This window comes from Streptomyces wuyuanensis (assembly GCF_900103455.1).
GTDB classification, from domain to species: domain Bacteria; phylum Actinomycetota; class Actinomycetes; order Streptomycetales; family Streptomycetaceae; genus Streptomyces; species Streptomyces wuyuanensis.
Genome location: NZ_FNHI01000011.1, coordinates 114,713 through 172,383 on the forward strand (window position 1 = coordinate 114,713; position 57,671 = coordinate 172,383).

General features: G+C 72.3%; 44 protein-coding genes, 1 tRNA gene and 2 pseudogenes (2 of these 47 running past the window's edge). 22 read left to right on the forward strand and 25 right to left on the reverse strand.

What is annotated here, in order from left to right; genetic code table 11:
• The 3 genes from BLT82_RS17685 to BLT82_RS17695 form a co-directional block, all read right to left on the reverse strand.
• Positions 1-1,249: the 5' portion of a serine/threonine-protein kinase gene (locus tag BLT82_RS17685; RefSeq protein ID WP_093655889.1), read on the reverse strand. 290 nt of this gene lie to the left of the window's left edge; only the first 1,249 of its 1,539 coding nucleotides appear in the window; its start codon is at positions 1,247-1,249; the stop codon falls past the left edge of the window.
• Positions 1,246-1,923, reverse strand: a complete 678-nt coding sequence (locus BLT82_RS17690) for a hypothetical protein (RefSeq protein WP_093655891.1) — start codon at positions 1,921-1,923, stop codon at positions 1,246-1,248. The genes BLT82_RS17685 and BLT82_RS17690 overlap by 4 nt, the downstream gene beginning before the upstream one ends.
• Positions 1,924-2,091: 168 nt before the next feature.
• Complete coding sequence (locus BLT82_RS17695; protein ID WP_208867949.1) at positions 2,092-4,149, reverse strand: N-6 DNA methylase; 2,058 nt, start codon at positions 4,147-4,149, stop codon at positions 2,092-2,094.
• Between the two features lie 244 nt (positions 4,150-4,393).
• Here BLT82_RS17695 and BLT82_RS17700 point away from each other — a divergent pair, with 244 nt between their 5' ends.
• The 3 genes from BLT82_RS17700 (at position 4,394) to BLT82_RS17710 (ending at position 6,762) form a co-directional block, all read left to right on the forward strand.
• The gene (locus BLT82_RS17700; protein WP_093655893.1) at positions 4,394-5,203 is read left to right on the forward strand and encodes a DUF4190 domain-containing protein; all 810 of its coding nucleotides are present in this window, start codon (positions 4,394-4,396) and stop codon (positions 5,201-5,203) included.
• An 81-nt stretch (positions 5,204-5,284) separates the two neighbouring features.
• Complete coding sequence (locus BLT82_RS17705; protein ID WP_093655895.1) at positions 5,285-6,052, forward strand: LolA-like protein; 768 nt, start codon at positions 5,285-5,287, stop codon at positions 6,050-6,052.
• 263 nt (positions 6,053-6,315) lie between these two features.
• Positions 6,316-6,762 (forward strand): lamin tail domain-containing protein, encoded by a 447-nt coding sequence (locus BLT82_RS17710; RefSeq protein WP_093655897.1) that lies wholly within the window; start codon positions 6,316-6,318, stop codon positions 6,760-6,762.
• Positions 6,763-6,884: 122 nt separating this feature from the next.
• Here the strand turns inward: BLT82_RS17710 and BLT82_RS17715 are convergent, their stop codons facing one another.
• From BLT82_RS17715 to mfd, 5 genes and pseudogenes are all read right to left on the reverse strand, one after another.
• A complete protein-coding gene (locus BLT82_RS17715; RefSeq protein WP_244292023.1) occupies positions 6,885-7,490 on the reverse strand; it encodes a gamma carbonic anhydrase family protein in 606 nt (201 codons plus the stop codon).
• Positions 7,491-7,503: 13 nt separating this feature from the next.
• Complete coding sequence (locus BLT82_RS17720) at positions 7,504-8,268, reverse strand: HNH endonuclease family protein (protein ID WP_093655901.1); 765 nt, start codon at positions 8,266-8,268, stop codon at positions 7,504-7,506.
• A 78-nt stretch (positions 8,269-8,346) separates the two neighbouring features.
• A pseudogene (locus BLT82_RS17725) lies at positions 8,347-9,213 on the reverse strand (SCO6745 family protein).
• 181 nt (positions 9,214-9,394) lie between these two features.
• A complete protein-coding gene (locus BLT82_RS17730; RefSeq protein WP_093655903.1) occupies positions 9,395-10,693 on the reverse strand; it encodes a hypothetical protein in 1,299 nt (432 codons plus the stop codon).
• A 1,071-nt stretch (positions 10,694-11,764) separates the two neighbouring features.
• A complete protein-coding gene (gene mfd, locus BLT82_RS17735) occupies positions 11,765-15,295 on the reverse strand; it encodes a transcription-repair coupling factor (RefSeq protein WP_093655905.1) in 3,531 nt (1,176 codons plus the stop codon).
• 208 nt (positions 15,296-15,503) lie between these two features.
• On the opposite strand from mfd, the gene BLT82_RS17740 reads away from it, so the two are divergent.
• The 3 genes from BLT82_RS17740 (at position 15,504) to BLT82_RS17750 (ending at position 18,182) form a co-directional block, all read left to right on the forward strand.
• Positions 15,504-16,028, forward strand: a complete 525-nt coding sequence (locus BLT82_RS17740) for a SigE family RNA polymerase sigma factor (RefSeq protein WP_093655907.1) — start codon at positions 15,504-15,506, stop codon at positions 16,026-16,028.
• Positions 16,021-16,554 carry a hypothetical protein gene (locus BLT82_RS17745; protein ID WP_093655909.1) on the forward strand — a complete coding sequence of 178 codons (534 nt, stop codon included), beginning with the start codon at positions 16,021-16,023 and terminating at the stop codon, positions 16,552-16,554. The genes BLT82_RS17740 and BLT82_RS17745 overlap by 8 nt, the downstream gene beginning before the upstream one ends.
• 257 nt (positions 16,555-16,811) lie before the next feature.
• Positions 16,812-18,182 carry a DUF2079 domain-containing protein gene (locus BLT82_RS17750; protein ID WP_342029415.1) on the forward strand — a complete coding sequence of 457 codons (1,371 nt, stop codon included), beginning with the start codon at positions 16,812-16,814 and terminating at the stop codon, positions 18,180-18,182.
• Between the two features lie 51 nt (positions 18,183-18,233).
• On the opposite strand, the gene BLT82_RS17755 is transcribed toward BLT82_RS17750, so the two are convergent.
• On the reverse strand, positions 18,234-20,807 hold the full coding sequence (locus BLT82_RS17755; RefSeq protein ID WP_093655911.1) for an ABC transporter permease: 2,574 nt from the start codon (positions 20,805-20,807) through the stop codon (positions 18,234-18,236).
• A complete protein-coding gene (locus BLT82_RS17760; RefSeq protein ID WP_093655913.1) occupies positions 20,804-21,592 on the reverse strand; it encodes an ABC transporter ATP-binding protein in 789 nt (262 codons plus the stop codon). The genes BLT82_RS17755 and BLT82_RS17760 overlap by 4 nt, the downstream gene beginning before the upstream one ends.
• Positions 21,593-22,215: 623 nt before the next feature.
• Here BLT82_RS17760 and BLT82_RS17765 point away from each other — a divergent pair.
• The 3 genes from BLT82_RS17765 (at position 22,216) to BLT82_RS17775 (ending at position 25,972) form a co-directional block, all read left to right on the forward strand.
• Positions 22,216-23,634 (forward strand): MFS transporter, encoded by a 1,419-nt coding sequence (locus BLT82_RS17765; RefSeq protein WP_093656150.1) that lies wholly within the window; start codon positions 22,216-22,218, stop codon positions 23,632-23,634.
• A gap of 194 nt (positions 23,635-23,828) precedes the next feature.
• Entirely contained in the window at positions 23,829-24,365 is a 537-nt protein-coding gene (locus BLT82_RS17770) for a DUF485 domain-containing protein (RefSeq protein WP_093655915.1), read from the forward strand.
• Positions 24,362-25,972: a sodium/solute symporter gene (locus BLT82_RS17775; RefSeq protein ID WP_093655917.1), complete on the forward strand. Its 1,611-nt coding sequence runs from the start codon at positions 24,362-24,364 to the stop codon at positions 25,970-25,972. The genes BLT82_RS17770 and BLT82_RS17775 overlap by 4 nt, the downstream gene beginning before the upstream one ends.
• Before the next feature lie 119 nt (positions 25,973-26,091).
• On the opposite strand, the gene BLT82_RS17780 is transcribed toward BLT82_RS17775, so the two are convergent.
• The 3 genes from BLT82_RS17780 to BLT82_RS17790 form a co-directional block, all read right to left on the reverse strand.
• Positions 26,092-26,979: a hypothetical protein gene (locus BLT82_RS17780; RefSeq protein ID WP_093655919.1), complete on the reverse strand. Its 888-nt coding sequence runs from the start codon at positions 26,977-26,979 to the stop codon at positions 26,092-26,094.
• A gap of 206 nt (positions 26,980-27,185) precedes the next feature.
• A complete protein-coding gene (locus BLT82_RS17785) occupies positions 27,186-29,993 on the reverse strand; it encodes an SUKH-4 family immunity protein (protein WP_093656152.1) in 2,808 nt (935 codons plus the stop codon).
• Between the two features lie 8 nt (positions 29,994-30,001).
• On the reverse strand, positions 30,002-31,009 hold the full coding sequence (locus BLT82_RS17790) for an SMI1/KNR4 family protein (protein WP_093655921.1): 1,008 nt from the start codon (positions 31,007-31,009) through the stop codon (positions 30,002-30,004).
• A gap of 228 nt (positions 31,010-31,237) precedes the next feature.
• Here BLT82_RS17790 and BLT82_RS17795 point away from each other — a divergent pair, with 228 nt between their 5' ends.
• Both BLT82_RS17795 and BLT82_RS17800 read left to right on the forward strand, forming a co-directional pair.
• Positions 31,238-31,759 carry a YwqJ-related putative deaminase gene (locus BLT82_RS17795; RefSeq protein ID WP_093655923.1) on the forward strand — a complete coding sequence of 174 codons (522 nt, stop codon included), beginning with the start codon at positions 31,238-31,240 and terminating at the stop codon, positions 31,757-31,759.
• 10 nt (positions 31,760-31,769) lie between these two features.
• Positions 31,770-32,264: an SUKH-3 domain-containing protein gene (locus tag BLT82_RS17800; protein WP_093655925.1), complete on the forward strand. Its 495-nt coding sequence runs from the start codon at positions 31,770-31,772 to the stop codon at positions 32,262-32,264.
• A gap of 84 nt (positions 32,265-32,348) precedes the next feature.
• Here the strand turns inward: BLT82_RS17800 and BLT82_RS17805 are convergent, their stop codons facing one another.
• Positions 32,349-33,695, reverse strand: coding sequence for a sensor histidine kinase (locus BLT82_RS17805; protein ID WP_093655927.1), 1,347 nt, complete (start codon positions 33,693-33,695; stop codon positions 32,349-32,351).
• Positions 33,696-33,850: 155 nt separating this feature from the next.
• On the opposite strand from BLT82_RS17805, the pseudogene BLT82_RS17810 reads away from it, so the two are divergent.
• From BLT82_RS17810 to BLT82_RS17840, 7 genes and pseudogenes are all read left to right on the forward strand, one after another.
• Positions 33,851-34,709 (forward strand): annotated as a pseudogene (locus tag BLT82_RS17810) (hypothetical protein).
• Positions 34,710-34,736: 27 nt separating this feature from the next.
• Positions 34,737-34,812 (forward strand) — tRNA-Gln (locus BLT82_RS17815).
• A gap of 107 nt (positions 34,813-34,919) precedes the next feature.
• A complete protein-coding gene (glmU, locus tag BLT82_RS17820) occupies positions 34,920-36,368 on the forward strand; it encodes a bifunctional UDP-N-acetylglucosamine diphosphorylase/glucosamine-1-phosphate N-acetyltransferase GlmU (RefSeq protein ID WP_093655929.1) in 1,449 nt (482 codons plus the stop codon).
• A gap of 117 nt (positions 36,369-36,485) precedes the next feature.
• The gene (locus tag BLT82_RS17825) at positions 36,486-37,460 is read left to right on the forward strand and encodes a ribose-phosphate diphosphokinase (RefSeq protein ID WP_093655931.1); all 975 of its coding nucleotides are present in this window, start codon (positions 36,486-36,488) and stop codon (positions 37,458-37,460) included.
• A gap of 183 nt (positions 37,461-37,643) precedes the next feature.
• On the forward strand, positions 37,644-38,249 hold the full coding sequence (locus BLT82_RS17830) for a 50S ribosomal protein L25/general stress protein Ctc (protein ID WP_093655933.1): 606 nt from the start codon (positions 37,644-37,646) through the stop codon (positions 38,247-38,249).
• Between the two features lie 91 nt (positions 38,250-38,340).
• Positions 38,341-38,940, forward strand: coding sequence for an aminoacyl-tRNA hydrolase (gene pth / locus BLT82_RS17835; RefSeq protein ID WP_093655935.1), 600 nt, complete (start codon positions 38,341-38,343; stop codon positions 38,938-38,940).
• 65 nt (positions 38,941-39,005) lie between these two features.
• Positions 39,006-39,476: a hypothetical protein gene (locus BLT82_RS17840; RefSeq protein ID WP_093655937.1), complete on the forward strand. Its 471-nt coding sequence runs from the start codon at positions 39,006-39,008 to the stop codon at positions 39,474-39,476.
• 80 nt (positions 39,477-39,556) lie between these two features.
• On the opposite strand, the gene ppc is transcribed toward BLT82_RS17840, so the two are convergent.
• The gene (ppc, locus tag BLT82_RS17845) at positions 39,557-42,286 is read right to left on the reverse strand and encodes a phosphoenolpyruvate carboxylase (RefSeq protein ID WP_093655939.1); all 2,730 of its coding nucleotides are present in this window, start codon (positions 42,284-42,286) and stop codon (positions 39,557-39,559) included.
• Positions 42,287-42,502: 216 nt separating this feature from the next.
• On the opposite strand from ppc, the gene BLT82_RS17850 reads away from it, so the two are divergent.
• Together BLT82_RS17850 and BLT82_RS17855 are read left to right on the forward strand one after the other, a co-directional pair.
• Positions 42,503-43,483, forward strand: a complete 981-nt coding sequence (locus BLT82_RS17850; RefSeq protein WP_093655941.1) for an acyl-CoA desaturase — start codon at positions 42,503-42,505, stop codon at positions 43,481-43,483.
• A complete protein-coding gene (locus BLT82_RS17855) occupies positions 43,480-44,157 on the forward strand; it encodes a TetR/AcrR family transcriptional regulator (RefSeq protein WP_093655943.1) in 678 nt (225 codons plus the stop codon). The genes BLT82_RS17850 and BLT82_RS17855 overlap by 4 nt, the downstream gene beginning before the upstream one ends.
• Positions 44,158-44,320: 163 nt before the next feature.
• Here BLT82_RS17855 and BLT82_RS17860 read toward each other — a convergent pair whose 3' ends face one another.
• Together BLT82_RS17860 and BLT82_RS17865 are read right to left on the reverse strand one after the other, a co-directional pair.
• A complete protein-coding gene (locus BLT82_RS17860; protein ID WP_093655945.1) occupies positions 44,321-44,683 on the reverse strand; it encodes a VOC family protein in 363 nt (120 codons plus the stop codon).
• A 25-nt stretch (positions 44,684-44,708) separates the two neighbouring features.
• On the reverse strand, positions 44,709-45,530 hold the full coding sequence (locus tag BLT82_RS17865; RefSeq protein WP_093655948.1) for a trans-aconitate 2-methyltransferase: 822 nt from the start codon (positions 45,528-45,530) through the stop codon (positions 44,709-44,711).
• A gap of 131 nt (positions 45,531-45,661) precedes the next feature.
• On the opposite strand from BLT82_RS17865, the gene BLT82_RS17870 reads away from it, so the two are divergent.
• On the forward strand, positions 45,662-46,159 hold the full coding sequence (locus BLT82_RS17870; protein ID WP_093655950.1) for a MarR family winged helix-turn-helix transcriptional regulator: 498 nt from the start codon (positions 45,662-45,664) through the stop codon (positions 46,157-46,159).
• Here the strand turns inward: BLT82_RS17870 and BLT82_RS17875 are convergent.
• Positions 46,118-46,897: a LuxR C-terminal-related transcriptional regulator gene (locus BLT82_RS17875; RefSeq protein WP_093655952.1), complete on the reverse strand. Its 780-nt coding sequence runs from the start codon at positions 46,895-46,897 to the stop codon at positions 46,118-46,120. The genes BLT82_RS17870 and BLT82_RS17875 overlap by 42 nt on opposite strands.
• Before the next feature lie 249 nt (positions 46,898-47,146).
• Here BLT82_RS17875 and BLT82_RS17880 point away from each other — a divergent pair, with 249 nt between their 5' ends.
• Positions 47,147-47,593, forward strand: coding sequence for a GNAT family N-acetyltransferase (locus BLT82_RS17880; protein WP_093655954.1), 447 nt, complete (start codon positions 47,147-47,149; stop codon positions 47,591-47,593).
• On the opposite strand, the gene galK is transcribed toward BLT82_RS17880, so the two are convergent.
• From galK to BLT82_RS17915, 7 genes are all read right to left on the reverse strand, one after another.
• Complete coding sequence (gene galK / locus BLT82_RS17885; protein WP_093655956.1) at positions 47,559-48,818, reverse strand: galactokinase; 1,260 nt, start codon at positions 48,816-48,818, stop codon at positions 47,559-47,561. The two genes, BLT82_RS17880 and galK, sit on opposite strands and share 35 nt — an antisense overlap.
• The gene (galE, locus tag BLT82_RS17890; RefSeq protein WP_093655959.1) at positions 48,815-49,780 is read right to left on the reverse strand and encodes a UDP-glucose 4-epimerase GalE; all 966 of its coding nucleotides are present in this window, start codon (positions 49,778-49,780) and stop codon (positions 48,815-48,817) included. Before galE ends, galK begins: the two co-directional genes overlap by 4 nt.
• The gene (galT, locus tag BLT82_RS17895; RefSeq protein ID WP_093656154.1) at positions 49,777-50,859 is read right to left on the reverse strand and encodes a galactose-1-phosphate uridylyltransferase; all 1,083 of its coding nucleotides are present in this window, start codon (positions 50,857-50,859) and stop codon (positions 49,777-49,779) included. Before galT ends, galE begins: the two co-directional genes overlap by 4 nt.
• A 369-nt stretch (positions 50,860-51,228) precedes the next feature.
• Positions 51,229-51,930, reverse strand: a complete 702-nt coding sequence (locus BLT82_RS17900) for a helix-turn-helix transcriptional regulator (protein ID WP_093655961.1) — start codon at positions 51,928-51,930, stop codon at positions 51,229-51,231.
• Positions 51,931-52,137: 207 nt separating this feature from the next.
• Positions 52,138-54,042 (reverse strand): outer membrane protein assembly factor BamB family protein, encoded by a 1,905-nt coding sequence (locus BLT82_RS17905; RefSeq protein ID WP_208867951.1) that lies wholly within the window; start codon positions 54,040-54,042, stop codon positions 52,138-52,140.
• A gap of 79 nt (positions 54,043-54,121) precedes the next feature.
• A complete protein-coding gene (locus BLT82_RS17910) occupies positions 54,122-55,975 on the reverse strand; it encodes an outer membrane protein assembly factor BamB family protein (RefSeq protein ID WP_208867954.1) in 1,854 nt (617 codons plus the stop codon).
• 231 nt (positions 55,976-56,206) lie between these two features.
• Positions 56,207-57,671: the 3' portion of an ABC-F family ATP-binding cassette domain-containing protein gene (locus tag BLT82_RS17915; RefSeq protein WP_093655965.1), read on the reverse strand. It continues 341 nt past the right edge of the window; the window shows 1,465 of its 1,806 coding nt (coding positions 342-1,806); the start codon falls outside the window, past its right edge; its stop codon occupies positions 56,207-56,209.

Here is a 57,671-nt window from a genome sequence, read left to right on the forward strand (position 1 = left end):
CGTCGTAGCGGAACTGGAGCGTCTGCGGGTCGCCCGGCCCCGCCTCCGCGGCCCGGTCGTCCGCGAGACGGCGCAGCTCGGGCAGGGCGCGGCGGTACTGGCCGTCGTCCATCAGCGTCGTCGCGTACTGCTTCCGCAGGATGCGGACGACCGGGGACTGCTCCCCGTGCTCCGCGGCGGCCGCCGGGAGGATGCCTCCGAGGATGTCCACGGCCCGCGTGATGCTGCCTTCGCCGAGGAGGCGCTTGACCTCGTCGACGGCGGCGGCGACATCGGGGCGGTCGGCGGCCGGCGCCGCCGCGGCCACCACGCGCGGATCGGGCGGCGACGGAGCAGTCGCCCGATCCGGCCAGGGCGCGTGCGGCCGCAGGAAGGGGCGGGCCGGGTCGAGCGGCCCGCCGGGCGCACCGTGCCGTGTGGGCAGCAGCGGCGTCAGCGCCTCGTACACCTCCTGGGCGCCCGAGGGCCGGTGCTGCGGGTCCTTGGAGAGCAGCCGCAGCACCAGGGCCTCCAGCGGCTCGGGGACCTCGGGCCGGAGCTGCCGCACCGGCAGCGGGGGCTCGTAGAGGTGACGGTGGAGCACACCCAGCGCGGTGGAGCCCGCGAACGGCACGTTGCCGCTGAGCAGTTCGTGGAGCAGCACACCGAGGGCGTACAGGTCCGTGTACGGCCCGACGGCCCCGCCCATGGCCTGCTCGGGCGCCATGTACGCCGGGCTGCCGATGGGCGATCCGGTGTGGGTCAGGCGGGTGGTGTCCGTGTCGATGACGGACGCCACACCGAGGTCGAGGACGGTGACCGTGCCGTCCGGCTTCACCATCACGTTCCGCGGCTTGAGGTCCCGGTGGACGATCGGGACGGCGTGCACGGCGCCGAGGACGGAGCACAGCTGGGCGGCCACGGAGACGGCCCACTCCCAGGGGTACGGGTCGTGCTCGGCGAGGTGGTCGGCGAGGTCCGCGCCCTCGACGTACTGCATGACGAGGTACAGGTCGTCGCCGTCGCTGCCGGCGTCGTGCACGGTGACCAGGCCGGGGTGGGTCACCTGCGCGGTGACGCGGCACTCGCGGACGAAGCGGCGCCGCATCTCGTCGGCCGCGGTGGCGGGCGCCATATGGTCGGGGCGGAGCAGCTTCACCGCCACGCGGCGGTCGAGCCGCTGGTCGTAGCCGGTCCAGACCTGGCCCATGCCGCCCTGGCCTATGACCGTGGAGAGTTCGTAGCGTCCGGCGATGACGCGTCCGTTCACCGGTCACCGCCGTCGGGGCGGGGTTCCTTGCGGAGGAGGTCGCTGAGTTCGTCGAGTTCCGCGCGGACCTGGTCGATGCGACGGTTCGGCTCGAGGCCCGAGGACCGGCCGGGGACGGAACCCGAGGCCGGCGGCTGCGGCTGCGGCTGCGGCCCGGACTGCGAGGGCGACTGCCGCGGCAGGGGAGGGGGCTGCACCGGCCGGGCGTACGGGTTCGGCATCGCCGCCCCGGTGCCCTGCGGGCCGGCCGGCGGATAGCCGTACCCCGACACGGGCGGTTGCGGCGGCAGTCCGTAGCCGACCGGGCCGGCGCCGGCCGTGAGCCGTTCGTAGTGCCGGGTCTCCGCCATCACGTAGTAGGTGATGGACCCGACCATCACGAGCGTGACCCAGCCGAGGATGGTGAACGCCACGCCGTCGGTCATCTCCTCGTTCTCCGGGGAGGCGACACCGGCGAAGACGAGCAGGCCCACGTTGGCCGCGACGGTGGCGCAGAAGAGGATCCAGTCCACCCGCTTGCGGGTGACGATCGCCAGGCGCAGCATCGGCACCCAGGCGAGCAGGCTGCAGCTGAGCACGGCGAGCGCGATGAAGATCACGCGCAGGGTGACCAACGTGCTGTCGGAGGGCCGCCCGGCGGGTCGGGGCGGGTAGCCGTGGCCGTGGCCCTGCATGGCTGCTCCTGGGACTGGTGCGTTCACTGGTGTGAGTTCACGGACTGCTGGTGGGACGAGGTCCGAGCGTATACATCGACACCGACATCCGGCCGTGGGTTGTACCGAACCGTTGTCGAACCGATCACGCCGGGAACGGCCCGGCCGCCCGGACCCGTCCCGCCGGGTTCACGCCTCGACCGTGCCGTCGGTCAGCCCGTCGTAGAGCCCCTGCACGAGCTGTTCGCCCAGCCGCCCCGCGAGACGCAGCGCCGACTCGAACTCGGCGAGTGCCCGGAAGCGGTCCCCGTAGCGCCGCTGTTCGGCGAGCGGCAGGCGGGGCAGCTGGAGGCGGCGCACGTCGAGCCGGGTCGCGGTGGAGGCGTAGCTGCTCGCCTGGCGGTTGTTCGCGGTGCCGCGCAGGAATCCGGCGAGGAACCAGGGGTCCAGCGCCGCCGGATCGGGGCGCAGCAGCTGGAGGTTGCGGCCGAGCGCGGCTCCGGCAGTCGCCTCGTCGACGACACGGGCCGACGGGCCGGCGCCGAGTACGGGCACGACGACGTCACCGGCCCTGACCAGCACCGGCTCGACGGGCTCCTCGCCGGGTGCGGGGCCTTCGGGGAGCGCCCCCGAGGGTGCGGTGCCGTCGAGCACGTCCTGTTCGGTGAGGACGGGCACCGGGCCGGTCCCCGTACCTCCGGACCGCAGTTCGAGGGCTCCCGCGCGGACCAGTTCGCCGACGGTGGTGCCGGGACGGACCGCCGCGCCGCCCGCCGCCGGCTCGGCGGCGCCCGGCGCGAGTTCGCGGGTGAGCCTCAGCGTGTCGTCCAGCCGCTCGCGCACGTCGGCGAGTTCAGCGGCACCTCCCCCGGCCGCGGGTGGCGGCAGATGGCGGGCCGGAGCCAGGTCCACGTCGTCGTCGAGGAGTTCGATGACCGGTACGGACCGGCTCCTCCCGGGCCGTTCCTCCACACCGCCGTCGCGGTCGAAGGGCTGCCAGGCTTCGAGGACCGTGCGGTGCACGCCCTGCCAGTCGAGTTTGTCGCGCCCGCCGCCCGGCTCGGCGAGCTCGGCGGTGTCGACCAGGAGCAGCTCCTGTCCGGGGCGTTCACCGGCGACGGGCCGGCGCAGCACCCAGAGGTGCAGCGGAATGCCGTACGGCGGCGCCGCCCCGGCGGGCAGGGCGACGACGGCGCGCAGCGCACCGCGCCGCAGCAGATCCGCGCGCACCCGGCGGCCCGACTTGCGGGACGCCACGGCCGGCGGCATCAGCAGCACCGCCGCGGCACCCGGGCGCAGCCGGGCGAGCGCGTGCTGCACCCAGGCCAGCTCGGACTCGGTGCGCGCCGGGAAGCCGTACTCCCAGCGGGGGTCGTACGCGAGCTCGTCGTGGCCCCAGTTGCGTTCGTTGAACGGCGGGTGGCAGAGCACGGCGTCCGCGGCGAGTCCGGGGAAGGCGTCGGCGCGGAGGGTGTCGCCGGCGGCCGCCCGGACGTCGGCATCGCCGTGCAGGGCGAGGCGCAGCGCCGTGAGCGTGGCCAGCTCGGGGTCGGCGTCCTGGGCGTACAGGGCGGCGGGCTGCCGGACGGCGCGCAGGAGTTCGCCGGTTCCGGAGGCGGGGTCGAGGACGGTCCGGCCCGGGGTGTCCGCCCCGGCGAGGGCGGCCATGAGCTCGGCCGGACCGGTCGGGGTGAGCGTGTACTGGCGGGGGTTGGCGTCCAGGTACCGGCCGAGCAGGAACTCGAACGCCTGGCGGGCGCCGATCTCGGCGGCGAGCTCGGCGGCGCCCCGCAGAAGGGGGACGGACGGCTCCAGTTCGGCGGGGGCCGGGGTCGGCACGGCCGCGCGCTGCGCCCCGAACCGGGCCTTGAGCACGTTGTCCAGGGCCATGGGGAGCACGGCCGGCAGCCGCTTGTCCGACACGGCGGCCAACTCCAGCCAGCCCGTGGGCCGGTCACGCACGAGCAGCAGGACGCGGCCCGCGTGCCCCAACGCGGTGACGGCACCGGCCGGATGGCCGGAGAGCTCCTGCCAGACCCTTTCCCGCAGCGGTACTTCCGCCAGCTTGCCCTGGACGCGCAGCCACTGCTCGACGTCCCGGAGCGCGAAGGACGGGCTGGTCTCCGTGCCGCCGACGGGCTTGGGGAAGTCGGCGTGCCGGCGACGCCAGTTGCTGACCGCGGCGCGCCCGACGCCCGCCAGCCGGGCGATCCCGGCAGCGGTCACCTCTGCTGCGTTCTCCGGCACGGGCTGCTCCTGTTCTCCGTCGGCGACCTCGCCGGCGCTGATGTGACACCGAGCATAGCGATGACCGCAAGACCGATCACTTCACAGCGTGAGGGAACCCGAATCGCGTGAACCTTGTTGACTCGGTTCACAGGCTCTGGTCTCATTGACCCGTCGCACCGCCAGGCCGTCTGACGGCCCGGACCACGCGGCGTCGCGTTGATCGCCACAACAGGCGCCGATGACACGTCCCTGGAGGACACCCATGTCCCAGTACACGCAGCAGCCCCAGTTCCCGCAGGCGCCCGTACCGGCCGCTCCGGCGCGCAACGGCCTCGGTACCGCCGCGCTGATCCTGGGGATCATCGGCGCCCTGTCCGGCCTGATCCCGCTCTTCTTCTGGCTGGCCGGCATCCTCGGCCTGATCGGGCTGATCCTCGGCCTCTCGGCGAAGGGCCGGGTGAAGCGCGGCGAGGCCACCAACAAGGGAGTCGCCGTCGCCGGCATCGTGCTCGGACTGGTGTCCCTGGTCCTGTCGGTGGTCGGCGCGGTCCTCACCTTCAAGGCCGTGGACGAGGCGGTCGACGAGATCAACAAGGTCACGTCCGGTTCGTCCGCCACCAGGAAGCCGGCCGGGAGCGACAAGCCGCTGGAGAAGGCGAAGGACGGCGAGGACGCGACCGGCAAGGCCCTGGCCGCCGGCGACTCCGCCGCCTACGACGACGACCTGACCATCACCGTGTCCGGGCCCGCGGCCTGGACGCCCGGCGAGTACGCCATCGGCCACACCAAGGGCCACAAGGCCTACAAGGTCACCGTCGTCATCGAGAACGCCGGCAAGGAGAAGTTCGAGGCCGCGCTCGTGACCGCGGAGGCCCGCGCCGGCAAGGAGGGCGTGAAGGCCGAGGCGATCTACGACGGCAAGGTCGGCGAGCCGTTCACCGGCACGATCCTGCCCGGCAAGAAGGTCACCGCCGTCTGGGCCTTCGACGCCCCCGCCGACGCCGAGAACCTGACCGTCGAGGTCAGCCCCGGCTTCGAGTACAACGCCAGCGTCTGGGACCTGAAGCTCTGAGCCTCCGGTCCCGACCGGTCACCCCCACCCCCCGCAGACCCCGTCCCGTCCCACCCGCAATCGCCCCACGGAGAAACCGCCATGCCCGCCGTCCCCCCGACCCGCCTCAAGCACCTCGCCCTCGCCTCGCTCTGCGCCGCCTCCGCCCTCGCCCTGACCGCGTGCGGACCCGTCGACCAGGCGGCCGAGGAGGGGAACAAGCCGACTGCCGAGTCCGGCCCGTACCCCGGCCTCTCGGGCCCCGAAGTCCTCAACAAGGCCATCACCACGACGAAGAAGGCGACCGCGCTCAGACTCAAGGTCAGCATGAAGACCGCGGACGGCCCGGTTCGCGGAGACCTCGCGGTGGACACCAAGGGGGACTGCGCGGGAACCCTCCACATGGGCACGGAGGGCACCACGGAGCTCATCAAGACCGGCGACACGGTCTATCTGCGCTTCGACGAGAAGATGCTGCGCTCCCAGACCGAGGGCAGCTCCGAGGCGGAGACCCAGGCCGCCCTGGACGCGCTGCTGGGCAAGTGGGTGCAGGAGAAGGCCGATGCCGAGGACGCCAAGGACCTCGCGCAGTTCTGCGACCTCGACAGCTACCTCGAGGGGTTCAAGGCCGACGACACCGAGGCGAAGCGGGCCGGCGGCTCGGCGGTCAACGGCACTCCGACGGTCGTCCTCACGGAGTCCTACCGGGGCGAGAAGGCCACCGCCCACGTGGCCGCGAAGGGCACTCCGTACCTGCTCCGGTTCCAGGTGACGGGAGGCGCCGAACCGATCGACATGACCTTCTCGGAGTTCGACAAGCCGGTACCCGTGAAGAAGCCGGCCGAGAAGGACATCGTGGACCTCGGCTGACGGGATCCGCGAGGAGCGGGGGACAGCCGGGAAGGCCGCACGGAGGGGGGCGGCCTTCCCGGCATCTGCGTGGACGGGCGACGGGGCGCGGCCTCCCGGTGCCCCGGGCCGGGCACGGCCCCGCCCTCGGCGGACGGCGCGGCGCGATCGACGGCCCTTCACTTTCCTTCAGAGTTCCCTCACATGCCCTTCACAGTCGGAGGTAATCTCTCCGCAAGCTCGAGCGCTGCCGCTCGAGCGCTGCACCAACATGGGGAGGGTCCTTGAAGCTCCGTTACGCCGCCTCGGCCGCCGCCGTCGCCGCCGCCACCGCCGCCGGTCTGCTGACCGCCACGCCGGCCCACGCCGCCGGTGGAGTGAGCATCTACCGCGTGTCCTACAACTCGCCCGGTTCCGACACCGGTTCGAACACCTCGCTGAACGGCGAGTGGGTCCAGCTCTACAACTCCAGCTCGTCCGCGATCTCCATCCAGGGCTGGAAGCTGCGTGACGTCACCGGCTACACGTACACCTTCAGCGGCAAGATCGGCGCGAGGTCCTACCTCAAGGTGCACACCGGCAAGGGCTCCAACACGGCCGGATACCGCTACTGGGGACGCTCCTGGTACGTCTGGAACAACACCGGGGACACGGCGTACCTGCGCAAGTCCACGGGTACGCTCGTCGACTCCTGCAAGTGGGGCTCGACGGGCTCCTCGAAGTACTGCTGACCCGTACCGCCGGTGCCGTCGGGCACCGGCGTCGCGGCCCTCGGGCGCCGCACCGCACCGGGCCCCGCCGCACCGCGGCCGGCCCGGTGCGGCTCTTCCGGGGCCCGTGCGGTCCCGGCGGGTCAGCCGTCGAGGCGGCGGTCGTCCCGGTGGGCTCCGTAGTACACGGACTGGCGCGCCATGATCGTCCGCATCGAGGTGCCGCGCGGGACGCCGTGGACCGTGCCGGGGAAGTCCAGTCCTCGCTGCTTCTCCCAGAGCTCGTCGTGCCGGTCCGGCGCGAAGAGCTCCGCGGGGTCGCCGGCGGCGACCCAGCCGATGGGCACGACCGTCCCCGGCTCCAGCCGCGAGTTGACGTGCAGCACGCTGTGGATCCGCAGCTCCGATCCCGCCCCGGCGACGGCGCCGGGGAACAGCGCCGCGCCGGTCGCCACGAACACCTCGTCCTCGGCGGTCGCGCCGTTGACGTGGGCGTGCGGCCCGACCAGCACGGCGTCCCCGATGACGGCAGGATGCCCCGCCCGGCCGCGGACGAGTGCGTTCTCCATGACCACGACGTCGGCGCCGGTCCGCACCTCGCCGTCCTCGGCGGTGAGCACGGCCCCGTGCAGGACGCGGGCCCTCTCGCCCAGGACGACGGCCCCGCACAGGACGGCGGAGGGGGCGACGTACGCCGACTCGGGGACCACGGGACGCCGCCCGCGGTGTTCGTACAGCAAGGGCCTCACCCTCCGGCGTCTCTCAGCCTCCGCACTGACTCAGCATCATCCGCTTGTCCGCCGCCGTGACCGGCAGCTCGTACTTGAGTGCCACCTGGGCGAAGCGGACCGCGTACGCGCACCGTATCCGGCGGTCCGGCGGAAGCCAGGAGGCCGGGCCCGAGTCCCGCTTGGCCGAGTTGGCACGGCCCTCGACGGGCAGGAGGTTGAGCACGTCGTTGGCGAACTGCCTGCGCCTGCTCTCCGGCCAGCGGGACGAGCCCATCTGCCAGCTGTACGAAAGCGGCACCACATGGTCGATCTGCACCTCGGCGGCGTCGCGCTTGCGCCACTCGATGGTCTTCCCGGTGTACGGGTCGTGCAGGGTCATGGAGACGACCACGCAGTCGGAGCCGTCGCGGAAGCGCAGGTCCAGGCCGTCGCGCCGCAGCAAATCATTGCGCGTGTCGCACCCGTTCCGGGCGAGTGGAACGCCGTCGGCGGTGTCCGTCCAGGCCCGGCCGAACTCGTCCCGGTCGTAGCCCGTCTTCGGTCCACGGCCCTTGACCGTCAGTCCCTCCACGACCTTGCGGGCCTCCGCACGGTCCCGCTCCGCCGTCAAGGGCGCGAGACCGGGCCTCGTACCGTCCGGGTTGCCGAGCGGGCCGGCCACGCTGCCCGCCGACGGGCCGGAGGCGGAGCCCCCTGCACCGGGCGGGCCGGAACCGGGGACGCAGCCCGCGAGGACGGCGGCGGACAGGACGAGGGCGAACAGCGCCGGTTGCGGCTTGCGCGGGGAGTCGGGCACGCAGGGATCCTAGGGAACAACGGCCCGCGCGAGGGCCGGATCCCGGGGAACGCCCGCCTCTCGGAGCCGGGCCGGGCCTCAGACCCTGCCGATGCCCAGGGTCGTCTCGCGGCAGCAGTCCGGAGCCGAGGACCGCCACCCAGAGCGGGCCGAGGAGTTCGGCGAGCCGGGCGGTGTCCGGCTCGCCCAGCGCGCGCCGGGGTGCGGCGGCCAGTTCGTCCGTGCGGCGCTCCACCCGGGCGCGCAGCGCACGGCCCGCCTCTGTCGCGGTGCCGTCGGCTGCCAGCAGGCCGCGCTCCGCGAGCCGTTCCCTGGCGGCGGCCCACTCGGCGTCGCTCCAGCCTCGACTCGAGAACACCTCCACCGGCGCCGCGCCGATCGCGGCGAACGTCACGAGGGACTCCACCGGGTCGAGACCGGCGTCTGCGAGCGCGAACAGATGCCGTCGCCCCGGTGTTCGCGCAGGACCGTCGCCGCGTGCCAGAGCGTGCAGTGGGGCTCCTCGGGCCAGGGCAGCGCCGCGTTGGCGGCGGCGAGCGGACGGCCCTCGGTGTCCGCGGCCTCGGCGGCCCGCCGGGCGAGGGCGGCGGCCTGGGCGAGTTCGGGGCCGTTCGCCGTCTCGCCCCCGAGTACGGCCCGGTACGCCTCGCCGACCGCGCGGACACGGGCCTCCAGCAGCTTGTCCGGACCGGCCACGTCCCAGCCGACCGGGACGTGCTCGGCGACCATGCGCGGGCTGAAACCGTGGAACGCGGCGGTCACCTCGGCGGCGTCGGGCGTGCCGAGCGGCGCGGCACGCCACGCGAAGTAGCTCGGCCACCGTTCGGCGGTGTCGTAGCCGAGCGCGCCGGCCTCCGCGAAGACCTCGGGCGCGTAGTAGAGGACCGCGTGCAGCGGCTCCAGCAGGTGCCACATCTGCCGTGTGCGTCCGTTCTCGTCGGCCATGGCGTCCCTCTCCCCGATCGCGCTCCCGACCATCTTGACAGTGACTGGATTGGCCCGGCAGCTGGAACTTGTCAATGGTCAGATGCGGATCGGGGGACGCACCCCGTCCGCCGCGCCCGGGACGCCGGACGGCGCCTCGCGGGGTGCGCCGGACGGGGCCTCGGGGCGACCCGGCGGAGCGTCAGCCGACGCAGCCGCGCACGGAGTCGGTCGGCCGGCAGTTGTTCGGGGTGTTGAACATGACCTGGGAGCCGAGGAGCCGGACGGTCCCGGACTGCCGGAAGATGCCGCCGCCGTCGATGGCACGGGTGCCGTTGATGACGGTCCGGTCCAGCGTGGACGTGCCGACCGCGTGGTAGAGGCCGCCGCCCAGCGCCGTCCCGTCCTGCGCGGTGACGGTGTTGCCGGTGATCCTCGACCGGGTGGTCGTCAGCGTGCCGCCCTCCGGGTTGTCCAGGCCGCCGCCCTGAGCCACTCCCCCGGCCGCGTCGACGACGTTGCCGGCGACGGAGCTGCGCAGCAGTTTCAGCTCGCTCCTGGGCCCGAGCCGGATGCCGCCGCCGCGTGCCGTGCCGCCCTGCGCCGTCACCGTGTTGCCGCTGACGTGGGTGTTGTCGACCGTCATGAGGGCGGAGTTGGTGATTCCGCCGCCCTGCGCCGCACCGTCCGGGGCGTCCGCGACATTGCCGCGCACGAAGCTGCCGGTGACGGTCATCCGGCCGGCCGCGGCCGGTGCGGTGTTGGTGATCGCCGCGCGGGCGAAGCCGCCCGGGGCGGACGAACGGTTGTTCCTGATCACGGAGTTCTTGACCGTGCTCTGGGCCATGCCGGCGAGGCCGGAGCCGAAGGCGAAGCTGCGGGTGCCCTCCCTGACCCGCGCCAGGTTGTTGATCACCTGGGCACCCTCGACGGTCAGCGGCCCGTCGTTCGCGATACCGCCGCCCGCGGCCGCGCCGCCGTTGTCTGATCCGGCGTAGACGACGGTGTTGCCGCTGACGACCGAGCTGCGGACGGTGGCGTTGCCGGGATTGTCGATGCCGGCGCCCTGTGCGTACAGCTTCGACTCGGCCCGGTTGCCGGTCACCCTGCTGCGCGTCAGGACCATCTGGCCGAGGTTGGCGATCCCACCGCCGCACGCCATGCCGGGGACGTCCGGGTAGGCAGGGCAGTCGGTCGCGCTGCCGCCGCTGATCGTGGTGTCGTGCATCCTCAGCCGCCCGGTCTTGCCGACGAGCAGGATGCGGAACCTCGGCGCGGTGGCGACGCGGGTGATCGTCGCGCCCTGGCCGTCGACGGTCATCGCACCGGTGATCACCGGCAGGCCGTTGACGGGGTGGAAGGGGTTGGCCCCGGCCGCGAGCCGGTAGGTGCAGCCCGGCGCAAGTCGCAGCGTCTCCGGGGCGGCCGTGCCGTTGGCCGCGCGGATCGCGGTGAGGAGGTGCGGGACGGAGCACGGTACGTCCACGATGCCGGGGACCACGGGCGGCTTCGGCGGCGCGCCGGGCTTGGCCGGCGCCGCGGGCTTGGCGGGGACTGCCGGCTTGACGGGCCCGGGCGGCTTCGCGGGTCCCGGCGGCTTGGGACCCGTGACGGCACCCCCGGGTGCGACGGGGGACGGCGCGGCCGCGGGCGGTGACAGGAGAAGAGGAGGCGCGAGGGGAACCGGTGGGGCGGCGCCCGGGCCCGGAGCGGCGGGAGCCGGGACCGGAGCGGCGGGAGCCGACGGGCCGGTTCCCACGGCGGGGGAAGCCGGAGCAGCGGGAGCGGCAGGAACAGCGGGGGCCACGGGCGCGGACGCCGGGGGCCTCTGCTGCGGCGGCGGAGGCGACGGAGCGGCACCGGCGGCAGTGACGGGGACCGTGACCAGAGCGCCCGCCACGAGACCGACGACGGCCGGAACGTGCTGACGAGACATCAAAGGCTCCTCACTACTGGGGCGGTACGGCCGGCCACGCGGGACCCAGCCCTCGCGAGCCAAGCCGAACACGTCCCGTTCCCGTCGTCGCCCCGGCCTGATCCGTCCGGGCGAGCCGTGCCCCGAACGGGCCACACCGAGTTTCGCCACGGGAAGCGTTCCACCGACCCCGGGACGTACCCCCCGTGGCCCGACGGTCCGGCCCGGTGCGGATTCTGACGGCGCGTCGAAGAAGGGGACCCCGAGTGGGCGTCTGCGGCGGCGCGCATCCCGGGCCCGGGCCGCCACGGTCACTCCCCTCACCACGGCACCACCCCACGCCGCACAGCGCGCCCCGGCACCGCGCCGCACAGCGCACCCCGCCGACCGTCGGCCTCCCGCCGCAACCACCCCGGCACCGCGCCGCGCCGCGCATCACGACACCCCGCGCCGCACCACCGCATCTCCACGCCGCACAGCGCCGCCCAGCGCACCCGCGCCGGCCGCCGGGGCGGAACGCTCCCGCCGGGCGCGACCGCACCCTCACCGACGAGTGGCCGGCCCCCTTACCCGGACAGCCGGCCGGCGCCGTACCGCCCCGGCCGTGAACCACCACCGGCCGGGGCCGCTGCGAACTGCGTCGGCCGCTCGGGAGCGCTACGAGCCGAGGATCGACGTCAGGAACTCGCCCGTCCACGCGAGCAGTTCACGTCCGACCACCGGCTTGCCGCCGATCTTGCCCGTCGTCGGCCGGGGCACCAGGACCTGCTGGGCCGCCGGCTTGATCACCGTGCGCGGGTAGAGCCGCTTCAGCCGCAGCTCCTGCGATTCGCGCAGCTCCACCGGTGCGAAGCGGATGTTCGGGCCCTGGAGCACGATCTCGCCGACGCCGCAGGCCCGGGCGAGCATCCGCAGCCCGGCGACGAGCAGCAGGTTCTCCACGGGCTCGGGCAGCTTGCCGTAGCGGTCGACGAGCTCCTCGCGCACCGCCTTGACGTCCTCCTCCGAGTTCGCGGCGGCGATGGCCCGGTACGCCTGGAGACGCAGCCGCTCGCCCGGCGCGTAGTCGTGCGGGACGTGCGCGTCGACCGGCAGCTCGATCTTGACCTCCAGCGGGGGCTCCTCCTCCGCCCCGCCCTCCAGGGAGGCCCGGTAGTCGGCGACCGCCTCGCCCACCATGCGGACGTACAGGTCGAAGCCGACTCCCGCGATGTGCCCGGACTGCTCACCGCCGAGGAGGTTGCCCGCCCCGCGGATCTCCAGGTCCTTCATCGCCACGTACATGCCCGCGCCCATCTCGGTGTGCTGGGCGATGGTCGCGAGCCGCTCGTGCGCGGTCTCCGTCAGCGGCTTCTCCGGCGGGTAGAGGAAGTACGCGTAGCCGCGTTCCCGGCCGCGGCCGACCCGGCCGCGCAGCTGGTGCAGCTGCGAGAGGCCGAAGTTGTCGCCGCGCTCGACGATGAGCGTGTTGGCGTTGGAGATGTCGATGCCGGACTCGACGATCGTCGTCGAGACGAGCACGTCGAACTTCTTCTCCCAGAAGTCGACGACGACCTGCTCCAGCGCGCTCTCGCCCATCTGGCCGTGGGCGGTGGCGATCCGCGCCTCGGGGACGATCTCCCGCAGCCGCGCCGCCGCCCGGTCGATCGACTCGACCCGGTTGTGGATGTAGAACACCTGGCCCTCGCGGAGCAGCTCGCGCCGGATCGCGGCCCCGATCTGCTTCTCCTCGTACGGGCCGACGAACGTCAGGACCGGGTGGCGCTCCTCGGGCGGGGTGGTGATCGTCGACATCTCGCGGATGCCGGTGACCGCCATCTCCAGGGTCCGGGGGATGGGGGTCGCGGACATCGTCAGCACGTCGACGTTCGCGCGGAGCTTCTTCAGCTGCTCCTTGTGCTCGACGCCGAACCGCTGCTCCTCGTCGACGATGACCAGGCCCAGGTCCTTGAACTTGGTCTCGGACGAGAACAGACGGTGCGTGCCGATGACGATGTCGACCGAGCCGTCCCGCAGGCCCTCCAGGGTCGCCTTCGCCTCCGTGTCCGACTGGAAGCGGGACAGGGCGCGGGTGACGACGGGGAACTGGGAGTAGCGCTCCGAGAACGTCCCGAAGTGCTGCTGCACCAGCAGCGTCGTCGGGACGAGCACCGCCACCTGCTTGCCGTCCTGGACGGCCTTGAAGGCGGCGCGCACCGCGATCTCCGTCTTGCCGTAGCCGACGTCGCCGCAGATCAGCCGATCCATCGGAACCGACTTCTCCATGTCCTCCTTGACCTCGGCGATGGTGGTCAGCTGGTCGGGGGTCTCCGCGTACGGGAACGCGTCCTCCAGCTCCCGCTGCCAGGGCGTGTCCGGGCCGAAAGTGTGCCCGGGCGCCGCCATCCGCGCGCTGTAGAGCTTGATCAGATCGGCGGCGATCTCCTTGACCGCCTTCTTCGCGCGCGCCTTCGTCTTCGTCCAGTCCGCGCCGCCGAGCCGGTGCAGCGTGGGCGCCTCGCCGCCGACGTACTTGGTGACCTGCTCCAGCTGGTCGGTGGGGATGTAGAGGCGGTCGCCGGGCTGGCCTCGCTTGGCGGGGGCGTACTCGACGAGCAGGTACTCGCGCGTCGCGCCCTGGACGGTGCGCTGCACCATCTCCAGGTAGCGGCCGACGCCGTGCTGCTCGTGGACGATGTAGTCGCCCGCCTCCAGGGTGAGCGGGTCGACCTGCTTGCGGCGGCGGGTCGGCATCCGCGCGCCGTCCTTGCCCGCGGCCTTCTGCCCGGACAGATCGGTCTCCGTCAGCACGGCGAGCTTCAGACCCGGGTCGACGAAGCCGTGGTCGACCGAGCCGCAGGCGACATGGACGACGGACGGGGAGATCTCGCCGAGGTCCGCCTCCAGGCGGGCGGCGATGCCCTCACTGCCCAGCACCTCGACGGTGCGGGACGCCGTGCCGTGGCCCTCGGTCACGAAGACCGTGCGCCAGCCGTCGGCGAGCCAGCCCTTGGTGTCGGCGAGCGCGCGGGCGGTGTCGCCGCGGTACGTCTCCGGCGCGTGCATCCCGAGCGTCAGGGAGTCGTCCGTCAGCTCCTCGTCCACGGCGAACGGCGACACCGACCACCACATCATGCCGAGCTCGCGCGCCCGGTCCCGCACGTCCGCGATCCCCCACAGGGAGGCCGCGCCGACGTCGATCGGCGCCTCGCCGCCGCCTGCCGACGCGGCCCACGACGCCTGCAGGAACTCCTGCGAGGTGGCCACCAGGTCGGCGGCGCGGGTGCGGACCCGCTCGGGGTCGCACACCACGGCCATCGACCCCTCGGGCATGACGTCGAGCAGCAGCTCCATGTCGTCGACGAGGACGGGGGCGAGGGACTCCATGCCCTCGACGGCGATCCCCTCGGCGATCTTCCCCAGCAGCTCGCCGAGTTCCGGGTGGGCCTCGGCGAGGGCCGCGGCCCGCTGCCGCACCTCGTCGGTGAGCAGCAGCTCACGGCACGGCGGCGCCCACAGCCCGTGCTCGGCGACCTCCAGGGAACGCTGGTCCGCGACCTTGAAGTAGCGGATCTCCTCGACGTCGTCGCCCCAGAACTCGATGCGGAGCGGATGCTCCTCGGTGGGCGGGAACACGTCGAGGATGCCGCCGCGCACGGCGAACTCGCCGCGCTTCTCCACCAGCTCCACCCGCGAGTACGCCGCGGCCGCGAGTCCCGCGACGACGCCTTCCAGGTCGGCGGTCTGCCCCGTGCGCAGGGCCACCGGCTCCAGGTCCCCCAGGCCCTTGACCTGGGGCTGCAGCACCGACCGAACGGGGGCGACGACGACGCTGACGGGCCCGGCGGCCGGGTCGTCAGTGCTGGGGTGCGCGAGCCGGCGCAGCACCGCGAGCCGCCGGCCGACGGTGTCGGATCGGGGGGAGAGCCGCTCGTGCGGCAGGGTCTCCCACGAGGGGTAGTCCACGACCGTGTCCGGGTCGAGCAGCGACCGCAGCGCCGCGGCCAGGTCCTCCGCCTCACGGCCGGTCGCGGTCACCGCCAGCACGGGCCGGGATGCCTCGCGGGCCAGGCCGGCCACGACGAAGGGCCGGGCGGCCGGCGGTCCGACCAGGTCGACGTGGGGCCGGTGACCGTCGCCCGCGGCTTTCACCGCTTCGACGAGGGCGGGGTCCTTGACGACGGCGTCGAGCAGACCGTGCAGGCTCATGAAGGGGTATCCGTCCGGGGTCCGTAAGAGGGTGGGCAACGCGAACAGCCCGACACGTCTGGGGTTCCCTGTGTCGAGGACCAGGGCCGGGCCGGGGATCTCCAGGGTACGCCCGCCGGAAATCTCGCGGGGCGGGTAAACCGGGGCCCGCCCCCGGTGCGTATACCGCCTGAGATCTCACCACCCGACCAGCACCACGGAGCCGCATGTGACCGACGACGAGTTCGAGGAGTTCTACGCACGCTCCGTGAAACAGCTGGTCGGCCAGGTGTACCTGATGACCGGCGATCTCCACGAAGCCCAGGACGTCGTCCAGGAGGCCTTCGTCCGCGCCTGGGGCCGCCGGTCGGAGCTGCGGGCGGACGCCGGACCGGAGGCCTGGATACGGACGGTCGCCCGGCGCCTCGCGGTCAGCCGGTGGCGGCGCGGGGTACGGGCCGCGGCCGCCTGGCGGCGGCACCACCAGGAAGGCCGGACTCCGGCCGCGGCGGAGCCGGACCCCGGCACGGTCGCGCTGGTGGCCGCGCTGCGGCGGCTGTCCGAACGGCAGCGGCGGGTGGCCGTCCTGCACTACGTGTGCGATCTGTCCGTGGACCAGGTGGCGGCGGAGACCGGCATGGCCTCCGGGACCGTGAAGTCGCACCTGTTCCGCGCGAGGGCCGCACTCGCACCCCATCTCGACGACGCGGCCGACCGGGTCGGCGCGACCATGGCGGAGGAGCACGGTGTCTGACTTCGACGAGCAGGAAGCCCCGCTGGCGGAGGCGCTCAAGCGGGCCGCCGCGACGGGCGGGGCGCTGTCCGCGCCCGTGCCGCCCGGCCGGGTGTCGGCGCTGGGCGCCCGCCGCCGGGCGCGCCGGGTGGCGGTCGCCGCGGCCTGCGCGGTCTGCGTGCTCGCGGGCGGCGCGACCGTGGCCGCGCTGCAGCTGACCCCGCGGGGCTCCACGGCGCCGGCCGCGCCGCCGACGCCCGTGGACTCGGGCAACGGCAACTCGGCGACGCCGACCCCGCCCTCCCCCGGCACATCGCCGGCCACGCCGCCGACGTCGGTGCCGCCCTGGACGCCGACCGCCCCCGGCTCCCCGTCCCCTTCCGTGCCCCCGACTTCCGTGCCCCCGACCGGCCCGGCCGGCAGCCCCACGCCGAGCACACCCCCCACGGCCAGGGACGGTGCGACGCCCGGCCCGGGCGCGTCCGCGACCCCGAGCGGCCCGCCGGAGTCCACGGGCTCCGGCAGCCCCTCCCCCGGCGACCGCTGAGCGGCGTGCCCTCGGAACGGACCGCCCCGCGGCCGGGCGCCGCCGCGCGCCGGGGGCGGGCCGCCGGCGCCGCTCCCCCGCCCGGCCGGACCGCGGGCGGAGCCACGGCGTGCCCCCACCGCGCACGCGCCGACCGCCCGCACCGCACCGCTCCCGGACGCGCGGGCCGCCCGCCCCACGCGGTCCGCGCGCACCCCTCCCCCGGCCGGCGGCCGCCGCTCCGCGGGCGGGCGGCCGCGCCGTGGCTGCTCGCCGGGGTGCTCTTCGCCGCGTACGCCACCGTGTCGGTCTCCCGGTACCACCGGCTGGAGAGCCGGTCCTGGGACCTCGGCATCCTCGAGCAGGCGGTACGGGCGTACGCGCGGCTGTCCGCACCCGTCGTCGACCTCAAGGGCCCCGGGACGCTCGCGCTCGGCGACCACTTCAGCCCGGTGACGGCGCTGCTCGCGCCCGCGTACCGGGTCTTCCCGACGCCCGTGACGCTTCTGGTGGCGCAGGCTGCTCTGTTCGCACTGTCGGCGGTGCCGGTCACGCGGTGCGCGAGCCGGCTGCTGGGTCACGGCGCGGGTCTCGCGGTCGGGGTCGCGTACGGGCTTTCGTGGGGGGTGCAGCGGGCCGTCGACTTCGACTTCCACGAGATCGCCTTCGCCGTGCCGCTGATCGCCTTCTCCCTGGAGGCCCTGCTCGCCGGGCGCCTGCGGGCGTCGCTGCTGTGGTCCCTGCCACTGCTGCTGGTGAAGGAGGACCTGGGCGTCACCGTGTGCGCGATCGGGCTGGTCGTGGCCTGGCGGGCCCGCGGGCAGCCGCGGAACCGGGCGTACGCGCTCGCCGTCGCCGCCTTCGGTGTGGTGGCCGCCCTGGCGACGCTGCTGCTCGTGATCCCGGGGTTCAACTCCGCCGGCGACTACGACTACTGGAGCAAGGTGGGCGGCGCCGATCCGCTCACCGCGGGGGCCGGAACCAAACTCAACACCGCGGCCTGGCTCCTGGTGCCGACGACCGGGCTGCTCGCACTGCGCTCACCGCTCGTCCTCGTCGCGCTGCCCACCGCCGGCTGGCGGTTCCTGTCGTCCGACGACCACTACTGGGGCACGGACTGGCACTACAACGCCGTACTGATGCCGGTGCTGTTCCTGGCGTTCGCCGACGCCGTGGACCGCGTCCGCCGCGGCTCCGGCCGCCCGTGGCCGCGGAGGTACGCGCGGCACGCGCCGGCCTGCGCCGCCGCGGCGGCCCTGGCCCTCACCACCGCCGAGCCGCTGTCCGCGCTCACGGACCCGGCCGCGTACCGGAAAGGGCCGGGGGCCGTCGCCGCCGAACGGCTGCTGGCCCGTGTGCCCGACGGCGCGACGGTTGAGGCGAACGTCGGCCCGGTGAGCCGGCTCACCTCGCGCTGCACGGTCTACTGGATCGGCGATCCGCGCAATCCCGCGCCGGAGTACATCGCCCTGGACATCCGCTCCGGCTGGGTCCGCGCCCCGGTCGCGTACGCGGCCGGCCTGCATCCGCGGGCCCGCTACCGGCTCGTGGCGGCGGCCGCGGGGCACGTACTGCTGAAGAGGCTGCCGGGGCGGGCGGAGGGGCTGCCCGGGCAGGGGACGGCAACGGCGACGGCTCCGGCCCGGTGAGCGTGGAGGACGCTCACCGGGCCGGAACACTCATCCTACGGACCGCCGCGGCTACTCGGTGGCGATGGCGTTGAGGACGTTCATCCGGCCCGCGCGGAACGCCGGCACCAGCGCGGCGACCAGTCCCACGAACGCCGATCCGACGAAGACGTACAGGATCGTCGGCCAGGGGATGTCGAGGACGCCGAGGCCCTCCAGGGCGAGCAGTTGCTGTGCCGCGGTGCCCCAGCCCATGCCCAGGCCGAGCCCGAGCAGGGCGCCGAAGAGCGCGATGACGACCGACTCCAGACGGATCATCCGGCGCAGCTGGCGGCGGGAGAGACCGATGGCCCGCATCAGGCCGATCTCCCGGGTCCGCTCGACCACCGACAGGGCAAGGGTGTTCACGACCCCGAGGACCGCGACGATGATGGCGAGCGCGAGCAGGCCGTAGACGATGTTCAGCAGCTGACCGACCTGGTCCTTGAGGTCCTGCTTGAAGTCGGTCTGGTCCAGCACCCGGTACTGCGGGTAGGCGGCGAGGGCGTCCTTGAGGTCCTGGTAGGCCTCCTTCTCCTTGCCCTCCTCGGCCTCGGCGAACATCATCATGTTCTTCGGCATCCGCTCGGGCGTGAAGTACCGCTCGGCGGTGCCGATGGCCATGTACATCGCGCCCTTGTCGACGTTCGTGTCGTCGGAGGTGACGGCCGCGACCCTCAGCTTCGCCGTCCCGCCGCCCCGGAACGCCACGGTCATCGTGTCGCCGACCTTCACCCCGTGCTTGTCGGCGTAGGTCTCGCCGACGGACATGGCGTCCTTGCCGTACGCGGCCGCCAGTTCACCGGCGACCGTCTCGCGGCGCAGGTCCTGCGCGTACGTCGGGTCGGCCGCGACCAGCCACTCGTCGTCCGTGGACGTCCCGTCGGGGGCGGTGAGGGTCGCCTTGACGCCCTTGTACTCGGTGACATGGGCGATGCCGGGCGCCTTCTCCAGGGCCTGCTGGGCCTGCGGCACGATCGGGCCGTTGGTGGACTGGACGATGAAGTCGGCGCCGACGGACTTGTCCAGCTCCTCGGTCGCCGAGGCGACCATCGACGAGCCGACGACGGACAGGCAGGCGACGAGGGCGAGGCCGATCATCAGCGCGGCGCCGGTCGCGCCGGTGCGGCGCGGATTGCGCAGGGCGTTGAGCTCGGCCAGCTTCCCCACCGGCCCGAACACCCGCAGGACGACCGCACTGAGGACCCGCACCACGCCGCCCGCGAGCAGCGGGCCGACGACGATGAAGCCGATGAGGCTGAGGACGACGCCGAGGCCGAGCCACATCGAGCCCTCGGTCGCCTCGTCGGCCCGCGTCGCCGTCCACAGAGCCGCGCCACCTGCGCCGGTGAGCACCAGGCCGATGACGCCGCGGACGAGTCCGGCCCTGCCGTCCGCGGGGGTGCCGGCGTCGCGCAGCGCTGCCATCGGCGAGACCTTCCCGGCCCGCCTGGCCGGGATGTAGGCGGCGAGGACGGTCACGACGACGCCGAGCACGAGACCGATGACGGGCGTCGTCCACTTCACGGTCAGATCCGAGGTGGAGAGGTTCATGCCCATCGAGGACATGAGCTCCATCAGGCCGACGGCGAGTCCCACACCGGCGCCGACGCCCGCGACGGAACCGACCAGGCCGAGGAACAGGGCCTCGATGAGGACCGAGCGGTTGACCTGGCGGCGGCTCGACCCGATCGCCCGCATCAGACCGATCTCGCGGGTGCGCTGGGCGACCAGCATGGAGAAGGTGTTGACGATGAGGAAGATGCCGACCAGGACGGCGATGCCGGCGAAGCCGAGCATCGCGTACTTCATGACGTCGAGGAAGCCGCCCACGTCCTCGCGGCCCGCGTCCGCCGCTTCCGCCTGGGTCTGGAACTTGTACGGGCCCGCGGCGACCGCGGCCACGTTCGTCTTCAGCTGCTCATGGCTGACGCCGGCGGCGGCGGTCACGGCGATGTGGGTGAACTCGCCGGTCCTGCCGAGGAGTTCGCGCTGCGCGGTGGCGGTGTCGAAGTAGACGACGGCCGCGCCCGGGTTGGTGACCTTGAAGGAGGCGATGCCGGAGATCCTCGCCGTGAAGTCCCCGGTGACCGCGATGGTGCGCAGCTCGTCGCCGATCCGGAGCTTGTGCTTCTCGGCGGTGTCCGCGTCGACCATCACGTCGGTGGGGCCGCGCGGGGCGTGCCCGGAGGTGATCTCCATGGTGCGCAGCTCGCCCCGGGTCCAGTTGCCGGCGATCGTCGGAGCGCCGTTGCTGGAGCCCATGTTCTTGTTGTCGGCGTCGACGACTGTCACGCTCATCGAGACGACGCCGCCCTCGGCGGACTTCACCCCCCGCGCCTTCTCGACCTTCGTCAGGAGGGAGGCGGGCAGGGTCTCGGGCCGGCCGCTCTGCGGCGTCTCGTCCTCGGCCTCGGCGCTCTCGGGGCTGACGGTGACGTCGGCCGCGGTCGCCGCGAACAGCTTGTCGAAGGTGGTGTTCATCGTGTCGGTGAACACGAGCGTGCCGGAAACGAAAGCGACGGACAGCAGGACGGCGACGGCGGAGAGAGCCATGCGCCCCTTGTGCGCCAGGAAGTTGCGCAGGGAGGTCTTGAGTACGGTCACGACGTCCGTCCCCGGGCGTCGAAGTCCTTCATGCGGTCGAGGACCTGCTCGGCGGTGGGGTCGAGCATCTCGTCGACGATCCGGCCGTCGGCCAGGTAGAGCACACGGTCGGCGTAGGAGGCGGCGACGGGGTCGTGGGTGACCATGACGATGGTCTGGCCGAGCTCGTCGACGGACCGGCGGAGGAAACCCAGGATCTCGGCCCCGGCGCGGGAGTCCAGGTTCCCGGTCGGCTCGTCGCCGAAGATGATGTCCGGCCGGGCGGCCAGGGCGCGGGCCACCGCGACGCGCTGCTGCTGGCCGCCCGACAGCTGGGTGGGCCGGTGCCCCAGCCGGTCCGCGAGGCCGACGGTCTCCACGATCCGGTTGAGCCACGCGGCGTCCGGCTTGCGGCCCGCGATGTCCATGGGGAGCGTGATGTTCTCCAGGGCGCTGAGTGTGGGCAGCAGGTTGAACGCCTGGAAGATGAAGCCGATCCGGTCACGGCGGAGCCGGGTGAGCTTCTTGTCCTTGAGCCGGGTGATCTCGGTGTCGTCGAGGTGGATCTCACCCGAGGTGACGGTGTCGAGTCCGGCCAGGCAGTGCATCAGCGTGGACTTGCCGGAGCCCGAGGGGCCCATGATCGCGGTGAACTGACCCCGCATGATGTCCACGTCGACGTGGTCGAGCGCGACGACCCGCGTCTCGCCGGATCCGTACGCCTTCACGACCTGTCGCGCTCGAGCCGCGACGGCCGTACGCCCTCCAGTACCCCCGTGCCTGGGAATGGTCACAGCCGTTGTCACGGTAAGTCTCCTATGTCGGTCAATGGCAAGAGTTGAGCGCGCCGCGTGCGGTACGAGTGTGCGGGGTGGAACGGTCCCGGCGCGCTGGTGCGCAGCGCAGTTCCCGGCGGGGGTTTTCCCCACCCTCCGGCGGCCCGGGACCGTGCCGCCGACGCAAGTCCACGGTAAGGAGGGCCCCGTGGCCTGCTCGTCCTCCAGGGGGACGAACGGTCCCCGGCCGGAAGTAAGGAGGTCCCCCTAGGGGTCTGCGACCTCGAACGGACACCCGCCCCTGAACGCGCACCTCTCCCCCCGGGGGAGCGTGAGGTGAGAGGCTGGCCCCGCAGAGATACGTGCATAGGGAAGGGATCTCGATGGACGGGGGCGGGGACGCGACCGGCACGGACCGGACGGACGCGGATGGCCCCGGCCCCGACGCGGGCGCGAATACCGGGCCCGGCAGCGGGCCCGGCAGGCACCGTTCGGGCGGCGGCGACGGCCTTGCGAGCGCCCCGGCACGAGCGCGCACGGACGGTCCACCACTTGTACGGAGCACCGGCAACGGGGGCACCGACCGCACGGACACGGCGCCGGCCGGGACGACTCGCCGCCGCGGGCCGGTGGTCGCCGCACTGATGCTCGGCATGGCCCTCGCCGCCCTCGACGGCACGGTCGTGTCGACCGCCGTCCCCCAGATCGTCGGCGATCTGGGCGGGTTCTCCGTCTTCTCCTGGCTCTTCTCCGGCTATCTGCTCGCCGTCACCGTCACGCTCCCCGTCTACGGAAAGCTCTCCGACACCTTCGGCCGCAAGCCCGTGCTGATCGTGGGCATCGTGCTGTTCCTGGCCGGTTCGCTGCTGTGCGCCGCCGCGTGGAACATGGCCTCGCTCATCGCGTTCCGCGTCGTCCAGGGACTGGGCGGCGGGGCGCTCCAGGGCACGATCCAGACGATCGCCGCCGATATGTACCCACTGAAGGAGCGGCCCAGGATCGTCTCGAAGCTGTCCACGGTGTGGGCGGTCTCGGCGGTCGCGGGCCCGGCGGTGGGCGGACTGCTCGCCGCGTACGCCGACTGGCGCTGGATCTTCCTGATCAACCTGCCGGTCGGCGCCGTCGCACTCTGGCTGATCGCCCGTCATCTCGTCGAGCCGCCACGGGAGCGGGGGCCGCGCCCGAAGGTCGACTGGCCGGGCGCTCTCGCGATCTTCCTCACCGGGACGCTGCTGCTCACCGCGCTCGTCCAGGGCGGAGTGGCCTGGCCCTGGCTGTCCGCGCCCTCACTCGGCCTCTTCGCGGGCAGCGCGGCCGCCGCGGCCATGACCGTGCTCATCGAACGCCGGGCGGCGGAACCGGTCATCCCGGGCTGGGTGTGGCGACGCCGCACGATCGCCTCGGTGAACCTCGCCCTCGGCGCACTCGGTCTGCTGATGATCGCCCCCACGGTCTTCCTGCCCACCTACGCCCAGTCGGTCCTCGGACTCGGCCCGATCGCCGCCGGGTTCGTGCTGTCCGTGATGACCCTGAGCTGGCCGGTCAGCGCGGCGTACTCGAACCGCCTCTACAACCGCATCGGCTTCCGCAACACGGCCCTCACCGGCATCGGCGCCGCGCTGGCGGTCCTGCTGGCCTTCCCGCTGCTGCCGTACCCGGGCGAGCCGTGGCAGCCGGCACTGATCATGCTGCTGCTGGGGGCGGCCCTCGGCTTCTTCCAGCTGCCGCTGCTCGTCGGTGTGCAGTCGACCGTGCCGTGGGCCGAGCGCGGCACGACGACCGCGTCCGTGCTGTTCTGCCGTCAGGTCGGACAGAGCGTCGGCGCGGCGCTCTTCGGCGCCCTCGCCAACACGGTCCTCGCCGCGCGGCTGGGCGGCTCGGGCGATCTGGACTCCGTCTCCCACGCCCTGGCGAACGGGTCGCCGGACGACGGCCTCCGCCGCGCCGTGGCGGCGGCCGTCGACCACGTCTTCGTGGGCTCCGCGGCCGCGGCGGGGCTTGCGGTGCTGGTCCTGCTCTGCCTCGCACCCCGGAGATTCCCGGTGATCAAGGAACCGCAGCCGGACGGCTGACCTGGGGATGTGCCGTGTGCGGGGCGTGACACGACCGTTGCCAAACCTACATACCTCCTGGTCGGTAACCCCCTTACGCCAACCCGGTACCGGCAAGTAACGTTCGCGCTCCACGCCCCTGACACCCTCGCCCCCGCGCGCCCGCGCTCACGGGGGAGCCCGGCCTTCCTCGGGTCGCCGCAAGGAGCAGCACGATGTCGTACGACCCCTACTTCCCCGATCCACCCGGCCCGTCGCGGCAGCCCTGGCACGCGCCGCAACCGCCGCCCGACCGGGGATACGTCGACCCGTTCGGCGACCCGTTCGGCGAAGCGCCCCCCGCTCCGTACCCGGACCCGGATCCGTACACCGAACCCGGCCGCACCCCGGCCCACGAGCTCCCCCGGCTGCGCTCCGGCTACCGCCGGCTCCGCCGCGTCGCGACCCTCACCGCGCTCGGCTACTTCGTCCTCTTCCTCATCCTGTCCGGCTACGCGCCCGGCCTGATGACGGGCGGCATCAGCGGCGGCCTCACCACCGGGGTGCTGCTCGGCCTCCTCACGCTGCCCGTGACCCTGGTCGCCATCGCGGTCTACGAGCACATCGCCCGCCGGCGGGTCGACCCGCTCGCCGCGGCCATCAGGACCGCCCACGACGAAGGGCACGCCCCGACGTCCGCGGACCGGCAGGCCGGCCGGAACCGTCCCGGCGGCTCCGCCTGGGACCGACCCACGGGAGGCATGCGCATATGACCGGCTTCAACTCCGACGCCCAGACGATGTCCTTCGTCGCGTTCATCGCCGTCATCACCGTGACGCTGCTGCTGTGCGTGATGACCGGACCCGACCGCGACGACCTGGGCGAGTTCTACACCGGCTACCGCTCGCTGTCCCCCATGCAGAGCGGCCTCGCCATCGCGGGCGACTACATCTCCGCGTCGACCGTGCTCGCCACCATCGGCGTCATCGCCCTCGTCGGCTACGACGGCCTCACGCTCGCCCTGAGCACCGTGCTCTCCCTGGTGCTGATGATGTTCCTGCTCGCCGAGCCCCTGCGGAACGCGGGCCGGTTCACAATGGGCGACATCCTCACACGCCGCACGCCCGGCCCCGCCGTGCGCATCGCCGCCTGCGCGGTCACGCTCGCCGCGCTGCTGCCCCTGGTGGTCTTCCAGCTCGCCGGCGCCGGCGATCTGCTCGCCTTCGTCCTCGGCTTCGACGCCGAGGGGTTCAAGACCGGCGCGATCGTCTTCCTCGGCGTGCTGATGATCTCGTACGCGGCCATCGGCGGAATGAAGGGCACCGCCTTCATCCAGATCGTCAAGACCGTCGTGCTGCTCGGCTCCGCCACGATCATCGCCGTACTCGTCCTGGACCGCTTCGACTTCAGCCTCCCCGGGCTGCTCGACGCCGCCAAGATGGGCAGCGGGGCCGGCGACCTCTACCTCACGTCCGGGCTCCAGTTCGGCGGCGACGAGATCGACATGATCAGCGCCCAGCTCACGGTCGTGCTCGGCGCGGCGGTACTCCCGCACATCACGATGCGCATGTTCACCGCGCGCAGCGCCACCGCCGTGCGGCGCTCGATGTCCTGGGCCGTGTCCACCGTGGTCGTGACCTGTCTGCTCCTCGTCGTGATCGGCTTCGGTGCGGCCGCGATCGTCGGCCACAAGAACCTCGTCCTCGCCGACCCGCAGGGCAAGACCGCGTTCCTGCTGGTCAGTCAGGCCGTGCTCGGCGCGGACGCGAACATGTTCGAGTCCCTCGTGTTCACCACCGTGGCGACGGCGATCTTCCTGACCCTGCTGGCCTCGGTCGCCGGGATCACCCTCGCCTGCGCCAACACCCTGGCGCACGACCTCATCGCCCACGGGATGCGCCGAGCCAACGTCTCGCACACCGCCGAGATGGCCATCGCCCGCGGCGCCGCGGGCGGCGTGGGCCTCCTCGCCATCGCGCTCGCCGCCTTCGTCCAGGACTGGAACCTCCAGGCCCTGGTGACGCTGTCGTTCTGCATCGGCGCGTCAGCGGTCGCCCCCGCGCTCGTCTTCAGCATGTTCTGGCGCCGCTACACCCGCCAGGGGCTGCTGTGGACCCTGATCGTCGGCGCCGGGACCGCGATCCTGCTGATGACCGGCAGCAATCTGGTCTCCGGCTCGCCGCAGTCCGTGTTCCCCGACCACGACTTCAACTGGTTCCCGTACACCACGACCGGTCTGGTGTCGGTACCCGCCGGCTTCCTGGCCGGCTGGTACGGCAGCATCCGCTCCCCGCGCGAGGCGTCCGCCCAGCGCGAGCGGTACGCCGAGATCGAGCCGGCGATCCTCGCCGGGGCGGGGACGGGCCGCGACAACGGCTGAAACCCGCCCGACCGGACCCGGACCGTCCGCCGCTCCCGAGGGGAGGGGCGGACGGTCCGGCGGTTGGGCGGGGAGGCGCGGGCGGTCCGGAGGAGAAGCGCGGACGGTCCGGCGGGCGGTCAGTCCCGCGAGGGCGGTCGTTCCGTGAGGCTCGCCAGCCCCTCGCGGATGTGGTCCAGATGCGCGTGGATCTCCTCGGCGCGCTGCACGTGCTCACGCAGCACCCGGTCCGTCTCCCGGGAGATGCCCGCCGCCCGCACGCCGGCCTCCTCCACCAGACGGGCCGCCGTCGCCTGCGCCTCCTCCTGGCCGCGGCGGGCAGACTCCTCGGCGTCCGCGAACGCGCACAGCGCCTCCGACAGCCGGGCCTGCGCCCGCGCGGTGAGTTCCCCGTACCGCTGCGCCGACTCCGCGTCCCGCGCCGACAGTTCCCGCTCCGCCTCGTAACGGCGGGACACCCGCATCCGGTCGAGCTCCTTGAGCATCCCCGCAGCCCGGCACCTGGACGCCTCCAGGACGGCCATCGCCTCGCCGCGCTCCGCCGCGGCCTCCACCCGGGCGGCGTCGCGCAGTTCCTCCGCCGTGGCCCGCGCCGACAGCACCATCCGCCGAGCCCGGGAGTCCGCCTCCTCGCAGATCTGCCCCGCCTGCACCGCCGCCAGTTCACGCACCCGGCGCGCCTCGGCCTCGGCCGCCTCGCACGCGGCCCGAGCCTCGTCCCGCGCGGTGGACAGCACCGCGGCCGCCTCCTTCTCCGCCAGGTCGAGGACCTCCTGGGCCCGCGGACCGAGCGGTTCGTACGTCGGCGGGCCCAGCGCCTCGGCGAACTCCCGCAGCGACGCGGCCTCGGCCGCGACCTCCTCCACCACCCTGGTCAGCCGCGCCGCCCGCTGCCACGCCTCGTCCCGCTCCCGGGCGAGCGCGGCGACGTACCGGTCGACCTGATCCAGCCGGTAGCCGCGGCCGCGTACGGTGACGAACCCACCACGAGTCGATCCCGCATTCATCCCTGGACTCCTCTCGGAGCGGTCGACGCAGGGACATCGTGCTGGATCGTGGTGAAGCACCCATAACGCGACACTCCGCCACACAGCAGCGGGCGCCCGACCTGAACGACAGATCGGACGCCCGGACGGCGCACGCTCCGGCGCACGGAACGTGCCCGCGCCGTCGACGCGACGGCTGCCGAAGGCGGTCGGCGGCAGTCAGTGGATCAGATGAGTCCGTCCCACATCTGCTCCAGCAGGACCGACCACCAGCTCTCCGGCGACGACAGCGCCGCCGGGTCCAGCGCGGCGAGCTGCGCCTGGAAGTCGACCGTCCAGCGCCCCGCCTGCTCCGGGTTGAGCCCGAACCGCAGCCGCCACATCCGGCCGAGCAGCGCCAGTGAGCGAGTGAACTCCGGCAGACCGCTGTTGACGAACTGAGGCGCCATCGGCTGCCCGCCCGGACCGCCCTCCACAGGCACCGCCACGATGTGCGCGGTTCCGTACTGGACACAGATCGCCCGGCCGAAGTCACTGCCCACGACCAGGTAGGAGCCCGCGTCCGACGCCGGCTGCACCTGCCGCTGCGCGGCCAGCTCCGCCAGTGTCGGCACCACCGGCTGGGCCGGCTGGGCCCAGAAGAACGGCCCGAAGTCCGCCGGAAGGCCCGCCCACACCAGCGTCCGCGCGACGATCTCCGGCACGCCCTGACGGGACACCGCCCGCTGGTCGAACCTGCAGATGCCCTGCGGCCCGAACGACCCCACCAGCTCCTGCGCGACGCCCTCCGGGGGAACGGGCGGAGCCGGCTGCACCTGCGGCAGCGGGGCCCGCACCGGAGCGGAGCGCGCAGGGCCGTCCGCGACCTGGTGCAGCTCGCCCTGGTGGGTCAGCAGCTGCTGCATGCCGCCCTGCCTGCTGGCGTGGTCCTTCCCGTACGGGGCGATGCTCGTGATCCGGGCCTGCGGCCACGTCTCCCGGATCATCCGGGCGCAGTAGCCACCGGGCAGCTCGCAGGACTCCAGCTCGGTGTGGAGTTCGAGCACCTGGTCGCTGGGGACGTTCATCGCGCGCAGCTCGTGGAAGATCTGCCACTCGGGGTGCGGGGTGCCCGGCGCCGATCGGCGGATGAGCTGCTGCTCGGAGCCGTCGGGCGCGCGGTAGCGCAGCACGGCCTGGTAGCCCGGGCCGACGGTCGGCACTCCGGCCGGCGGCTGCTGCGGATAGCCGTACGCGGGCTGCGGACCGGGCTGCGGCGCGTGCGGCAGCGGCCCCGGAGGCCCGGGCGGCTGCGGGGGCTGCGGAGCTCCGGGGCCGACCGGGCTCGGGTTGGCGAGCATCGTGGCCGCGTGGTGCACCCCGCCCGGCGGAGTACCAGGCGCACCGGGCGCACCGGGCGCACCGGGCGCACCAGGAGGCTGCGGCACCCCGGGACCCGACGGACCCGCACTCGGACTCGGATTCGCCAGCATCGTCGCCGCATGGTGCACCCCGCCCGGCGGAGTACCCGGCGCACCGGGCGCACCGGGCGCACCGGGCGCACCGGGCGCACCGGGCGCACCAGGAGGCTGCGGCACCCCGGGACCCGACGGACCCGCATTCGGACTCGGATTCGCCAGCATCGTCGCCGCATGGTGCACCCCGCCCGGCGGAGTACCCGGCGCACCGGGCGCACCGGGCGCACCAGGAGGCTGCGGGGCGTTCGGCGGCTGCGGTCCGTCCGGACCGAGCTGGGAGACCATCTGCGTGGGTACGTACCCGCCCGCCGGAGCACCCGGCGCACCCGGCCCCGACGGAGGCGGCGTCGCACCGGCCCGCCCGCCCGGAACACCGGGCACACCCGGCGGCGGAGGGGTCGTCGGGCCCGTGCCGCGCGCACCGCGCGGCGGAGCCGTGGCCTTGCTGGTCGCGGCGTCGGCGATGTCACCCGCCGAATGCGGTACCGAAGTGCCGGGAGGAGGCGTGGCGGCCGCACCGGGGCCGGGCTCCTGCGGGCCGATCGGGTCGAGGGCGGGCGACACCGCCGTACGCGGCAACTGGCTCCCGCCCGACATGAGTGCCGTCGGCGCGTCCGCGCCCACCGAAGGCGGCGGGGTGTCCTCGTCGTCCGCACCGGCAAGCGGCGGCGCGAACACCGTCGCCGGCAGCGGGACGGACCCGTCCTCCGAACCGGCGTTCGTGTCCGTCCCGGCCCACGGCGTCGCACCCGCGGGCGCGGCCGGCACCCCGTCGGAAGCGGTCGGCTCGTGATCCCCGCCACCGGCGCCGGGCGCGGCCGCCGCGGAAGCACCGGCCACCCCGGCGGCAGGCGTCTGCGGCGAACCCGCAGCGGAAGCCGCCGCCGAACCCGGCCACGCGCTGCCGCCCACGTGCGAACCGCCACCGCTGGTACCGCCCGGCGGCACCGCGGCGGGCGCGGGCGCGGCCGCCGCGGAAGCACCGGCCACCCCGGCGGCAGGCGTCTGCGGCGAACCCGCAGCGGAAGCCGCCGCCGAACCCGGCCACGCGCTGCCGCCCACGTGCGAACCACGGCCGTTCGTCACGGCGCCGCCACCGGTCCCGCCCTGGGAAGCGCCCGCACCCTGCGCCGGCTGCGAACCCGCATCCTGCCCGGCGTCCGCGGAGGCGCCCGCGTCACCGCGCGAAGCCCGCTGATCCGGAATGCCCAGCCTGTCCGCCGCGTCCTGCAACCACTCCGGCGGACTCAGCAGGAACGACGTCTGATTCAGATCGACCCGCTCCGGCGGCGCCGCGGCCGGAGCCGCACCCGCTCCGGAAACGCCGTACTCCTCCTCGTAGCGGCGGATCACCTCGCCCACCGGAAGGCCCGGCCACAGCGTGGCCTCCCCGCTGTCCCGGGCGATCACCATCCGCTGCCGGCCACCGTCCGACGTCGGCCCCTCCGGACGGTCCTCCGCCCAGACCACGAAGCCCAGCTCGAACTCCCGCACCCGCACGTCACGGTGCTGGTAGGAGGGCACATCGCCGTTGATCCACTCCTCGGCGCGCTCCTGCGCCTGTGCGAACGTCACCATCGAGAAGCTCACTCCCCCACCGGAACGGCACGCGCGAAGCCGCCGTCCACCATCAGGTTCGCCACGGTCTCCAGCTCCGGCGGATTCCCCGCCAGCCCGGTCAGGAACGCGTCGAAGTCCTCACCGCACGGCAGCAGCAGGCGCTCCACCCGCTCCGTCACCGTCAGGCCGTCCCGGTCCCGGGCATCGTCGTACGCGCAGAACCACACCGAACCCACGTCCGCACCACGGACCTTGACCGCCAGCAGCCCGCCCTGGACGAAACCGACGGCCAGATAGTCCTTCGTCAGATGGTCCCGAAGACACTTGTTCACGTACACCAGATCATTGACCGCCGCCTCCTCACGCACCGTGAAGAACGGCTGGTCCACCAGCAGCCCCAACTCCGGGTCGAGCGCGGCACCCACCGGAGCGCACCCCCCGGCCGCCTTCAGGAAGGAGCGGTACGCGCCCGGCAGGCGATACCCCAAATCCTCCTCCACACCCAGAAGTTGCTGCTCCGACACCGACACCGCGCCCTTCGGCAGACCGAAGTGCGCCGGCCGGGTCTCCTGCAGCGGACGCGTCCCGCGCTTGCCGTGGTCCACCGCCGCCGTCGCCACCCCGCCGTGATGCCTCAGCAGCGCCTTCACCTCGACCGGCACCAGCTCCAGCCGACGGCTCCCCGCCACGTGGTGCCACGTCCAGCCGTGCGGCGTCGCCACCGGCGGAATCGTGTCCCACAGCTCATGACCGGCCGCGGCCAGCGCGGCGTTCGCCGACACGTAGTCCGTCAACCGCAGTTCGTCGACGCCGAAGCCCTCCGGAGGCTCGGCGATCTCCGCCGCAGCCCGCGCATACGGCGAGAAATCCGGAAAACCGTGCTCGTCCACCCGAACACCCATAGGATGCCGAGCAGCCCTCACCGGATCCGGGAAATGAACGACCTGCCCGGAGTAGGCCGCGTTCGGCGGCGCTGCGTTCCCCCGGCCCTGGGGGCCGGGAGGTGCCCCCAGCCCGATCCGACCTGTCGTCATGGCGGTATGCCCCCTGCTGCGTCCGGCTGGTTCACCACAGCCTATGCGGTGGGGCGACAGCGGACACCGCCCCTCCGCTCCCGTAACGAACCGTCACCCCCGCGTGACCCTCAGCCCAACACAGCACGACACAGCTACACGTTTCAGTCACCCCGCTTCCGCACCACCCGCCCCATTTGGCAGGCTGTCCCAGCAACTCGGGGGATTGCAGGGAGGGACAACAGCACCATGCACACGGCAGCGCAACCGTCGCCGACAGCCACAGCAGGCGACCCCAGGCTCAGCTGGAGCGGGGCGGAGGCCGCAGCACGCCCGCCCGTACTCCGCTTCCGCCGCGACGGAATCCTGCCCACCGTCGCCGCCGCACTCTCCGTGCGCGGCGCAACCGTCACCTGCACCGCGGCCAAGGGCGACCAGGCCCCCACCCTCCACCCGCTCGTCCAGGACTTCCTCGACACCCTCACCAGCGGCCAGCGCGAACGCTTCACCGGCCGATGCCCCGAAGCCATCCTGCTGTCCCGGCACATCGGCGCCACCGACGCGGCACGCTCCAAGCGCGCCCAGCGCAAACCCCTCACACCCGGCGAGGCCCGCCGCTCCCTCAAGCACGCAAAACTCACCACCCGGCGCATCCGCGAGGACGGCGACCCCCTCCACGGCAGCTACGCCGCCCCCTGCCGCTCCTGCACGGCGATGCTCGCCCACTTCGGCGTACGCACCGTCGACCCCACCCAGAACCAGAACGGCTGAACGCACACACATGCCCGACCACCCCCTCAGCACCACCCGCTTCCCCGTCGCGGTCGACGCAGCACTCCGCGACGCGGGATGGCAACCGGGCCGCTGGGACATGAGGCTCGCCGAACGCTGGGCCGACACCCTCCGCGCCCACGTCTCCCCCGGCGGCCACCGCCACGCCGTCTTCCCCGCCGCCGTCGAAGCCTGGGCCGAATTCGGCGCCCTCCACATCACCCCGCCCGGCCCCGGCCGCCAGACCGCACCCACGGCCCTCCGCCTCGACCCCCTCGCGGGACTCCACCTCGCCCGCACGCTCAGCGACCTCGGCCGCGCCCTCGACACCGAGATCGCCCCCCTCGGAGAAGAAGGCGAGGCACAGGCCGTCCTCGCCATCGACACCGAAGGCCGCGTCTACAGCGTCGACCACACCGGCGACTGGTACCTCGGACCCGACCTCGACCAGGCCCTCATCACCCTCGTCAACGGCAACCAGCCCGCCCGGCTCACCACGTCCTGACCCCGGCACCGGCACCGGCACCGGCACCGGCACCACACGGGACCCTCCGCAGGGCGCCCGGCCGAAGGCGTCCCCCGCGGCCGGTCACACCGCCGGCGACTCCGCCGGCGACCCCATCGGCAGCACCGCCGACACCCGGAAACCGCCCCCGTCCGTCGGTCCCGACACGAACACCCCACCCAGCGCCGACACCCGCTCCCGCATGCCCACCAGACCGTTCCCGCCACTCGGCAGACCCGCGTCCGCCGCGCCCCGCTCCGACGGACCGTTCTCCACCTGCATCGCGATCTCCGCATCACGATGAGCGACACGCACCCACGCCCTCGCACCCGCCGCGTGCTTGTGCACGTTCGTCAGCGCCTCCTGCACGACCCGGAACGCCGTCTGCTCCACCTCCGGCCGGTACGGACGCGACTCGCCCTGCACCGAGAACTCCACCACCATCCCCGCCAGCCGCGACTGCTCCACCAGCGACCCGAGATCCGCCAGCGACGGACCCTCCCCCGCCACCTCCGCCTCGGCAGCCTCCGCAGCCGCAGCGGCCGCCGCCCCCACCGCCGCCAACGGCACCGGCTCCACGGCCGCCCGCGCCACGACCTCCTCGCCCGACCGCAGCACCCCCAGCATCTCCCGCAACTCCGTCAACGCCTGCCGGCCCATGTCCCCCACCAGCGCCGCGTTCCTCACCGCCTTCTGCGGATCCTTCAACGCCACCGCCTGCAACGCCGCCGCATGCACCACCATCAGACTCACCCGGTGCGCCACCACGTCGTGCATCTCCCGCGCGATCCGCGTCCGCTCCTCCGTACGCGCCCACTGCGCCTGCTGCTCCGCACGATCCGCCAGCAGCGACAGCTCCTGCTCCAGACTGACCGCACGCTCCCGCAGGCTCTCCATCAACCGCCGCCGCGCCCCCACGTACAGCCCCAGCAGCAACGGCGGAGCCGTCAGCCCCATCGACATCACGGTCGACACCAACGGCACGTACCAGAGCCCCGGATCGAAATCGGCCGTCGCCACGTCCTGCCGCGTCCTGACGAACGTCACGATCAGCGTCCCCAGCAACGACATCCCCGCCAGCGCCGCGATCACCCGCCGCGGCGCCTCCGAGGCGGCGAGCGTGTACAACCCGACGATCCCCATCAGGAAGCCCATCTCGGCCGGCGTGATCGCGATCGACACCAGCACCACGGCGACCGGCCAGCGCCGGCGCAGCACCAGCACCGACCCGGCGAGCAGCCCGAAGACCACCCCCACCGGCACGGGCAGCGCGGCCGTCTCCGAGAACCGCACCCCCTCCAGCGCACACTCCGCCGCGGACACGAGGCCGAGCCCCACGTCCAGCACCGCACTCCGCCGCCGCCCCCACCACAGCAGGCTCCGCGGCGACGTGTCGTCCGCAGAGTCCCGGTGTGCCCCCGTTGTGGTCATGGCTCCCAGCCTACGAAAGCGGTCGAGCGATTTTCCGGCGGCTTCCACAGCACGGAACGTGATCGAACAAGGTCACAACCCGCGACGATCGCTCGAACCGGCGAATCGACCACACCTTCGACCCGGACGTCCGCATTCCGGACCAGCCTGGGCACATGACCTCCACGACCGGCGGACACGCCGACTTCGAGGACCTCCGCCGCCAGGCGGTCGCGCTGCGCCGCGAGGGCCTCAGCCTCCGCCAGATCCGCGACCGACTCCACATCGGCAACAACGACATCCTCAACCGACGCGTGAAGGGCGAGCCGCCACCCGACTGGACCAGGCGCCCGAGGGCGAAGGACGACCTGCGGGCGAGGGCCGGGGAGCTCCGACTGCAGGGCATGACCTGCGACCGGATCCAGGTCGAGCTGGGGTGCTCGAAGAGTTCGATCTCACTGTGGGTGCGGGACCTGCCGAAGCCGCCCCGGCGCGACCCGGCCGAGCAGGCCCGCCTGGCCGGGGCGAAAGCGCTGGGAGCACGAACTCGCCGTGCGGGATGCGGAGCGCCGGCACACGAAGGCGGCGGCCAGGGACGCGGTCGGCACGCTCACCGACCGGGAGCTCTTCCTCGTCGGGGTGGCGCTCTACTGGGCGGAGGGCAGCAAGGACAAGGCCTGGGACCGCATGGAGTACCTCAAGCTCATCAACAGCGACCCTGACGTGGTCACGCTGCACCTGCGGTGGCTCGAACTGCTGGGCGTCTCTCGCGACCGCCTGCGACTTCAGATCAGCATCCACGAGAGCGCCGACCTCGAAGCCGCCCAGCAGTACTGGTCCGATCTCACCGGCGTGGCGCGCACCCAGTTCAACAAGCCCGTGGTGAAACGCCACAACCCTCGGACGGGCCGCAAGAACACGGGCGACACCTGTCGGGGCTGCGTCGCGATCTATGTAAGAGGCAGCGCCGATCTCTACCGTCGCACGGAAGGCGCTTGGTACGGCATAGTGTTGGGTGCCGGTCCGGCGACCTGACCTTATGTCCGGTTCGCTCGGAATTAATCCCCCATGGTGTAATCAGGCAGCACTACGGGTTTTGGTCCCGTCTGTTCAGGTTCGAATCCTGATGGGGGAGCCACCGGCACACGGGTCCTGACCTCACGGTCAGGACCCGCACTTATTTCACGTCTGTATGCCCCCGGTATCCTTCGGGTGTCCACCACCCGAAAGCCGAAGGGCATTCCCGTGAGCGCCAACCGCCCGGCCGCCATCGTCGTCCTTGCAGCGGGTGAAGGCACCCGCATGAAGTCGAAGACCCCCAAGGTCCTGCACGAGATCGCCGGACGCTCGCTCGTCGGGCACGTCGTGTCCGCCGCCCGTGAGCTCGAGCCCGAGCAGCTCGTCGTGGTCGTGGGACATGCGAGCGAGCAGGTCAAGGGTCATCTCGCCGCTCACTACGAAGGGACCCGCACCGCGTTCCAGGCGGAGCAGAACGGCACGGGTCATGCCGTGCGGATGGCTCTGGAGGAGCTGGGTCAGGCGCCGGACGGCACGGTCGTGGTCGTGTGCGGTGACACTCCTCTTCTTTCCGGCGAGACGCTGTCGGCGCTCGTGGGGACGCACGGCGCGGACGGCAATGCCGTGACGGTGCTGACGGCGGAGGTTCCGGACTCGACGGGGTACGGGCGGATCGTGCGGGACGCCGCCACGGGTGCGGTGACCGCGATCGTGGAGCACAAGGACGCTTCCGACGCCGAGCGGGCGATCAGGGAGATCAACTCGGGTGTCTTCGCGTTCGACGGCCGGCTGCTGGCGGACGCGCTCGGCAAGGTGCGCACGGACAACAGCCAGGGTGAGGAGTATCTGACGGACGTGCTCGGGATCCTGCGTGAGGCGGGGCACCGGGTGGGTGCGTCGGTGGCGGGTGACCACCGGGAGATCCTGGGGATCAACAACCGGGTGCAGCTGGCGGAGGCGCGCCGGCTGCTGAACCAGCGGTTGCTGGAGCGGGCGATGACGGCCGGTGTGACGGTGGTGGATCCGGTGTCGGTGCTGGTGGACGTGACGGTGACGTTCGAGCGGGACGCGGTGGTCCATCCGGGTACGCAGTTGCTGGGTGCGACGCATGTGGCGGAGGACGCCGAGGTGGGTCCGAACACGCGGCTGCGGGACACGGTGGTGGGCCGGGGGGCTCGGGTGGACAACACGGTGGCCGACGGTGCGGTGATCGGCGAGTCGGCGTCGGTGGGTCCGTACGCGTATCTGCGTCCGGGGACGAGGCTTGGTGCGAAGGCCAAGGCGGGTACGTATGTGGAGATGAAGAACGCCTCGCTGGGTGAGGGTACGAAGGTGCCGCATCTGTCGTACGTGGGTGACGCGACGATCGGTGAGTACACGAACATCGGTGCGGCTTCGGTATTCGTGAACTACGACGGTGAGGCGAAGCACCACACGACGATCGGGTCTCATTGCCGGACGGGGTCGGACAACATGTTTGTCGCTCCTGTCACAGTCGGGGACGGTGCGTACACCGCGGCGGGCTCGGTGATCACGAAGGATGTGCCTCCGGGTTCGCTGGCCGTGGCCCGCGGCCAGCAGCGGAATATCGAGGGTTGGGTGGCGCGCAAGCGTCCGGGCAGTGCGGCGGCGCAGGCGGCTCAGGCCGCGGGTGAGGCCGCGGAGCGCGAAGGCTGACCGAAAACGGGTGCGTCAATCTCGGCGTACCGTGATACGTGCACATGATTCGGCTGGCTCGCCGCACAAGGGACGGGCGGATCAGCAGCAGAGAAACACGTCTGAGGAGACAGTGCTGTGACCGGGATCAAGACGACCGGCGAGAAGAAGCTCATGCTCTTCTCCGGCCGCGCCCACCCCGAGCTGGCCGAGGAGGTCGCCCATCAGTTGGGTGTCGGCATTGTGCCGACGAAGGCCTTTGATTTCGCCAATGGTGAGATCTACGTCCGTTTCCAGGAGTCCGCGCGCGGCGCGGACTGCTTCCTGATGCAGAGCCACACGGCTCCCATCAACAAGTGGATCATGGAGCAGTTGATCATGATCGATGCTCTGAAGCGGGCTTCCGCGCGGAGCATCACGGTGATCCTGCCGTTCTACGGTTATGCGCGTCAGGACAAGAAGCACCGTGGCCGTGAGCCGATCTCGGCGCGCCTGGTGGCGGATCTGATGAAGACGGCCGGTGCGGACCGGCTCCTCACGGTGGATCTGCACACGGATCAGATCCAGGGCTTCTTCGACGGTCCGGTGGACCATCTGTTCGCGCTGCCGCTGCTGGCGGACTATGTCGGTGCGAAGGTGGACCGTTCGAAGCTGACGGTGGTGTCCCCGGACGCCGGCCGGGTGCGGGTGGCGGACCGCTGGTGCGACCGTCTGGACGCGCCGCTGGCGATCGTGCACAAGCGCCGTGACAAGGACGTGGCGAACCAGGTGACGGTCCACGAGGTCGTGGGCAATGTCGAGGGCCGGGTGTGTGTCCTGGTCGACGACATGATCGACACGGGCGGCACGATCTGCGCGGCGGCGGACGCGCTGTTCGCGCACGGTGCGGAGGACGTGATCGTGACGGCCACGCACGGTGTGCTGTCGGGTCCTGCCGCTGACCGGCTGAAGAACTCGAAGGTGAGCGAGTTCGTGTTCACGAACACGCTGCCGGACCCGAACAATCTGGAGCTGGACAAGATCACGGTCCTGTCGATCGCCCCGACGATCGCGCGTGCGGTGCGTGAGGTCTTCGAGGACGGCTCGGTGACGAGCCTGTTCGAGGAGCAGTAGTTCTGCACGGTCGATAGATCGATTTAGGCTGCGGCCTCCCTCCGGGTAGACTCATCGGGTTGCTCGGCGAGGGAGGCCGTACGCGTTTCGGTGTACGGCGGTCCGTTATCGACGCGCTCTTCGTAGCAGGCCAGTCGTGGCCGGGTGACTGTTCATGTTCGTCACCGCATACGAGGAGTGCACATGTCCGAGGTGAAGATTTCCGCGGAGCTCCGCAGCGAGTTCGGCAAGGGCGCCGCCCGGCGCATCCGTCGCGACAACAAGGTTCCCGGCGTTCTGTACGGTCACGGCTCGGACCCGATCCACGTGACGCTGCCGGGTCACGACCTGCTGATGGCGCTGCGTACCCCGAACGTCCTGCTGGCGCTGGACATCGAGGGCAAGAAGGAGCTGGCGATCCCGAAGGCGGCGCAGCGCGACCCGCTGAAGGGCTTCCTGGAGCACGTCGACCTGCTGCTGGTGAAGCGCGGCGAGAAGGTCACGGTCGAGGTTCCGGTTCAGGCCGAGGGTGAGCTGGCCCCCGGTGGCAACCTGCTGGAGCACGTCCTGAACGCGCTGCCGGTCGAGGCCGAGGCCACCCACATCCCCGAGTCCTTCGCGGTGTCCGTCGAGGGCCTGGAGGCCGGTGCCTCCGTCCACGCCAAGGACATCGAGCTGCCGAAGGGCGTCACGCTGGCCGTGGACGAGGACGCGGTCGTGCTGCAGGTTCTGGCCGCGCAGGCCGAGGAGCCGGCGGCCGAGGCCGAGGAGGCCGAGGCCCCGGCGGCCGCCGAGGGCGCGGAGGCCTGAGCCGTACGCTCTGCTTGACGGGGTGGCGGGCCGCGCGGCCCGCCACCCCGTCGGCTGTTTTCGGACTCTTTGCGGATTCGAGGAGACGTTCATGACGACGGACGACGCCGGCGCGCCGTGGCTGGTGGTGGGGCTGGGCAATCCGGGGCCGGGGTATGCGGGGAACCGCCACAACGTGGGGTTCATGGTCGCGGATCTGCTGGCGGAGCGGATGGGCGGGAAGTTCAAGCGGGCGGCCAAGGCGCAGGCTCAGGTGGTGGAGGGCCGGATCGGTCCGGCGGGTCCGGGGAGCCGGCGGGTGATTCTGGCGAAGCCGATGTCGTACATGAACCTTTCGGGTGGCCCTGTGGTGGCGCTGCGGGACTTCTACAAGGTTCCGACGGCGCATGTGGTGGCGGTGCACGACGAGCTGGACATCGATTTCGGGGTGCTGCGGCTGAAGCTGGGCGGTGGTGACAACGGGCACAACGGTCTGAAGTCGATGACGAAGGCGATGGGTTCGGACTATCACCGGGTGCGGTTCGGTATCGGGCGTCCGCCGGGGCGGATGCAGGTCGCCGATTTCGTGCTGAAGGACTTCTCCGGTGCGGAGCGCAAGGAGTTGGACTATTTCGTGGACCGGGGTGCGGATTCGGTGGAGTGTCTGGTGACGGATGGGCTGGAGCGCGCGCAGAGTGCGTACAACTCCTGACAAGCACCCCATAGCGCTGGCCAGAAGTTGACCGAGCGCGGTCGGGTGCCGAAGGATCGCGCCCCATGAAGCGGAACTCCTCCGGCCGGATGCTCGACCACGGCCGCCGTGTGTCCATGGCCGCGGTGGCGCTGCTGCTGATCGTCGCCGGCTTCTGGTCGTCCTGGGGCACGGCCCAGCACGTGCTGCTCTCCAAGGGCCGCGAGCACGGGACGCTCACCGTCGCCGACTGCGGTGAGACGACGTGTACGGGCCCGTACGACCCCGAGGGCCCGGGCGGTGCGCGTACGGGCATGGTCATCGAGCGGTCGGTGGCGGTGGCCGAGGGCGCGAAGCTCGATGTGGTGGTGAAGCCGGGCACGGACGAGGTCGTGCGGGCCGGCCGGCCCGGAGCGCTGCACGCCTGGCTGCCTCTCGGCGGTGCGCTGCTGCTCGCCGCCTGTGTGGTCGGCGGCGGACTGCGGATGACGCGGACGGCGTGGGGGACGGCCGCCGCGGGCGGGGCGCTGCTCGTGGGCGCGTTCTTCGCGCTCTGAGGGGCGGTTCCTCCGCAGCGGCACACGGGCCGGGGCCCGGGAAGGTCTCCCGGGCCCCGGCCGATGTGGTGGAGCGGGCGTCAGCCCGTGTTGCGCAGTCCGGCCGCGACGCCGTTCACCGTGAGCAGCAGTGCCCGCGACAGCAGCGGGTCCGCCGGTTCGCCGCGTTCGGCGGCGGCTCGCTGCCGGGCGAGCAGCGAGACCTGGAGGTAGGAGATCGGGTCGAGGTAGGCGTCCCTGATCGCGAAGGTCTGCTGGAGGCCCGGGTTGGAGTCGAGCAGTCGCCGGCCGCCGGTGATGCGCAGCACCTCCCGTACCGTCAGCTCGTGTTCGGTCTCGATGCCGGTGAACACGTGCTTGAGCTCGTCCGGCACGAGGGTGTCCACGTAGTGGCGGGCGATCCGCAGGTCGGTCTTGGCGAGGGTCATCTCGACGTTGGAGACGAAGTTCCGGAAGAAGTGCCACTTCTCGTACATCTCTTCCAGGACCGAGTCCGAACCCGCCTCGCGCAGGGCCCGCAGTCCGGAGCCGACGCCGAACCAGCCGGGCACGATCTGCCGGGACTGGGTCCAGCCGAACACCCAGGGGATGGCCCGCAGCCCGTCCAGGCCGGCGCCGCTGTCGGGGCGGCGGGAGGGCCGGGAGCCCAGGTGCAGCTCGGCGAGCTGGTCGACCGGGGTGGAGGCGAAGAAGTACGCCGGCAGGTCCGGGTCCTCGACGAGCTTGCGGTAGGCGGCGTGGGCGGCGTCGGAGACGATGTCCATGGCGGCGTCCCAGCGGGCGAGCGCTTCGTCGCTCTGCCGGGGCGCGGTGTGCAGGGCGGAAGCCTGGAGGGTCGCGGCGACCGTGAGCTCCAGGTTCTCCCTGGCCAGGGAGGGGATGAGGTACTTGTCGGAGATGACCTCGCCCTGCTCGGTCACCTTGATCTCGCCCTCCAGCGTGCCCCAGGGCTGGGCGAGGATGGCCTCGTGGGTGGGGCCGCCGCCGCGGCCGACGGTGCCGCCGCGGCCGTGGAAGAGCCGCAGCCGGACCCCGTAGCGGTGGGCGACGTCGCGCAGCCTCCGCTGGGCGCGGTGGATCTCCCACTGCGAGGTGGTGATGCCGCCGAACTTGGAGGAGTCGGAGTAGCCGAGCATGACCTCCTGGACGTCGCCGCGCAGGGCGACGAGCCGGCGGTAGGAGGGGTCGGCGAGCATCTCGTCGAGGATGACGTCGGCGGCCCGGAGTTCGTCGGTGGTCTCCAGCAGGGGCACGATGCCGATCCTGGCCCAGCCGGCGTGCAGGTCGACCAGCCCTGCCTCGCGGGCCAGTACGGCCGCCGCGAAGACGTCGTCCGCGCCCTGGCACATCGAGATGATGTAGGACTCGATGACCTCGGGGCCGAAGCGTTCGAAGGCTTCCTTGACCGTGTGGAAGACGCCGAGGGTCTTGGCGCCGGCGGCGTCGAGCGGCGCCGGGGTCGGGGCGAGCGGCCGGCGGGAGCGGAGCTCCTTGGCGAGCAGCCTCTGCCGGTACTCGCGCGGCATGTCGGCGTAGCGCCAGGTCTCCTCGCCGAGCCGGTCGAAGAGCTGGCCGAGGGCGTGGTGGTGGGCGTCGGCGTGCTCACGCACGTCCATGGTGGCGAGCTGGAGCCCGAAGGCCGCGAGGGTGCGGATGGTGCGGTCGAGGCGGCCGTCGGCGAACAGCCCGCCGCGGTGCTCGCGCAGCGACGTCTGGATGAGGGTGAGGTCCTGCAGCAGCTCGGCGGTGCCGAGGTAGTCGCGGCCCTTCTCGTGGGCGGTGCCCTTGGCGAGCCGCTCCCGGGTGTTGACGAGCTTCTGGCGGATGCAGGTGGCCTTGAGCCGGTAGGGCTCCTCCGCGTTCAGCCGCTTGTAGCGGGGGCTGATCTCGGGGAGGCGTTCCAGGTCGGACTGGAGGGACTCCAGCAGTTCCTCGGTGGCGCCGGCGTAGCGGATCGAGTTGGAGAGCAGCGCGCGCAGCGAGTCGACGGCCTCAAGGGCGTCGGTGATGCCGTGCTCGTGCTGGAGGATCAGGACCTCGCGGGTGACCTCGGGGGTGACGTTGGGGTTGCCGTCGCGGTCGCCGCCGATCCAGGTGCCGAAGGTGAGGGGCCGGGTGCCGGGCGGCAGCTCGACGCCGGCGCGCTCCAGCTCGGCGGCGAGGTCCTCCAGGACGTCCCCGACGGCGCCCGCGTGGAGCTCGTCGAGGTAGTAGATGGCGTTGCGGGCCTCGTCGGCGGGCTCGGGGCGCACGACGCGGAGCTCGTCGGTCTGCCAGATCAGGTCGATGCTCTCGGCGAGCCGCAGGTCGTGCCGGCGGCGGTCGGCGGGGTTGACCGGGGACTCCAGCAGCTCGGCGATGCGCCGGAGCTTGTTCAGCACGGACCGGCGGGCCGCCTCGGTGGGGTGGGCGGTGAAGACCGGCCGCACGTTGAGGTTGCGCACGGTCTCGCGCAGGTGCTCGGGGTCCGCCTCCTTGAGCATGTCGGCGGTCCGGGAGAGCAGCCCGCCCTCGGCGGCGCGGCGCTCGCGCATCTCGCGGCCGCGGTGCACCTGCTCGGTGACGTTGGCAAGATGGAAGTACGTGGAGAACGCACGCACCAGCTTCGCGGCGGTCTCCAGGTCGGTGTCCCCGAGCAGCTCCGCGGCGGCGTCGCCGTCGGACCGGGTCAGGGCGCGTACGCGTTCGACGAGGTCGAGGAGTTCGGGGCCTTCCTGCCGTACGAGGGTCTCGCCCAGCAGATCGCCCAGTCGGCGGATGTCGGAACGCAGCTCCGCGCTGGCGGATGAGGTCTGGTCGGCACTGCTCACAGGTGCGGCTCCTTGCAGTGTTTGAGCACGTCTGGAGGTTTTCCGGAGGCTTTGCGGACCGCGCTGTCCGACGTCTCCAAGGATAGGTGTCCGTTCACGCGCCGTTGTCCACCGCCCTCTTGCCGCGAGGCTTCGCGCTGCCATACTTACGACCCCGTAGGTTACGGATCCGTAGCCGGACGGTTCAGCCGCACCCTCACCCCCCAGGGGACCCCCATGACCACAAGTCCCGATGTGATCGACGACGCCCGGAATTCGTCCGCACCCGATCCCCGGTCCGCCACGCTGGGCGGCGACAGCAAGCGTTCGATCGAGCAGATCGCGCTGCTGCTGTTCATCACGGTGCCCTTCCTCGCGCTCCTGGCGGCGATCCCGCTGGCGTGGGGCTGGGGCGTGAGCTGGCTCGACCTCGGTCTGCTGGTGGCGATGTACTACATCGGCTGCCACGGCATCACGATCGGCTTCCACCGCTACTTCACGCACGGCTCCTTCAAGGCCAAGCGGCCGCTGCGGATCGCGCTCGCGGTCATGGGGTCGCTGGCCGTGGAGGGTCCTCTGGTGCGCTGGGTGGCCGACCACCGCAAGCACCACAAGTTCTCCGATGCCGAGGGCGACCCGCATTCGCCGTGGCGTTTCGGCGAGACGCTCCCGGCGCTGATGAAGGGCCTGTGGTGGGCCCACATCGGCTGGATGTTCGACGAGGAGCAGACCCCGCAGCAGAAGTACGCACCGGACCTGATCAAGGATCCGGCGATCCGGGCGATCTCCCGCCAGTTCGTGTTCTGGACGATCGTGTCGCTGGCGATTCCGCCGCTGGTCGGCGGTCTGGTGACGATGTCGTGGTGGGGCGCGTTCACCGCGTTCTTCTGGGGCTCGCTGGTCCGGGTCGCGCTGCTGCACCACGTGACGTGGTCGATCAACTCGATCTGCCACGCGGTCGGCAAGCGCCCGTTCAAGTCGCGCGACCGCTCGGGCAACGTGTGGTGGCTCGCGGTGCTGTCCTGCGGTGAGTCGTGGCACAACCTGCACCACGCCGATCCGACGAGCGCCCGGCACGGCGTCGAGCGCGGCCAGATCGACTCCAGCGCGCGGCTGATCCGCTGGTTCGAGAAGGCGGGCTGGGCGTACGACGTGCGCTGGCCGAGTGCGGACCGGATTGCCGCCCGGCGCCGGGAGGAAGCCGCGGAGGCGGCATGATTGAGGGCGTGGCGATCGACGGCAGCAGTACCAGCAGCAGTGACAAGCCCCGGCGCGGGCGCAGGGTCCGGATGACCGGGGCGGAGCGCCGCCAGCAGCTGCTCGACATCGGTCGCACGCTTTTCGCGGCGAAGGGCTTCGAGGGTACGTCGGTGGAGGAGATCGCGGCGAAGGCCGGGGTGTCCAAGCCGGTGGTGTACGAGCACTTCGGCGGCAAGGAGGGCCTGTACGCGGTCGTCGTGGACCGGGAGATGCGCCAGCTCCTGGACATGGTCACGGGGGCGCTGACCGCGGGGCATCCGAGGGAGCTGCTGGAGCAGGCGGCGTTCGCGCTGCTGGACTACATCGAGTCGTACACGGACGGTTTCCGCATCCTGGTCCGTGATTCGCCGGTCGCGCAGTCCACGGGCACGTTCGCGTCGCTGATCAGCGACATCGCGACGCAGGTCGAGGACATCCTGGGGCTGGAGTTCAAGGCCCGCGGTTTCGACCCGAAACTGGCGCCGCTGTACGCGCAGGCGCTGGTGGGGATGGTGGCGCTGACCGGTCAGTGGTGGCTGGACGTCCGCAAGCCGAAGAAGGCGGAGGTCGCGGCGCATCTGGTGAATCTGGCCTGGCACGGGCTGGACGGGCTGGAGCAGAAGCCGCGGCTGATAGGGCACCGCAAGAGCTGAGCGGGTGCCGCGTCCGGCCGGCGGCAGGCCGGCGGGCACACGCGGAACGGCGCACACGGCACACGGCCCGGGTGCCGCAGGGGGCACGAGCACGTACCGCGTCCGGCCGGCGTCCGGTCGCCCGCTCGTCGCGGGAGGGACGCCGGCCGGACGGCCGGGCCGGTCATCCCGCCGGTTCCAGGAACTCCAGCCGGTTGCCCACCGGATCTCTCGAGAAGAAGCGGCGGTGCCCGGGCAGGTCCTCGTCCCAGACGACCTCGGCGCCGTGGGCCCGCAGGCGCTCGGCGAACGCCTCGATGCCGGTCACCCGCAGCCCGGGGTGCGCCTTGCGCGCGGGCCGGAATCCGGGGTCGACGCCGAGGTGCAGCTGAACATCGCCGGCCCGGAACCAGCAGCCGCCGCGGACGGCGAGCGACGGCGGCTTGGCGATCTCGGTCATCCCCAGGGCACCCGCGTAGTACGCCCGCAGCGCCTCTTCGGAACCGGCGGGCACGGCGAGCTGCACGTGATCGAGAGCGGTCAGCATGCGGATTCGTCCTCTCCCGCCGGCCCTACAGCGGCTTGCGGGCCACGGCGAAGATGCGGCGGAACGGGAAGACCGTTCCGTGCGGTCCGGGTGGATAGGCCTTGCGGAGAAGATCGCGGTACTGCGAGAGGAACTCGTCGGCGGCCTCCTCGTCCCCTTCGAGCGTGGTGAGGACCGGGCGCAGCGCGGTGCCTTTGACCCAGTCCAGGACGGGGTCCTCGCCGGTGAGCAGCTGGAGGTAGGTCGTCTCCCAGGTGTCCGCGGCGCAGCCGAGGTCGGCGAGCCGGAGCAGGTAGTCGGCCGGGTCCAGTACGTGGACGAAGCGGCGGCCCTGGTCGGCGAGGCGGTCGCGCCACTGCGGGGTGTCGCAGAGTTCGCCGAGCAGCGCGTGGCTGGGCGAGGTGAAGTTGCCGGGCACCTGGAAGGCGAGGGTGCCGCCGGGTGTGAGGCCGTCGATCCAGGTGGCGAAGGATTCGGGGTGGTTCGGCACCCACTGGAGCGCGGCGTTGGAGACGATGAGGTCGTAGGGCTCGTCGGGGGTCCAGTGCGCGGCGTCGGCGGGGCGGAAGTCGATCCAGCCCCCGCCGGCGGTGGTGCCCGCGTACTCCTTCTCGGCGCGGGCGAGCATCTCGGGTGAGAGGTCGAATCCGGTGATCCGTGCGTCCGGCCAGCGGTCGGCGAGGAGCACGGTGACGTTGCCGGGGCCGCAGCCGAGGTCGGCGATGCGGGGCGGGCGGCTTCCGTGGGGCAGTTCGGGTATGCGGCCGAGAAGATCAAGGAATGGGCGGGTTCGGTGGCCCGAGTGACGGAGGTACTGCTGTGGATCCCAGGTTGGAACGGAATGCATGTTCGATCCCCCTTGCTGGAACGTTCGCCGGAACCGGAACAGGGCTCCGGCCCGACCATGCCCAATAGTCCATCCAAATATATCTTGACGTCAAGAGACTTCACGTCGACAGACCCTCTACACTGATCGTCATGGAGGACGAGGTCGACCGACTGGTCGCTGCCTGGCGCCGCGAGCGCCCCGACCTCGACGTGGAGCCGCTCGAGGTGCTCAGCCGCGTCTCCAGACTCGCGCGCCATCTCGACCGCGCGCGCAGGATCGCCTTCGCCGAGCACAATCTGGAGCCCTGGGAGTTCGACGTCCTGACGTCGCTGCGGCGCGCGGGCGCGCCCTATCAGCTCTCCCCCGGCCAGCTGCTCACCCAGACCCTGGTCACCTCGGGCACGATGACCAACCGCATCGACCGGCTCGCCAAGAAGGGCCTGGTCGAGCGGCTCCCCGACCCAAGCGACCGCCGCGGCGTGCTGGTGCGGCTCACCGCCGAGGGGCGGGACCGCGCCGACCAGGCACTCGCCGGACTGCTCGCCCAGGAACGCGCGATCCTGGCCGAGCTGTCCCGTACGCAGCGCGGCGAACTCGCCGGGCTGCTACGCCAGTTGACCGCCCCGTTCGACAACATCCCCGGCTGAGGAAGCGAGTTCCGCGGGGCCCACCCCGGCTCGACGGGCCAGCGCGACCGCCGCGAGGGTCGAGTGGACGCCGAGCTTCCCCAGTACGTTCTGCATATGGGTGCGCACGGTGTGCGGGGACAGGAAGAGCCGCTCCGCGACCGCCTTGCGACCCAGGCCGGCCACCATGCACCGCAGCACCTCCCGCTCGCGCGGGGTGAGGGACTCCACGAGCCGCTCGCTCTCGGTGCGGTGCTTGCGCGCGGCCGTGAGCTCCCGCAGCACGCCGGTGAGCAGCGCGGGAGGCAGATGCGTCTCGTCGCGCAGCACGCCACGGATCACGGTGAGCAGCCGCTGCAGCGAGCAGTCCTTGGCCACCCAGCCCGAGGCACCGGCCTGGAGCGCGAGCGCGGCCCGGCGCGGGTCGTCCTTCTCGGCGAGCACGACCGTGCGGACGGCGGGCCGTGCCGTACGGACCGCGGCGACCAGGGAGATCCCGTCGACGAAGCCGTCGCCGTAGTCGGGGACGGCACGCGCGACCACGGGGCCGCCCGGTGCCGTCGCGATCCCCAGATCTGCGTCGACCAGCATCACGTCGAATCTGCGCCCCTCGGCCGCCGCGCGCTCGAGGCAGCGCAGAGCGGCCGGGCCACTGCCCGCCGCGGCGACCTCGACGTCCGGCTCGGCGGCGAGTGCCGCGGCGAGGGACTCGGCGAAGATTCGGTGGTCGTCCACGACGAGGACCCGGATACGAACCACAGACACCCCCAGGCTGCGTTTTCCGGCGGAGGTCATGCATCGACGGGTACGGCGCCCGGTATAAGAGAGTGGGCCGTCACGGCCGCCGCCGCGATTGACCGCTACCCCGCCCCGGGCGTCGTACCCGACTGTCTCGCCCCCTGATCAGCACCGGCCCCCACCGGTGCACGTGCATCAGAGTACGGCCGGCGGCCGTGAGGGGAAGGGCATTTGCAGAACTGGTTGGACGCCGTGTTTAGGGTGTGCCGCATGTTTCGTTTTGAGACAGAAGTCGACAAAGAACGCCTCGGCCTGCTCGGTGAGAGGCTCGAGGCCGCCAACGCCCAGCGCTCACCGGCGATGCGCGCCCTGGCGGTGAGCACGCACAAGGACGAAGTCCCCCTGCAGGTCTGGGTGGTGGACGAGTCGACCGGCGAACTGGCCGCGGGCCTGACGGGCCGCACCTGGGCGCGTTGGCTCCATGTCGACCTGCTCTGGGTCGACGCCCGGCACCGCGGCGCGGGCCTCGGCTCCCAGCTCCTGGCCGCGGCCGAACGCGAGGCCCGCCTCGGCCGCGGCTGCTCCTGGTCCCGCCTGGAGACGTGGGACTTCCAGGCACCCGGCTTCTACCGGAAGCACGGATACGAGATCGTCGGCCGGGTGCCCGACTACCCGCCGGGCGTCACGGAGTACCTCCTGGCGAAGCATCTCGGCTGAGCCGGCGGGCGCCGGCGGAGGGGACGGCGGGGAAGAGCCGGGGCGCCGTGCGGCCCTGGGCCGCGAAGGCGTCCAGGACCGCTTTGGCCACCGTGTCCCCGTCCGCGGACTCGACGAGGACGATCGCCGAGCCGCCGAAGCCGCCGCCGGTCATCCGGGCGCCCAGGGCACCCGCGGCGTTCGCGGACGAGACCACGAGGTCCAACTCCGGGCAGGAGACGCGCAGATCGTCGCGGAGCGAGACGTGGCCCTCGGTGAGCACCGGGCCGACCCCGCGGACGTCGCCCGCGTCGAGCAGCGCGATCGTCCGCTCCACGCGATGGTTGTCGGTCACGACGTGGCGGACGTAGCGGCGGATCCGGTCGTACGGAGTGCCGCCGGACGCGGCTCCGGCGGCTCCGGCGGCTCCGGCGGCTCCGGCGGCTCCGGCGGCTCCGGCGGCTCCGGCGGCTCCGGCGGCCAAACGCCCGAGGGCATCGGGCAGTTGCGCGTACTCCACTTCGCGCAGCGTGCGCACCCCCAGCGCCCGCGCACCCGCCTCGCACCCGGCGCGCCGCTCCGCGTACGCGCCGTCCCCGAGTGCGTGCTTCACGCGCGTGTCGACGACGAGCAGCCGCAGGCCCTGGGCGGCGAGGTCGAACGGGACCTGCCGGCGCCCGAGGTCACGGGTGTCGAGGTGCAGCGCATGGCCCTCGACGCAGCAGGCCGACGCCATCTGGTCCATGATCCCGCACGGCACCCCGACGAAGGCGTTCTCGGCACGCTGCGCCAGCCGCGCCAGTTCCTCGCGCGGCAGACCGAGTCCGTACAGCTCGCTCAGCGCCAGTGCCGTGACCACTTCCAGGGCCGCCGAGGACGACAGCCCGGCGCCGGTCGGCACGGTCGAGGAGAGATGGAGGTCCACGCCGGTGACGGGGTGCCCCGCGTCCCGCAACGCCCAGACGACGCCCGCCGGGTACGCCGCCCAGCCGGCGCCCGAGCGGGGCGCGAGCGAGTCCACGGCCAGCTCGAACACCCCCTGGCCGGTGTCGGCCGAGTGGACCCGCAGCACCCCGTCGGTGCGGCGCGCCACCGCCGCGACCGCGGTGTGCGGCAGCGCGAGCGGCATGACGAAGCCGTCGTTGAAGTCCGTGTACTCGCCGATCAGGTTGACCCTGCCCGGGGCGGCCCAGACGCCCTCCGGCTCGTATCCGTACAGCTCCCGGAACCGCTCGGCGACGCTCATGCGCCGGCCCGCCGGGCGCGGGCGAAGTCCCAGGCGTCGGCGACGATCCCGGCGAGGTCCGGCCGCGACGGGGCCCAGCCGAGCCGTTCCTGTGCGGTGGCGGCGGAGGCCACGAGCACGGCCGGGTCGCCGGCGCGGCGCGCGGCCACGGTCTCCGGGACCGGATGGCCCGTGACCTTGCGGACGGTCTCGACGACCTCGCGGACCGAGAAGCCGTTGCCGTTGCCGAGGTTGCAGATCAGATGCTCTCCTGGGGTGATCGCGTCCATGGCGAGCAGATGGGCCTCGGCGAGGTCGGCGACATGGATGTAGTCCCGCACGCAGGTGCCGTCCGGTGTCGGGTAGTCGTCGCCGAAGACGGAGATCGTCTCGCGGGTGCCGAGCGCCACCTGGAGGACCAGCGGGATGAGGTGCGACTCGGGGTCGTGCCGCTCGCCGCAGTCGCCGTACGCGCCGGCGACGTTGAAGTACCGCAGGGACGCCGCGGCCAGCCCGTGCGCGGCGCACTCGCCGCCGATCATGTGGTCGACGGCGAGTTTCGTCGCACCGTACGGGCTGGTCGGCGCGGTCGGGTCGGACTCGGTGATCGGTGTGGAGACCGGCTCGCCGTAGGCGGCCGCCGTGGAGGAGAAGACCAGCCGGCCGACCCCCGCGGAGCGCATCGCGGCGAGCAGCGCCATCGTCCCGCCGACGTTGTTCTCCCAGTACCTGCCGGGCTGTGCGACCGATTCGCCGACCTGCGAGAACGCGGCGAAGTGCAGGACGCCGTCGTACGAGGGCACCACATGGCGGGCGGCGTCCTGGACCCGGCCCTCGACGAAGGCGGCGCCTTCCGGCACGGCCTCGCGGAAGCCCGTGGACAGATCGTCGAGGACGGTGACCTCGTGCCCCGCCTCCAGCAGGTGCGCGGCAACCACGCTGCCGACATAGCCGGCTCCGCCCGTCACCAGGTACTTGCTCACTCGCTCGCCACCTCTCGCAGTCGCCGGGCCGCCTCCTCCGGCGGCACATCGTTGATGAACACGCTCATGCCGGACTCGGAACCGGCGAGGAACTTCAGCTTTCCGGAAGTCCGGCGAATGGTGAAAAGCTCGAGGTGCAGCGCGAAGTCCTCGCGCTCGCCACGCTCGCCACGCTCGTCACGCGTGCCGCCGTCGTGCGCGCCGCCGTTGAACGGTGCCTGGTGCCAGGCGGCGATGTACGGCGTCGGCGGCTGATCCGCACCGAAGATCCGGTCGAAGCGTCTCAAGAGTTCCAGGTAGACCTGTGGGAACTCTGTGCGCGCCTCCTCGTCGAGCGCCCGCAGGTCGGGCACCCGGCGGCGCGGGTAGAGGTGCACCTCGTAGGGCCAGTGCGCCGCGTACGGCACGAAGGCGACCCAGTGCTCGCCGGCCAGGACGACCCGAGCGGACTCCAGCTCGCTCGCGACGATGTCGTCGAAGAGGTTGCGGCCGGTGGCGGCGCGGTGTGCGGCGACGGAGCGCTGCATCAGGGCGGTCCGGGGGGTAACGAAGGGATACGCGTAGATCTGGCCGTGCGGATGTCCGAGCGTGACGCCGATCTCCGTGCCGCGGTTCTCGAAGCAGAACACTTGCTTGACCTGCGGACGCTCGGCCAGCTCGGCGGTGCGGTCGGTCCAGGCGTCCAGCACGAGCGCGGCCTGCTCCTCGGTGAGCGCGGCGAAGGAGGCGTCGTGGTCGGGGGTGAAGCAGACGACCTCGCAGCGGCCGTTGTCGCCCGTGAGGGAGGGGAAGCGGTTCTCGAACACGACGACGTCGTAGTCGCTGTCCGGGATCTCGCTGAGTCGCCCCTCGCGGGACGGGCAGAGGGGGCATTCGCCGACGGGCGGGTGGTAGGTCCGGCCCTGTCGGTGCGAGGCGACGGCGACGGCGTCACCGAGGAGCGGGTCGTGCCGGATCTCCGACGTGGTGGCGGTCGCCTCCAGCGGCCTGCGGTCGACGGCGTCGCGGACGACGTCGTCGCGGGAGTCGTAGTAGAGCAGCTCCCGGCCGTCGGCGAGCCTGGTGACCGTCTTCTTCACGCGGAGCGCCTCCGTGACTCCCACCCACACCAAACATAACCGCACACAACAAATCATGAGCCAACAGGGCCGTCAACAGCGAGGTGAGCGGTTTCGTTGGACTGACGTGGTGGCCCTGCGCGGGCAAGCCAGAAGCGGGCTGGGCCTGCCGGACGTCTCCCGGCAGGCCCGGCCCGTGGGGGTGGAAGGTCCGGAGGACCCCGGGGGCGAATCGCGCGCCTTGCCCAAGGCCGCGCGACCCGAACGCCACACAGGCGCGGCACACGAACACCTGCAACCCGAAGCGGCGCGCGGCCCGAAGCGCCGCCGGCCCGAACGCCGCGCGGCGCGCGAGTGCCGTGCGGCGCCCGGCGCGAGTGCCGTGCGCTCTCAGTCGGCGTCGCGGTCCGGAGCCGGGAGTGGCGGGTGGTTCGCCGCGTGGTCGAGGAGGCCCGTGCGCGCCGCGAGGGCCGCGGCCTCCAGCCTGGAGCCGACGCCCAGTTTCATCAGCACCCGCTGGACGTGTGTGCGGGCGGTACTGGGGGCGATGCCCATGCCCGCCGCGATGAGCCGGGTGTCCTCGCCTTCGGCGACACGGACGAGCACCTCCACCTCGCGGGGTGTGAGCATGCGCAACAGGCGCCTGCCCTCGTCGTCCGGCTGCGCCGCCGGGTTGAGGAGGTCGGTGAACGCGCCCTGCAACAGCTGCGGCGCCACCGCCGCCTCGCCCGCCCGCGCCTTGGCCATCGCCCGCTCGACGCCCTCGATCCGTTCGTCGTGGCGCACATAGCCAGACGCGCCGGCCGCGAAGGCCGCCGCTATCCCGCGCGGCGACGGCACGGGGCCGAGGACCACCACGGCGACCTGCGGCCGCTCCCGCTTGATCCGCACGATGGGATCGAACGCGCCGGGCTCCGCCGGTGCCGCCGTCCCGAGCAGGCACACTTCGGGCGCCCTGCTCACCACCAGATCGGCCGCGCCTGCCGTCGGCGCCGCCGCCGCGAGCACCCGGTGCCCGCGGAGTTTCAGCGCGGAAGCCAGCGCTTCCGCCAGCAATCGGTGGTCGTCGACCACCATGAGCCGCACACCCATCGAGCAACCCCCCATACCCCTGGAGTCGGCCCCCCGCCCCCAGCACTACTGACCCGGCAAGCTACACGCTTGTTCGACGTCGCGCTGCCCTACGCATCAGAAATCCCTCGGATCGGCGAAATGCGCGCTGTTCGGGGCAAGTTGGCGAACGACGGAGGTCCCCCGCCCGGTGCCGGCGGGGGACCTCGTCACTCGAGTCCCGGTGGTTCAGTTCGTGCTCAGGGAGAGCACCAGGTACTCCTGTCGCGAAGTCGATCCGCTCCGCTTGCTGAGCATCGTCTCGGACATGAACAGCCGTCCGTTGGTGTAAAGGATCTCCGAGTAGTCCTCGCTGAAGCCGGACTCCGCCTCGCGCACCGCCTCGTCGGACGGGATCTCCAGCAGCACCGTCTGCTTGAAGGTTCCGCCGTCGATGCTGACGATCTGGCCGCCCTTGTCGTACGGAGGCCGCTTGTACGCGATGATGTTGCCGCCGTCCATGCGCAGCGGCGAGATCGTGTACCGGTCTCCGGCCTCCGCCTTCTCGGCGGTCGGCTTGCCCGTGGTCAGGTCGAACGACACGATCTCGTTGGTGTCGCCGTACTCCCCGGCGCCCTCGTGCTCCTCGGTGGGCAGATAGAGGCGGTTGTCGCCGACGGCGACGTGCCGGCAGGTCTCGACCTCGGTGGAGCCGCAGCGCGCGGCGAACCGGTCCGCGTCGGCCGAGATCTTGACCTTCAGCTTGCCGGTCTTCTCGTCGACGACGAAGAAGTCCGAGATGCCGCTGCCGTCCCCGGCCGTGTCGCCCACGTCGGCGGCGACCACGAGGGGCTTGGTGGACACGATGCTCGCGTACTCCACGCCCGTGGGCATCTTGAACGAGGAGACCGGCGCGCCGGTCTGCGCGTTCAGGGACTGGATGACGACGTACTGGCTTCCGTAGGCGCCGCACTTGCGGGCGGCGACGAGGGCGGGACCGCCGCCGTAGCCCATGTCGTAGCAGTTCTCGGCGTTGACCTGGGGCTTCCACCGGACCGCACCGGTGGCGAGGTCGAAGGCCGCACCGCCGTCGGTGCCGCCCGCGGCGACGGTGCCGCCGCTGAGGGTGACCTCGTTGAAGCGGGCCTTCTCGTCGCCCGATCCCGTGGCCGACTTGCTCCACAGCAGCTTGCCGGTGCTGAGGTCGATCGCGCCGACCTCGCTGCACTTCTCGTAGTTCCGCGGGGGCTTGCGCTTGGCGGGCTCGAAGGCGATGGCCGTCTTGTGGTCCGCCGTCGCGTGGCGGGACGCGGCGCACACCTGACCGGGAAGCGGAAGGGTCCACTTCACCGTGCCCGTGGCGAGGTCGTAGCCGACGACGGAGTTGATGCCGGTCTTGACGTACAGCGAGTCCGTGACCCACGAACCGCTCACGTCGGTGACGTCGGTGACCTTCGGCTGCGGCAGCTGGAAGGCCACCTTGGCCGCCGGGTTGGAGGGCGCCTTCTCCTTGCCGCCGCCGAGGGCCTTCTCCTTGCCGCCGTCCGCGCCCTGGCTGGAGCCCTTGGCGTTGTCGTCCTTGCCGTCGTCGCCCTTGGTGGCGGCGAACCAGACGCCCGCACCGATGATCAGCACCACGGCGACGACCGCGGCGATGATGATCTGGGCCTGGGTGCTCAGCTTCTTGCCGCCGCCCGGGCCGCCGGGCTGCTGACCGTACTGCGGCGGCACGGGCTGCCCCGGGTAGCCGTAGCCGTAGGGCTGCTGGCCCATCGGCTGCGTCGGCTGGCCGGGCGGGGTCTGGGGGTAGCCGTAACCTGCGGGCTGGCCGGGCGGGGTCTGCGGATAGCCGTAGCCGGGCTGCTGGCCCGGCGGGGTCTGCGGATAGCCGTAGCCGGGCTGCTGCGGCGGCGGGGTGGGCGCACCGAAGCCGCCCGGAGCGGGGGTCCCCCCGGCGACGCCGGGAGGATCCTGCGGCGCGCCGAAGCCGCCCTGCGGGGGCTGGCCCGGCGACTGGTTCGGCTGCTGCGGCGGCTGGTTCGGGGACTGACCCGGCTGCTGCTGCGGCGGCTGCTCACCAGGCTGGTTCGGCTGCTGCGGCTGCGGTTGCGGCTGCTCGCCAGGCTGGTTCGGGGGCTGGGGTGGTTGCGTCATGCCTGCATACCTCTGGGGGGATGTGAGAAGGAAACGAGTCGTTCCGGTGGTCCGGTTCGGGGCGTCCGGCCGGACGCGGTCACTTCCCGAAGGCCATCATCGTCTTGGTCTCCTTCTCCTCCTCGTCGTTGCTCGCGCTGACCCGGCCGCTCGCGATGACGAACCGGCCGTCGTGGTAGGCGAGCTTGGGGCTCCAGAAGGTGCGCTCGATCGAGGACGTCGACGCGGGGTTCTGCAGCAGCACGGTGGGCTTGCCGCCGGTCGGCGCGAGTGTCGCGACGGCGCCGCCCGAGTCGTACTTCGGCTCCAGGTACAGCAGGACGTTCGAGCCCTCCATGCGGAGGGGGATCATCATCTGCTCGGCGGGGGCGTCCGCACGCCACTTGCGCTTGCCGGTGTTGAGGTCGAACGCCACGACGGCGTTGGTACGGGCCGTGCCGCCTTCCTTGGGCTCCGTCGCCATGTAGAAGGTGTTGGCGTCGGCGGCGACGCCGACACAGCCCTCGAGGATCTCACCGAAGACGACGAAGCCGCCACCGCAGCGCGGCTGGTAGCGGTCCGTGCCGCCGTCGATCTGCGAGCGCAGCGTGCCGTTGGCGTTGAGCGCGACGACGCTCCACTTCTTCTGGTCGGGCTGCGACATCGAGACGACCAGGGGGCTGACCGAATAGACCTTGTCCACCTGCCAGTTGACCGGGAGCTTGTACGTCCACCTGGCCTTGCCGGTGGTCGGGTCGAGCTCCTGGAGCTGCTCCTGGGTCTTGTCGTAGTCGCCGGTCCGGCACGTCTCGGCGGCGATCAGCTTCGGGCCGCCGGCGAACGCCTGCGGCTGGCAGTTCCCCGGCAGCTTGCCGAAGAGCGGTGAGCCGTCGCTGATCCGGAACGCCTCGCCGTTGCCCGTGCGGGCGGCGGTCACGGTGTTGCCGCTGATCGCCAGGGTGAGGCTGGACAGCAGGTCGAAGGCGCCCTTCTTGGTGATCGTCTTCTTCCAGCCGGCCTTGCCGGTCTTGAGGTCGACGAGCTGCAGCTGGGTGCAGTTGGCCTTGTTGCTCGTCCCGTCCTTGTAGGCGATGACGAGCTTGCCGTCGTCGGTGCCGCGGACGGGCGCCGCGCACAGCTCGGCGGGCAGCGGCAGGCTCCACTTCTTGCTGCCGTCCCCGGCCGAGTAGCCCGCGACCTCCTTGTACATGCCCTTGACGACGATGTCGCCGGCGAACCACGGGCCGTACACCTCGGCGCCGTTGCGCGGCAGGTCGACGTCGTTCTTGGCCAGCCAGAGCACCTTGGACTCGCCGTCCTTGCGGCCGGCGTTGAGGTCGTCCACCTCCTTGCGTCCGGTGCCGCTGCCGTCGCCCTGGTCCACCGACTCGGAGCCGGTCGGCTGCGGGCCGCTGGTCTGCGTGGCGTCGGGCCTGGGGTCGTCCTCACCACCGCTGAGCGCGAACCAGGTGCCGCCGCCGATGACGAGGAGCGCCGCCACGGCCGCGCCGATGATCGCGGCGGGCTTGCCCTTGAAGAAGTTGCCGCTGCCACCGCCCGGAGGGGGCGGGACGGGCGCGCCCGGGTACTGAGGCTGGGTGGGGTGGGCGCCGTACGGGCCGGGCTGCTGGGCGTAGGGACCGGGCTGGCCGTACGGGCCGGGCTGCTGGGCGTACGGACCGGGCTGGCCGTACGGGCCCGGCTGACCGGGAGCCTGCTGCGGGTAGCCGTACCCCGGCTGCGGAGCCGTCTGCGGGTAGCCGTACCCGGGCTGCGCGTCCTGCGGCGGGCCGGCGGGCTGCGCCGGAGGGGTCTGCGGCGGTACCGGCGGTGCCTGCGGCGGCGTGGGCGGCATCTGCGGCGGCTGCGCGGGCTGCTGGGGAGTGCCCTGCTGAGGCTCCTGCGGAGACCCGGAGCCTCCCTGCGGCGGTTGCTGGCTGGGCGGCTGAGTCATCAGCTCTTCCCCCTTCGTGCGGCCCGCTGCCCGACCGGCCTCCCCCGCGTTTTCCTCGGGCATGTGCCTTTGGAATGGAGCGAATCGGACATGGATTCCGCAACGTCACTTCAGTCGAGCGGGGCTTCTTTCTATCACCCGGGCCATGTCAAGAGGCGGCCCGGTCCGCCCCTGTACCCAAGGGAGAACCGGGCCGTGATGCCGTTGTTACGCGACCGGCGCGCGCCGCCGCTACGCGTCCTCGGCGAGTTCGAGCCAGCGCATTTCCAACTCCTCGCGCTCAACCGAGAGTTCGCGGAGCCGCGCGTCGAGTTCCGCCACTTTCTCGAAATCGGTGGCGTTTTCGGCGATTTGCGAGTGCAGCGTGGATTCCTTTTCGGAGATCTTGTCCAGCTGCCGCTCGATTTTCTGTAGTTCCTTCTTCGCGGCCCGCTGGTCCGCGGCGGACTTCTCCGCTCCGGCGGGCTTCGCGGGCGCGGCCGGCACCGGCGCCGCGGCCTGCACGACCCTCGCCCGGCGCTCCAGGTACTCGTCGATGCCGCGCGGGAGCATCCGCAGCGTCGCGTCGCCGAGGAGCGCGAGCACCCGGTCGGTGGTGCGCTCGACGAAGAAGCGGTCGTGGGAGATCACGACCATCGAGCCCGGCCAGCCGTCGAGGAGGTCCTCCAGCTGCGTGAGCGTCTCGATGTCGAGGTCATTGGTGGGCTCGTCGAGGAACAGGACGTTCGGCTCGTCCATCAGCAGCCGCAGCAGCTGGAGCCGGCGCCGCTCACCGCCGGACAGGTCGCCGACCGGGGTCCACTGCTTCTCCTTCGCGAAGCCGAACTGCTCGCACAGCTGCCCCGCGGTCATCTCCCGGCCCTTGCCGAGGTCGACGCGGTCGCGGATCTGCTGGACGGCCTCCAGCACCCGGAGTTCGGGGTCGAGTTCGGTGACGTCCTGCGAGAGGTAGGCGAGCCGCACGGTCTTGCCGGTGACGATCCGCCCGGCGGCGGGCTGCCGTTCGCCGTCGCCGACCGCGGCGTCGGCCATGGCACGCAGCAGGGAGGTCTTGCCGGCGCCGTTCACGCCGACCAGGCCGATCCGGTCGCCGGGGCCGAGCTGCCACGTCAGATGCTTGAGGAGGACCTTCGGCCCGGCCTGGACGGTGACGTCCTCGAGGTCGAAGACGGTCTTGCCGAGCCGGGTGGTGGCGAACTTCATCAGCTCGGAGGTGTCGCGCGGCGGCGGCACGTCCTTGATCAGCTCGTTGGCGGCCTCGACGCGGAAGCGCGGCTTCGACGTACGGGCCGGTGCGCCGCGGCGCAGCCAGGCGAGCTCCTTGCGGACGAGGTTCTGCCGCTTGGTCTCCTCGGTCGCGGCGATGCGCTCGCGCTCGGCGCGCGCGAAGACGTAGTCGGAGTAGCCGCCCTCGTACTCGTACACCGTCCCGCGCTGGACGTCCCACATGCGGGTGCAGACCTGGTCGAGGAACCAGCGGTCGTGGGTGACGCAGACGAGGGCCGAGCGGCGCGCCCGGAGGTGCTGGGCGAGCCAGGCGATGCCCTCGACGTCCAGGTGGTTCGTGGGCTCGTCGAGGACGATCAGGTCCTGCTCGGCGATCAGCAGCTTGGCGAGCGCGATCCGGCGCCGCTCACCGCCGGACAGCGGGGCGATGACGGTGTCCAGGCCCTGCGGGAAGCCGGGCAGGTCGAGC

Coding starts and splice junctions, on each gene's coding strand:
- BLT82_RS17770 (WP_093655915.1), top strand. CDS start 23,829: ATGTCGTACGACCCCTACTTCCCCGATCCACCCGGCCCGTCGCGGCAG.
- BLT82_RS17795 (WP_093655923.1), top strand. CDS start 31,238: ATGCACACGGCAGCGCAACCGTCGCCGACAGCCACAGCAGGCGACCCC.
- BLT82_RS17805 (WP_093655927.1), bottom strand. CDS start 33,695: ATGACCACAACGGGGGCACACCGGGACTCTGCGGACGACACGTCGCCG.
- BLT82_RS17865 (WP_093655948.1), bottom strand. CDS start 45,530: ATGCATTCCGTTCCAACCTGGGATCCACAGCAGTACCTCCGTCACTCG.
- BLT82_RS17855 (WP_093655943.1), top strand. CDS start 43,480: ATGATTGAGGGCGTGGCGATCGACGGCAGCAGTACCAGCAGCAGTGAC.
- BLT82_RS17900 (WP_093655961.1), bottom strand. CDS start 51,930: ATGGGTGTGCGGCTCATGGTGGTCGACGACCACCGATTGCTGGCGGAA.
- pth (WP_093655935.1), top strand. CDS start 38,341: ATGACGACGGACGACGCCGGCGCGCCGTGGCTGGTGGTGGGGCTGGGC.
- BLT82_RS17910 (WP_208867954.1), bottom strand. CDS start 55,975: ATGACTCAGCCGCCCAGCCAGCAACCGCCGCAGGGAGGCTCCGGGTCT.
- BLT82_RS17905 (WP_208867951.1), bottom strand. CDS start 54,042: ATGACGCAACCACCCCAGCCCCCGAACCAGCCTGGCGAGCAGCCGCAA.
- BLT82_RS17690 (WP_093655891.1), bottom strand. CDS start 1,923: ATGCAGGGCCACGGCCACGGCTACCCGCCCCGACCCGCCGGGCGGCCC.
- BLT82_RS17705 (WP_093655895.1), top strand. CDS start 5,285: ATGCCCGCCGTCCCCCCGACCCGCCTCAAGCACCTCGCCCTCGCCTCG.
- BLT82_RS17870 (WP_093655950.1), top strand. CDS start 45,662: ATGGAGGACGAGGTCGACCGACTGGTCGCTGCCTGGCGCCGCGAGCGC.
- BLT82_RS17850 (WP_093655941.1), top strand. CDS start 42,503: ATGACCACAAGTCCCGATGTGATCGACGACGCCCGGAATTCGTCCGCA.
- BLT82_RS17860 (WP_093655945.1), bottom strand. CDS start 44,683: ATGCTGACCGCTCTCGATCACGTGCAGCTCGCCGTGCCCGCCGGTTCC.
- BLT82_RS17785 (WP_093656152.1), bottom strand. CDS start 29,993: ATGGTGACGTTCGCACAGGCGCAGGAGCGCGCCGAGGAGTGGATCAAC.
- galK (WP_093655956.1), bottom strand. CDS start 48,818: ATGAGCGTCGCCGAGCGGTTCCGGGAGCTGTACGGATACGAGCCGGAG.
- BLT82_RS17775 (WP_093655917.1), top strand. CDS start 24,362: ATGACCGGCTTCAACTCCGACGCCCAGACGATGTCCTTCGTCGCGTTC.
- BLT82_RS17765 (WP_093656150.1), top strand. CDS start 22,216: ATGGCCCTCGCCGCCCTCGACGGCACGGTCGTGTCGACCGCCGTCCCC.
- BLT82_RS17780 (WP_093655919.1), bottom strand. CDS start 26,979: ATGAATGCGGGATCGACTCGTGGTGGGTTCGTCACCGTACGCGGCCGC.
- BLT82_RS17880 (WP_093655954.1), top strand. CDS start 47,147: ATGTTTCGTTTTGAGACAGAAGTCGACAAAGAACGCCTCGGCCTGCTC.
- BLT82_RS17800 (WP_093655925.1), top strand. CDS start 31,770: ATGCCCGACCACCCCCTCAGCACCACCCGCTTCCCCGTCGCGGTCGAC.
- BLT82_RS17700 (WP_093655893.1), top strand. CDS start 4,394: ATGTCCCAGTACACGCAGCAGCCCCAGTTCCCGCAGGCGCCCGTACCG.
- BLT82_RS17790 (WP_093655921.1), bottom strand. CDS start 31,009: ATGACGACAGGTCGGATCGGGCTGGGGGCACCTCCCGGCCCCCAGGGC.
- BLT82_RS17830 (WP_093655933.1), top strand. CDS start 37,644: ATGTCCGAGGTGAAGATTTCCGCGGAGCTCCGCAGCGAGTTCGGCAAG.
- BLT82_RS17840 (WP_093655937.1), top strand. CDS start 39,006: ATGAAGCGGAACTCCTCCGGCCGGATGCTCGACCACGGCCGCCGTGTG.
- mfd (WP_093655905.1), bottom strand. CDS start 15,295: ATGAGCCTGCACGGTCTGCTCGACGCCGTCGTCAAGGACCCCGCCCTC.